Origin of the sequence: Aeromonas sp. S8(2024), from assembly GCF_041403085.1 — a bacterium.
Lineage (GTDB): Bacteria > Pseudomonadota > Gammaproteobacteria > Enterobacterales > Aeromonadaceae > Aeromonas > Aeromonas dhakensis.
In genome coordinates this window covers 1-56,628 of record NZ_JBGLRF010000008.1, presented here as the reverse complement: position 1 = coordinate 56,628, position 56,628 = coordinate 1, and the positions used below count along the sequence as shown (strand labels likewise).

Annotated in this window: 55 protein-coding genes, 1 tRNA gene and 1 pseudogene (1 of these 57 only partly in view); 32 read left to right on the top strand and 25 right to left on the bottom strand. The window is 58.7% G+C overall.

Annotation, left to right across the window (positions count from 1 at the left end; genetic code table 11):
* On the top strand, positions 1–764 hold the 3' portion of the coding sequence (locus ACB031_RS18410; protein WP_065018456.1) for a malic enzyme-like NAD(P)-binding protein. Its footprint begins 493 nt before the window's first position; 764 of the gene's 1,257 nt are visible here — the last part of the coding sequence; its start codon lies off the left edge, out of view; it ends in the stop codon at positions 762–764.
* A 76-nt stretch (positions 765–840) separates the two neighbouring features.
* On the opposite strand, the gene ACB031_RS18405 is transcribed toward ACB031_RS18410, so the two are convergent.
* The 4 genes from ACB031_RS18405 to trmA form a co-directional block, all read right to left on the bottom strand.
* Positions 841–1,023, bottom strand: a complete 183-nt coding sequence (locus tag ACB031_RS18405; protein ID WP_010635722.1) for a hypothetical protein — start codon at positions 1,021–1,023, stop codon at positions 841–843.
* Between the two features lie 54 nt (positions 1,024–1,077).
* Positions 1,078–2,403: a two-component system sensor histidine kinase RstB gene (rstB, locus tag ACB031_RS18400; RefSeq protein ID WP_371140032.1), complete on the bottom strand. Its 1,326-nt coding sequence runs from the start codon at positions 2,401–2,403 to the stop codon at positions 1,078–1,080.
* A 116-nt stretch (positions 2,404–2,519) separates the two neighbouring features.
* Entirely contained in the window at positions 2,520–3,230 is a 711-nt protein-coding gene (gene rstA / locus ACB031_RS18395) for a two-component system response regulator RstA (RefSeq protein ID WP_219313630.1), read from the bottom strand.
* Positions 3,231–3,378: 148 nt separating this feature from the next.
* Positions 3,379–4,512 (bottom strand): tRNA (uridine(54)-C5)-methyltransferase TrmA, encoded by a 1,134-nt coding sequence (trmA, locus tag ACB031_RS18390; RefSeq protein WP_005306768.1) that lies wholly within the window; start codon positions 4,510–4,512, stop codon positions 3,379–3,381.
* Between the two features lie 170 nt (positions 4,513–4,682).
* Here trmA and ACB031_RS18385 point away from each other — a divergent pair, with 170 nt between their 5' ends.
* From ACB031_RS18385 to ACB031_RS18355, 7 genes are all read left to right on the top strand, one after another.
* The gene (locus ACB031_RS18385) at positions 4,683–5,825 is read left to right on the top strand and encodes a DUF5610 domain-containing protein (RefSeq protein WP_117405396.1); all 1,143 of its coding nucleotides are present in this window, start codon (positions 4,683–4,685) and stop codon (positions 5,823–5,825) included.
* Positions 5,826–5,915: 90 nt separating this feature from the next.
* Positions 5,916–6,449, top strand: coding sequence for an ATP--cob(I)alamin adenosyltransferase (locus tag ACB031_RS18380; RefSeq protein ID WP_010635727.1), 534 nt, complete (start codon positions 5,916–5,918; stop codon positions 6,447–6,449).
* Between the two features lie 96 nt (positions 6,450–6,545).
* A complete protein-coding gene (locus ACB031_RS18375) occupies positions 6,546–8,228 on the top strand; it encodes an HAD family hydrolase (RefSeq protein WP_216973559.1) in 1,683 nt (560 codons plus the stop codon).
* Complete coding sequence (locus ACB031_RS18370; protein ID WP_216973558.1) at positions 8,221–8,445, top strand: acyl carrier protein; 225 nt, start codon at positions 8,221–8,223, stop codon at positions 8,443–8,445. The genes ACB031_RS18375 and ACB031_RS18370 overlap by 8 nt, the downstream gene beginning before the upstream one ends.
* On the top strand, positions 8,442–9,206 hold the full coding sequence (locus tag ACB031_RS18365; RefSeq protein WP_216973557.1) for an AAC(3) family N-acetyltransferase: 765 nt from the start codon (positions 8,442–8,444) through the stop codon (positions 9,204–9,206). Before ACB031_RS18370 ends, ACB031_RS18365 begins: the two co-directional genes overlap by 4 nt.
* Entirely contained in the window at positions 9,196–9,600 is a 405-nt protein-coding gene (locus tag ACB031_RS18360) for a VOC family protein (RefSeq protein ID WP_216973556.1), read from the top strand. Before ACB031_RS18365 ends, ACB031_RS18360 begins: the two co-directional genes overlap by 11 nt.
* Positions 9,597–10,958: a DUF4910 domain-containing protein gene (locus ACB031_RS18355; RefSeq protein WP_371140031.1), complete on the top strand. Its 1,362-nt coding sequence runs from the start codon at positions 9,597–9,599 to the stop codon at positions 10,956–10,958. The genes ACB031_RS18360 and ACB031_RS18355 overlap by 4 nt, the downstream gene beginning before the upstream one ends.
* Here ACB031_RS18355 and ACB031_RS18350 read toward each other — a convergent pair.
* The 6 genes from ACB031_RS18350 to pseF are packed head-to-tail and all read right to left on the bottom strand — an operon-like array spanning position 10,940 to position 16,225.
* Positions 10,940–11,686, bottom strand: coding sequence for a class I SAM-dependent methyltransferase (locus tag ACB031_RS18350; protein WP_371140030.1), 747 nt, complete (start codon positions 11,684–11,686; stop codon positions 10,940–10,942). The genes ACB031_RS18355 and ACB031_RS18350 overlap by 19 nt on opposite strands.
* Entirely contained in the window at positions 11,686–11,946 is a 261-nt protein-coding gene (locus ACB031_RS18345) for a hypothetical protein (protein ID WP_168968186.1), read from the bottom strand. The genes ACB031_RS18350 and ACB031_RS18345 overlap by 1 nt, the downstream gene beginning before the upstream one ends.
* The gene (locus ACB031_RS18340) at positions 11,943–13,238 is read right to left on the bottom strand and encodes a motility associated factor glycosyltransferase family protein (protein ID WP_371140029.1); all 1,296 of its coding nucleotides are present in this window, start codon (positions 13,236–13,238) and stop codon (positions 11,943–11,945) included. Before ACB031_RS18340 ends, ACB031_RS18345 begins: the two co-directional genes overlap by 4 nt.
* A complete protein-coding gene (gene pseI / locus ACB031_RS18335; RefSeq protein WP_017784226.1) occupies positions 13,231–14,277 on the bottom strand; it encodes a pseudaminic acid synthase in 1,047 nt (348 codons plus the stop codon). Before pseI ends, ACB031_RS18340 begins: the two co-directional genes overlap by 8 nt.
* A gap of 6 nt (positions 14,278–14,283) precedes the next feature.
* On the bottom strand, positions 14,284–15,540 hold the full coding sequence (pseG, locus tag ACB031_RS18330) for a UDP-2,4-diacetamido-2,4,6-trideoxy-beta-L-altropyranose hydrolase (protein WP_371140028.1): 1,257 nt from the start codon (positions 15,538–15,540) through the stop codon (positions 14,284–14,286).
* A complete protein-coding gene (pseF, locus tag ACB031_RS18325) occupies positions 15,530–16,225 on the bottom strand; it encodes a pseudaminic acid cytidylyltransferase (protein WP_371140027.1) in 696 nt (231 codons plus the stop codon). The genes pseG and pseF overlap by 11 nt, the downstream gene beginning before the upstream one ends.
* A gap of 164 nt (positions 16,226–16,389) precedes the next feature.
* Between pseF and ACB031_RS18320 the strand changes: the two genes are divergently transcribed.
* The 15 genes and pseudogenes from ACB031_RS18320 to ACB031_RS18250 all read left to right on the top strand — a co-directional run.
* Positions 16,390–16,926 carry a GNAT family N-acetyltransferase gene (locus ACB031_RS18320; RefSeq protein WP_371140026.1) on the top strand — a complete coding sequence of 179 codons (537 nt, stop codon included), beginning with the start codon at positions 16,390–16,392 and terminating at the stop codon, positions 16,924–16,926.
* Complete coding sequence (locus tag ACB031_RS18315; RefSeq protein WP_017779504.1) at positions 16,923–17,156, top strand: acyl carrier protein; 234 nt, start codon at positions 16,923–16,925, stop codon at positions 17,154–17,156. The genes ACB031_RS18320 and ACB031_RS18315 overlap by 4 nt, the downstream gene beginning before the upstream one ends.
* Positions 17,156–17,905: an SDR family NAD(P)-dependent oxidoreductase gene (locus tag ACB031_RS18310; protein WP_371140025.1), complete on the top strand. Its 750-nt coding sequence runs from the start codon at positions 17,156–17,158 to the stop codon at positions 17,903–17,905. Before ACB031_RS18315 ends, ACB031_RS18310 begins: the two co-directional genes overlap by 1 nt.
* Positions 17,905–19,275 (top strand): AMP-binding protein, encoded by a 1,371-nt coding sequence (locus ACB031_RS18305; RefSeq protein WP_371140024.1) that lies wholly within the window; start codon positions 17,905–17,907, stop codon positions 19,273–19,275. The genes ACB031_RS18310 and ACB031_RS18305 overlap by 1 nt, the downstream gene beginning before the upstream one ends.
* The gene (locus ACB031_RS18300; RefSeq protein ID WP_025202508.1) at positions 19,275–20,333 is read left to right on the top strand and encodes an acyl-protein synthetase; all 1,059 of its coding nucleotides are present in this window, start codon (positions 19,275–19,277) and stop codon (positions 20,331–20,333) included. The genes ACB031_RS18305 and ACB031_RS18300 overlap by 1 nt, the downstream gene beginning before the upstream one ends.
* The gene (locus ACB031_RS18295; RefSeq protein WP_371140055.1) at positions 20,330–21,517 is read left to right on the top strand and encodes an acyl-CoA reductase; all 1,188 of its coding nucleotides are present in this window, start codon (positions 20,330–20,332) and stop codon (positions 21,515–21,517) included. Before ACB031_RS18300 ends, ACB031_RS18295 begins: the two co-directional genes overlap by 4 nt.
* Positions 21,518–21,675: 158 nt before the next feature.
* Positions 21,676–22,659: a glycosyltransferase family 2 protein gene (locus ACB031_RS18290; RefSeq protein WP_371140023.1), complete on the top strand. Its 984-nt coding sequence runs from the start codon at positions 21,676–21,678 to the stop codon at positions 22,657–22,659.
* Positions 22,656–23,816 (top strand): UDP-galactopyranose mutase, encoded by a 1,161-nt coding sequence (gene glf, locus ACB031_RS18285; RefSeq protein ID WP_197069417.1) that lies wholly within the window; start codon positions 22,656–22,658, stop codon positions 23,814–23,816. Before ACB031_RS18290 ends, glf begins: the two co-directional genes overlap by 4 nt.
* 18 nt (positions 23,817–23,834) lie before the next feature.
* On the top strand, positions 23,835–24,803 hold the full coding sequence (locus ACB031_RS18280) for a glycosyltransferase (protein WP_156138708.1): 969 nt from the start codon (positions 23,835–23,837) through the stop codon (positions 24,801–24,803).
* Positions 24,804–24,812: 9 nt separating this feature from the next.
* Positions 24,813–25,805: a class I SAM-dependent methyltransferase gene (locus tag ACB031_RS18275; protein ID WP_017764875.1), complete on the top strand. Its 993-nt coding sequence runs from the start codon at positions 24,813–24,815 to the stop codon at positions 25,803–25,805.
* 49 nt (positions 25,806–25,854) lie between these two features.
* Positions 25,855–26,913: a glycosyltransferase family 2 protein gene (locus ACB031_RS18270; RefSeq protein ID WP_080629013.1), complete on the top strand. Its 1,059-nt coding sequence runs from the start codon at positions 25,855–25,857 to the stop codon at positions 26,911–26,913.
* On the top strand, positions 26,906–28,030 hold the full coding sequence (gene gmd, locus ACB031_RS18265; RefSeq protein ID WP_017764873.1) for a GDP-mannose 4,6-dehydratase: 1,125 nt from the start codon (positions 26,906–26,908) through the stop codon (positions 28,028–28,030). The genes ACB031_RS18270 and gmd overlap by 8 nt, the downstream gene beginning before the upstream one ends.
* A 4-nt stretch (positions 28,031–28,034) precedes the next feature.
* Entirely contained in the window at positions 28,035–28,997 is a 963-nt protein-coding gene (locus tag ACB031_RS18260) for a GDP-L-fucose synthase (RefSeq protein WP_124249510.1), read from the top strand.
* A gap of 8 nt (positions 28,998–29,005) precedes the next feature.
* Positions 29,006–30,058: a hypothetical protein gene (locus tag ACB031_RS18255; RefSeq protein WP_213344173.1), complete on the top strand. Its 1,053-nt coding sequence runs from the start codon at positions 29,006–29,008 to the stop codon at positions 30,056–30,058.
* 623 nt (positions 30,059–30,681) lie between these two features.
* Positions 30,682–30,844: pseudogene (locus ACB031_RS18250) on the top strand (DapH/DapD/GlmU-related protein); the annotation flags it as partial.
* Positions 30,845–30,974: 130 nt separating this feature from the next.
* Here the strand turns inward: ACB031_RS18250 and ACB031_RS18245 are convergent.
* The 15 genes from ACB031_RS18245 to ACB031_RS18175 form a co-directional block, all read right to left on the bottom strand.
* On the bottom strand, positions 30,975–31,637 hold the full coding sequence (locus ACB031_RS18245) for a TylF/MycF/NovP-related O-methyltransferase (protein WP_124249508.1): 663 nt from the start codon (positions 31,635–31,637) through the stop codon (positions 30,975–30,977).
* A gap of 13 nt (positions 31,638–31,650) precedes the next feature.
* Entirely contained in the window at positions 31,651–33,906 is a 2,256-nt protein-coding gene (locus tag ACB031_RS18240; protein WP_371140022.1) for an N-acetylneuraminate synthase family protein, read from the bottom strand.
* Positions 33,906–34,583, bottom strand: coding sequence for an acylneuraminate cytidylyltransferase family protein (locus tag ACB031_RS18235; protein WP_124249506.1), 678 nt, complete (start codon positions 34,581–34,583; stop codon positions 33,906–33,908). The genes ACB031_RS18240 and ACB031_RS18235 overlap by 1 nt, the downstream gene beginning before the upstream one ends.
* A gap of 18 nt (positions 34,584–34,601) precedes the next feature.
* Positions 34,602–35,462 (bottom strand): class I SAM-dependent methyltransferase, encoded by an 861-nt coding sequence (locus ACB031_RS18230; RefSeq protein WP_124249505.1) that lies wholly within the window; start codon positions 35,460–35,462, stop codon positions 34,602–34,604.
* Between the two features lie 621 nt (positions 35,463–36,083).
* Positions 36,084–37,217: a UDP-4-amino-4,6-dideoxy-N-acetyl-beta-L-altrosamine transaminase gene (gene pseC, locus ACB031_RS18225; protein WP_371140021.1), complete on the bottom strand. Its 1,134-nt coding sequence runs from the start codon at positions 37,215–37,217 to the stop codon at positions 36,084–36,086.
* Positions 37,214–38,218, bottom strand: coding sequence for a UDP-N-acetylglucosamine 4,6-dehydratase (inverting) (gene pseB / locus ACB031_RS18220; protein ID WP_094698428.1), 1,005 nt, complete (start codon positions 38,216–38,218; stop codon positions 37,214–37,216). Before pseB ends, pseC begins: the two co-directional genes overlap by 4 nt.
* A 221-nt stretch (positions 38,219–38,439) precedes the next feature.
* On the bottom strand, positions 38,440–40,269 hold the full coding sequence (gene malZ, locus ACB031_RS18215) for a maltodextrin glucosidase (RefSeq protein WP_371140020.1): 1,830 nt from the start codon (positions 40,267–40,269) through the stop codon (positions 38,440–38,442).
* 5 nt (positions 40,270–40,274) lie between these two features.
* Positions 40,275–41,123: an HDOD domain-containing protein gene (locus tag ACB031_RS18210; protein ID WP_017764864.1), complete on the bottom strand. Its 849-nt coding sequence runs from the start codon at positions 41,121–41,123 to the stop codon at positions 40,275–40,277.
* A 79-nt stretch (positions 41,124–41,202) separates the two neighbouring features.
* Complete coding sequence (locus ACB031_RS18205; protein WP_005306646.1) at positions 41,203–41,622, bottom strand: META domain-containing protein; 420 nt, start codon at positions 41,620–41,622, stop codon at positions 41,203–41,205.
* A 176-nt stretch (positions 41,623–41,798) separates the two neighbouring features.
* A complete protein-coding gene (gene yegD, locus ACB031_RS18200; protein ID WP_017787066.1) occupies positions 41,799–43,160 on the bottom strand; it encodes a molecular chaperone in 1,362 nt (453 codons plus the stop codon).
* Between the two features lie 106 nt (positions 43,161–43,266).
* Positions 43,267–44,256, bottom strand: a complete 990-nt coding sequence (locus ACB031_RS18195) for a 2-hydroxyacid dehydrogenase (protein ID WP_010635765.1) — start codon at positions 44,254–44,256, stop codon at positions 43,267–43,269.
* A gap of 77 nt (positions 44,257–44,333) precedes the next feature.
* On the bottom strand, positions 44,334–44,813 hold the full coding sequence (locus ACB031_RS18190) for a CreA family protein (RefSeq protein ID WP_010635766.1): 480 nt from the start codon (positions 44,811–44,813) through the stop codon (positions 44,334–44,336).
* A gap of 21 nt (positions 44,814–44,834) precedes the next feature.
* Complete coding sequence (locus ACB031_RS18185) at positions 44,835–45,281, bottom strand: DUF962 domain-containing protein (RefSeq protein WP_368205643.1); 447 nt, start codon at positions 45,279–45,281, stop codon at positions 44,835–44,837.
* 53 nt (positions 45,282–45,334) lie between these two features.
* Positions 45,335–46,192 carry a hypothetical protein gene (locus tag ACB031_RS18180; RefSeq protein WP_024942065.1) on the bottom strand — a complete coding sequence of 286 codons (858 nt, stop codon included), beginning with the start codon at positions 46,190–46,192 and terminating at the stop codon, positions 45,335–45,337.
* Positions 46,193–46,366: 174 nt separating this feature from the next.
* Positions 46,367–46,753, bottom strand: coding sequence for a TraR/DksA C4-type zinc finger protein (locus ACB031_RS18175; RefSeq protein ID WP_010635769.1), 387 nt, complete (start codon positions 46,751–46,753; stop codon positions 46,367–46,369).
* A 468-nt stretch (positions 46,754–47,221) separates the two neighbouring features.
* Between ACB031_RS18175 and ACB031_RS18170 the strand changes: the two genes are divergently transcribed.
* The 9 genes from ACB031_RS18170 (at position 47,222) to ACB031_RS18130 (ending at position 56,404) form a co-directional block, all read left to right on the top strand.
* Entirely contained in the window at positions 47,222–48,553 is a 1,332-nt protein-coding gene (locus tag ACB031_RS18170; protein WP_017764859.1) for a glutamine synthetase family protein, read from the top strand.
* 175 nt (positions 48,554–48,728) lie between these two features.
* Positions 48,729–50,090 carry an aspartate aminotransferase family protein gene (locus ACB031_RS18165; RefSeq protein WP_005306621.1) on the top strand — a complete coding sequence of 454 codons (1,362 nt, stop codon included), beginning with the start codon at positions 48,729–48,731 and terminating at the stop codon, positions 50,088–50,090.
* 54 nt (positions 50,091–50,144) lie between these two features.
* Positions 50,145–51,242 carry a polyamine ABC transporter substrate-binding protein gene (locus tag ACB031_RS18160; RefSeq protein ID WP_005306618.1) on the top strand — a complete coding sequence of 366 codons (1,098 nt, stop codon included), beginning with the start codon at positions 50,145–50,147 and terminating at the stop codon, positions 51,240–51,242.
* Positions 51,243–51,364: 122 nt separating this feature from the next.
* Entirely contained in the window at positions 51,365–52,444 is a 1,080-nt protein-coding gene (locus ACB031_RS18155) for a polyamine ABC transporter substrate-binding protein (RefSeq protein WP_005306614.1), read from the top strand.
* A gap of 75 nt (positions 52,445–52,519) precedes the next feature.
* Positions 52,520–53,674: a polyamine ABC transporter ATP-binding protein gene (potA, locus tag ACB031_RS18150; RefSeq protein WP_005306611.1), complete on the top strand. Its 1,155-nt coding sequence runs from the start codon at positions 52,520–52,522 to the stop codon at positions 53,672–53,674.
* Positions 53,671–54,576 carry an ABC transporter permease subunit gene (locus ACB031_RS18145; RefSeq protein WP_010635771.1) on the top strand — a complete coding sequence of 302 codons (906 nt, stop codon included), beginning with the start codon at positions 53,671–53,673 and terminating at the stop codon, positions 54,574–54,576. The genes potA and ACB031_RS18145 overlap by 4 nt, the downstream gene beginning before the upstream one ends.
* Entirely contained in the window at positions 54,573–55,418 is an 846-nt protein-coding gene (locus ACB031_RS18140) for an ABC transporter permease subunit (RefSeq protein WP_010635772.1), read from the top strand. Before ACB031_RS18145 ends, ACB031_RS18140 begins: the two co-directional genes overlap by 4 nt.
* A 49-nt stretch (positions 55,419–55,467) precedes the next feature.
* The gene (locus ACB031_RS18135) at positions 55,468–56,172 is read left to right on the top strand and encodes an MOSC domain-containing protein (protein ID WP_206220925.1); all 705 of its coding nucleotides are present in this window, start codon (positions 55,468–55,470) and stop codon (positions 56,170–56,172) included.
* 155 nt (positions 56,173–56,327) lie between these two features.
* Positions 56,328–56,404: transfer RNA gene (locus ACB031_RS18130), tRNA-Pro, on the top strand.
* The last annotated feature ends 224 nt before the right edge of the window (positions 56,405–56,628 follow it).

The following is a 56,628-nucleotide window of genomic DNA, read 5'->3' as shown; positions in this document are numbered from 1 at the left end:
ACCAGCACGGCACCGCCATCGTCACCGCCGCCGGCCTGCTCAACGCGCTGGAAGTGCAGGGCAAGCAGATTGGCGACAGCCGCATCGTCTGCATGGGTGCCGGCGCCGCCGCCACCGCCTGCATGGACCTGCTGATCAAGTGTGGCGCCAAGCCCCACAATATCTTCATGCTGGACCGTCAGGGCGTGATCCACAGCGGTCGTACCGATCTGAACCAGTACAAGCAGCGCTTCGCCAACGACACCCCTCTGCGCACCCTGATGGAGGTGATCGACGGGGCCGACGTCTTCGTCGGCGTCTCCGGCCCGGACGTGCTGCCTGCCGAGGCGGTAGCGATGATGGCCCCCAATCCGGTGATCTTCGCCTGCTCCAACCCGGACCCCGAGATCAAGCCGGCGCTGGCCCACGGGGTACGTGGTGACCTCATCATGGGGACCGGTCGCTCCGACTACCCGAACCAGATCAACAACGTGCTCTGCTTCCCCTTCATCTTCCGCGGCGCCCTCGACGCCCGTGCCAGCCGTATCAACGATGCCATGAAGATTGCGGCGGTCGAGGCGATCCGCGGTCTGGCCAAGGAGCCGGTACCGGCCGAGGTGCTGACCGCTGCCGGCGTCAGCGAGCTCGCCTTTGGCAAGGACTATGTCATTCCCAAGCCGATGGATGCTCGTCTGCTGCCGCGCGTCGCCCGCGCCGTGGCGCTGGCTGCGGTGGAATCCGGCGTCGCCCGCATCGCCCTGCCGGCGGACTACATGTTGGGTTGAGCCAAGGCAAGCGCGCAGAAAACAGAAGGGGCCCCATGTCGGGGCCCCTTTTCATTACGGGAAGCTTGCTGGTCGATTACTTGGTCTTGGGAGCAACCTTGACGGCCGGCGCCTTGGCGTGGGCAGCCTTGTGGTGTTTTTTCACGACCTTGGTCTGGGTAGCCTGGGGAGCGGCAGCCTTGGTCGGGGTGGCAGCCATGGTGAAGCCGGAGGTCAGGGCGAAGACAGCAGCCAGGCTCAGGGGGATCAGCTTGTTCATATTCCAGTTCCTCATTCGGGTTGATGACATGGAGCGTTTCTCCATGACTTCATCCTAGGGCTGTTCGACTTGCGGTTCAGTGAGTGACTGGTGACGGTTTGTATCCAAATGTACAGGCAGCATCAGGCAGAAACGGGCACCGCTGCTGCTTGGCAGCAGCTGCACCTCGCCGCCGTGGTGGCGGGCGATGCTGCGTACGATGGCCAGCCCCAGCCCGGCACCGCCGGTGCGTCGGTCGCGGCTCTGATCCAGCCGCACGAAGGGCTCGAAGATCTGCGGCGCCAGCACCGGATCGATGCCGGCACCGTCGTCGGCCACCTCCAGCAGATAATGATCCTGCTGGCGCGCCATGCTGAGGGTCACCAGGCCGGCGGCGTGGCGCAGGGCGTTGCCGATGAGGTTCTCCAGCGCCCGATCGAGCAGGCGGATGTCGCCGCGCCAGGGCAGGGCCATGGCTGGGCGCACGAAGTCGAGCCGTTTGTCCGGTCGCAGCGCCTGCCAGTCGGCGAGGCGGCTGCCGGCCCAGCTGCCAAGCTCCAGCTCGCTGCACTGCAGCGGCAGCTCGGGGCGATCGAGCCTGGCGTAGGTGAGCATCTCCTCGATGAGGGCGTCCAGCGCGCCGAGATCCCGCGCCAGCCCCTGCTGCTCCTCGGCCGAGGGGGCGGGATCCAGCATGGCGAGCCGGTAGCGCAGCCGCACCAGCGGGGTGCGCAGCTCGTGGGCGATGGCGTCGGTCAGCTGCTTGCGGCTGGCCAGCATGGCCTGCAGCTGCTCGGTCATCTGGTCGAAGGTGCGGCCGACCCGGCCCAGGCTGCTGCCGGGCGGCAAGCGGGTGCGACAGGAGAGATCGCCGTCACCGACCCGGCGGGCGGTCTGTTCGAGCTGCTGCAGGCCGCGCCAGTGCGGGCGCAGCCAGAGCAGGATCGGCAGTCCCAGCGAGAGACCGATGACCAGCAGCAGCCCCACGTCGACCCAGTGCAGCTCGTGCAGGTAGGAGAGATAGGGGACGGGGCCGACGATCAGCACCTGATCGGTGCCCGGAATACGCTGCAGGAAGGTGTCATCCTCCTCGACGATGACGATGTTGCCGGCCTCCAGGAAGGCCTGATCCTCGTTGGCCAGCGGCTGGTTGGCGAGGGCGCCGATCTGTAGCGGCAGGGTGAGCTGGCGGCTCTGCTCGGCCATGCGGGCGGGCCAGTGCTCCGGCGGCAAGCGGGCCAGCTCACCGGTGAGCAGACCGAGGGAGCCCTGCATCATCCGCTCCAGATAGCGATCTCCCGCCCGCTCGGCGGTGACCTGATAGACCATGCCGACCAGCAGGATGGCCAGGGTGAAACAGCCGATCAGCAGTAGATAGAACTGGATAAACAGGCGGCGCATTGGGTTCTCCTCTTGCCTGGATTGCGTCTGGGCATTGCCTTGTTGCCCCCTCATCCCCAACCCTTCTCCCGCAAGGGGAGAAGGGAGCAGAGAGCATCAAGGTCATTCGGCGGGGCTTATTCCCAGGCGTGGGGCACCAGCAGGTAGCCCTTCTGGCGCACTGTCTTGATGCGGGTCGGGTTGCTGGTATCGTCCCCCAGCTTGCGGCGCAGGCGGGAGATGGCCACGTCCATGCTGCGATCCTGGCCGTCGTAGTCACGGCCGCGCAGGCTGCGAAACAGCGCCTCGCGCCCCAGGATCTGGCCGGCGTGGCAGGCCAGCTCCCACAAGAGATCGAAATCGGCGGTGGAGAGCGGAATGCTGTCGCCGTCGAGGCGCACATCCCGGCCCGGCCCGTCGATCTGCAACCGGCCGAACTGCAGGCGCTGGGGCGGTGTGTTGGCGACCACGGGTTGCGGGGCCTGTTGCCCCTGCTGGCGGAACTGGACCCGCAGCCGGGCCAGCAGCACGGGGGGCGGCGTGGTCTTGAGGATGTAGTCGTTGGCCCCCAGCTCCAGGCTCAGGATCTGGTTCATGTCGCTGTCGAGCGAGGTGAGCATGACGATGGGACCGGCAAAGCGCGGGCGCAGATCCCGGCACAGGGAGAGACCGTCCTGACCCGGCAGCATGATGTCGAGCAGCACCAGGTCCGGCTGCTCGGCCTCGACCCTGGCCAGCGCCAGATCGCCCCTCGGCTCCAGTAGCACTTCCATGTCGTGGCGGGCCAGCCAGCTGCTGATGAGTTGGCCTATCTCGGGATCATCTTCAACAAAAAGAATGCGTTGCATGGTGGCATGACACCCAGACTGTGGCGCGGATGCGCGTGCCGCCAGCATAGCGGCTCCGGCCGCCCCATGCACTGGGATAAATAATCAAACAGGGCCCGCGGGCCCTGTCTTGTCTTGCTGGTCGAGCGGGGGCTCTGCCCAGGCGGCATCAACCCGCCTTGCGCTTGAGATAGACCCCGGCTTCCATGTGGTGAGTCCAGGGGAACTGATCGAACAGGGCGAAGCGGGCGATCTCGTGGGTTTCGCCCAGCACCGCCATGTTGGCCTGCAGGGTCTCGGGGTTGCAGGAGATGTAGAGGATGTTGTCGTAATCCTGCACCAGCTTGACGGTGGCGTCGTCGAGGCCAGCCCGGGGCGGGTCGACGAAGATGGTGTTGCACTGGTAGGCGGAGAGGTCGACCCCCTTGAGGCGGTTGAACTCCCGCTCACCGCGCATCGCCATGGTGAACTCCTCGGCCGACATGCGCAGGATGATCAGGTTGTCGACGCCGTTGGCGGCGATGTTGAACTGGGCGGAATCCACGCTCGGCTTGGCGATCTCGGTGGCCAGCACCTTGCTAAAGTTCTGCGCCAGCGCGATGGAGAAGTTGCCGTTGCCGCAGTAGAGCTCCAGCAGGTCGCCCTCGCTCCCCCTGGTCACGTCCAGCGCCCAGCCCAGCATCTGTTCGTTGATGGCGGCGTTGGGTTGGGTGAAGCTGTTTTCCACCTGCTTGTAGATCAGCTCGCGGCCTTGCACATTCAACCGTTCGATGACGAACTCCTCCCCCAGGCAGATCTTCTGCTTGTGGGCGCGGCCAATCAACTGCAGCTCGAACCCCTTGGCCCGCAGGTCGGCCTGCAGCGCCTCGGCGGCCTGCTGCCACTCGCTCTCCAGCTTGCGGTGGTAGAGCAGGCTGACGCAGATCTGGCCGGACTGGGTGGAGAGGTAATCGATCTGGAACAGCTTGCGGCGCAGTACGGGGTGCGGGCGCAGCCCCTCCAGCAGCACCGGCATCAGCTGGTTGATGAGGCGGCTGGCGGTGGGGAACTGGTCGACCCGGATGATCTCCTTGGTGGCCGGCGCATACATGCAGTGGTACAGGTCGTCACCGTCGTGCCAGATGCGAAACTCGGCGCGCATCCGGTAGTGTTCGGCGGGGGAGGCGTGCACTTCCAGCGCAGGCAGGGTGAAGTCGGCAAACAACCCGCAGAGGCGCTCGCGCTTCTCGTCGAGCTGGGCCTGGTAGTCGGCCGGGGTTCGAAGGGGCGCCGGGTCGGCGGAAACCTGCTGGGATTGGGTCATGATTTACCTCACATGCACACCGGTCTGGCCGGGACGAAATCGGGGGAAGCCTGCGGCCACCCAAAGGGGCCCGATTTTAAAAGGCCGCTGCGGATTGTCCAGCATTTTGTGGTCAAGAAGTGTGCAGTCAGGCCGATAGCTGATCTACAGGCATGGTGGGAGGACACATTATGCAGATCGACGGAGTGGGCGCGGCCCAACCCAAGGGAGTGGGTGTTGCTCCCAAATCGCCCCAGCAGGCGGAAGCAAAGCAGGCCAACAACGAGGATGAAGTCTCGTTGCACAAGGCGCCGAAATGGGCGCAGGTGCTGGTGCAGCAGGCGCTGCAGTTCGCGCTGGAGATCAACGGCCAGGGCTACAAGGCGCCCAAGGCACAGGATCAGCCGGAGGCGGTGACCCCGGATACCCTGTTCGACTTCCAGTCGGTGGCCGACAACGTGCTGCAGTTCGTCACCGGCCGGCTGGGGGCTGCCCGGGCCGACGGCAAGTCGGACGACAGCCTGACCGGCATGATGGAGCAGGCCCGCAAGGGGGTGGACAAGGGCTTTGGCGACGCCAGGAAACAGCTCGGCGACTGGGCAGACAACGAAGACATCAAGACCGGCATGGATCAGAGCTACAAGCTGATCCAGGAGGGGCTCGACCAGTTCGAGAAGGAGTTCTTCGGCAAGGTCTCCACCACCGACATGGGGCAGGCCGAGATGGCCAGCCGCCAGCAGGGCTCGCTGGAGATCCAGACCAAGGATGGCGACAAGGTGGTGCTGCGCTTCAACGACAGCTGGCAGACCAAGTCCCAGAAGGATGACAGCGGCAGCCAGTTCAGCCTCAAGTCGAGCCAGAGTTTCAGCTTCTCGCTGGAGGGCAACCTGAGCAGCGAGGAGATGGACTCCATCGGCAAGCTGGTCAAGGGGATCGACGATCTGGCCGGCAGCTTCTTCTCCGGCAATTTCGACGACCTGTTGAAGAAGGCGGGCGAGCTGAAGCTGGATGACAGCCAGCTGGCCTCCTATTCGCTCAAGCTCAAACAGAGCCTCAAGCTGAGCCAGACCTATCAGGGGGCGCACTCCCTGCAGGAGATGCTCAAGCCGCTGGCCGACTACCTGCCCAAGCTGGATCAGGTGCAGCAGCAGGCGGATGCCCTGCTGCCGGCATCCCAGCAGCAGGCGCTGACGCCGGCAGTGCTGGCGGCCCGTGGCCAGAGCGATCCGGCCCAGGTGGGCAGCTTCACCAGCTTCAACCAGCGGATGCTGGATGCGCTGCGGATGATCGGCCAGTTCCAGCCGGCGACGGATGCCAGCAGCAAGAGCGTTTGAACCGTTTTGGATCGAGAAGGACCATGACCGGCCGTTTGCCAGCTCCTGCGGGGGCTGGCAAACTGGCCTTTTTCCCGATCCGGCAGCCCCATGAACCCGAAAAAGCCCAGAGACAAGCGCGAGCTTTGCTACCCCTTCATCTTCGAAACCCAGTTCCAGTGTGACTACGAGATCGCCACCGACGAGCTCTGCTGCCAGGTGGGCGCCGTGTTGTCACAGCTGGCACCGGATGCCGAGCTTGCGCCCATGCAGGCGGATCTCGCGGCGCTGCAGCGGCTTATCTACAACCTCAACGGCTCGGTGCGCGGCCGGCTCGGCATCTTCGAGGAGGATCTGGCGTGGCTGAAGGGGCGTTACGATCACTACAACGAGGCGAGCCGGGGCCGGGTCACCGGTTTCGTGCTGCCGCAAGGGCCGCAGCCGATCCCGACCCTGCATCTGTGCCGCTGTGGCAGCAAGAAGGTAGTGCGGCTGCTGGTGCGGCTGGAGGAGAGCGGGGTGCGCTTCGACCCCATCCTCTATCGGTTCGCCAACCTGCTGGCCAACTTCTTCTTCGTGCTGACCGTCTACCTCAAGCAGCTGTGGCAGGTGGACGAGGTGCCCTACGTCAGCATCAACTACTGAATACGGCCAAAAAAGCTTTTGTTTTTCATGAAGATCAAACACGATCATCCCATTTGTCGGTCGCCGGGATGGTCCCGGTAGTGCAGGGGGAAGGTCATGACCATGCTTCATCTCAGTGGCAGTTCGTTCTTGATGCCGGGCAACCTCGCCTGGCGCCCCCTGGCTGAATATGGCGAAGTGCAGGTGGCCCCCCATGGCCAGTGGTTGCAGACCCTGATGAACCAGGGCGCCGATGCCGCGGCTGGGACCCACATCATCATCTGGCTGTGGGAAGATCTGGTGCCCACCCGGACCCTGCAGGAGTGGGGCCGTCTGGCGCAGGACGAGCAGCAGCTGGCGGTCGCCGCCTTTGTCGACGCGCTCTGTCAGCCTCTGTTGCAGCATCTGCAGCGCCGCCCGCAGGATCATCTGCTGGTGGGGGCCTGCAGCCATGCTCCGCTCTGTGTCTATGGCCCGGCCCCTGCCGTGCTCGCCGTGCTGGCCAGTGCGTTCGAACAGCAGATGGCCCGCCTGCGCCTGCAGCAACCCGGCCTGGACGACCTGCACCTGCCACTCTGGCTGCAACAGTATGGCCGCCAGCACTGCTTCGATCGGCGCAACCTCTACCTGATGTCTTGCCCCTTCTCCATGGCCGGTCTGGCCAGCCTGGCGCAGTGGATTCTCCCCTTGCTGCAGCGGTTGCAGCAACCCGCCCACAAGGTGCTGGTGCTCGACTGCGACAATACCCTGTGGGGCGGCGTGGTCGGCGAAGACGGTGTCGGCGGCGTTTTGCTGGGGCAGGACGGCATGGGCCGGCTCTACCAGGCCTTCCAGCAGGCGGCCAGCCACTGGCACGGGCAGGGCATAGTGCTGGCGCTCTGCTCCAAGAATCTGGCGGACGATGTGTGGCGGCTGTTTGACGAGCACCCGGGCATGGTGCTGACACGGGCGCAGATCGCCGCTGCCGAGATTGGCTGGGAGCCCAAATCCCAGGGGCTGCGGCGGCTGGCCGCCCGCCTCAATGTCGGGCTGGACAGCCTGGTCTTCTGGGATGACAGCGAGCTGGAGCGGGCCGAGGTACGGGCCAACTGCCCCGAGGTGATGGTGATGACCCCGCCGGTCGATCTCTGGATCTGGCCGGATGCCCTGCTGACGCTGCCGGCCCTGTGCAGTCGCCACCAGAGCCGGGATGACGGCCTGCGGCAGCACTCCTATCAGGCCCAGGCCGAGGCCGAGGCGGTGCGCCGGCAACTGGGTGACGAGCACGCCTTCCTGCGGCAATTGGCGCTGCAGGCCGACTGGCAGATGCTCTCCCCGGGCAACCAGCTACGAGCCGAGCAGCTCAGCCAGAAGACCAATCAGTTCAACCTCTCCGGCCGCCGCTATCAGGCGGCGGAACTGGCCCGGCTGGCCAGCGAGGGGGGCGAGGTCTGGCTGGCCAGTCTGCGAGACCGATTCGCCGATCACGGCATGACGGCCCTGCTGGTGGTGCGCCCGCTCGACGAGGGCAGGGCGCTGCTGGATACCCTGGCCATCAGCTGCCGGGTGCTGGGGCGCGGCTTTGAATACTGGCTGCTGGCGCAACTGGCAAACCATCTGCGGGCGCAAGGGGTGACCGAGCTGGTCATCAGCCTGATTGCCACCACCCGCAACCAGCCGGCACGGGATTTTCTGGCGAGCCTGCCAACCCGGCCGATAACCACTCCAGCGGGGTTGCTGCCGCTGGCGGACGAGCTGTTCCTCACGCTTGATCTCTGCTCTCTTTCTCTCCCGTTTTTGGAGTTCTATGCCAATGAATGACCTTATCGCGCTGGCACACCAGCAGTTCCCCCAGGCCTGCATCAACGCACAATCTGCCCTCGGCAGCTTTCCCGAGTGGGACTCTCTGGGTCACTTCAACCTGCTGCTGCTGGTCGAGCAGCACTATGCCGTGCGGTTCGAGCCGCACGAGCTGGCCGAGTTGAAGAGCCTGGCCGACATCCAGCAAGCCCTGCTGCGCAAAGGGGTTGCCGTGTGAAACAGGCACTCGAGCAGGCGCTGACCGAGCTGGGGATCCCCAGAGGCGGCGCCCTGATGGTGCACTCGGATGCCATGGTGGTGGCCCAGTTTGCCGGCATGGGCAACGCCGAGGGCATCGCGGCCTTCTGGACATGCCTGGAGCAGTGGCTGGATGGACACCTGCTGGTGCCGACCTTCAGTTACAGCCCGATGGCGGACGAGTGCTTCGACCCTGCGCAGACCCCGAGCAAGGTGGGCTTGATGACGGAGCTGTTCCGCCAGCGCGAAGGGGTGGTGCGCACGCGGGATCCCGTCTTCAGCATGGCGATCAGCGGCCCGCAGGGGCCAGCGCTGGTGGCGCGGGAGTGTCACGACTGTTTCGGTCAGGAGAGCCCGTTCGGCTGGCTGGCGGAGCAGGACGGCTGGCTGCTGGGGCTGGGTTGCCACCCCGACCGCATCACCTTCACCCACTACGTGGAGCAGCGGCTGGCTGTCTCTTATCGCTATCACAAGGGGTTTGCGGGCCGGGTGCGCGTCGACGGCCAGGTGCGGGAGTGGCAGGCGGATTACTATGTGCGCGACCTGTCGCTGGCCAGCGAAATCGACCTCTCCCGGTTGGTAGCTTTGCTGCAGGAGCGAGGCGCCTGGCGCCAGACGCTGTGCCAGCGGGTGCCGGTCTGGGCGGTGTCGTGCCGCGACTTCATCCTGGCTGCCGGCGAGTTGCTGGCGGCGGCCCCATACGCCCTGATCCGGGCGGGAGGAGAGTCCCATGCAGTTTGATCACATCGGACTGGTGGTGCCGGACCTGGCGAGTGGTGTGGCCTATTGTCGCGACGTGCTGGGGCTGAGCCGCTTCTCGGCGGCGGTGGAAGATCCGCTGCAACGGGTCTGGGTGCAGTTCGTGCACGACGACCATGGCCTCTGCTACGAGCTGGTCGCCCCGGCCGGCGAGGAGAGCCCGGTCGCCCAGGTGCTCAAGACCCGGCGCAACGTCATCAACCACCTTGCCTATCGGGTGAGCAACCTGCAGGAGATCGCCGAACGGCTGCGCACACAGCGCCACCTGCCCCTCGGGCCCAGCCAGCCGGCCATCGCGTTTGGCGGCGCCCACGTCCAGTTTTTCCTGAGCCCCCTTGGCCACATTGTCGAATTGATCGAGGCACCCACCCCATGAGTTTTTCACCCAAGAGCAGCTATCTGCCCACCGACTGGGACGACCAGGCACAGATCGGTGAGCAACTGCATCGGCTGCTCACCCTGCTGTTTCCGCTCAATCGCAGCCTGACCGGGGACGGGGTTCGGCAGTCGCTGGCCCTGTGGCGCGAGCACTGTCTGCCCGAGCTGCAGATCCATGAAGTGGCCAGCGGCACCGAGTGCTTCGACTGGACCGTGCCTGACGAGTGGAACGTGCGGGAGGCCTACATTGTGGGGCCGGATGGACGCAGGGTGGTGGATTTCCAGGATCACAACCTGCATCTGGTCGGTTACTCGGAGCCGGTGCGCTGCACCCTCTCACTGGCCGAGCTGCAGCCCCATCTTCACTCTCTGCCCGAGCAGCCGGACGCCATTCCCTATGTGACCTCCTACTACAAGCGCCGCTGGGGCTTCTGTCTGCCCCATCGGCTGCGTGAGGCGCTGCCGGAGGGGGAATATCAGGTGGTGATCGATGCCACCCTGGCCCCAGGTTCGCTCACCTATGGCGACTGGGTGCTGCCGGGGGAGAGCGAGCAGGAGATCCTGCTGTCGAGCTACACCTGCCACCCCTCCATGGCCAACAACGAGCTCTCCGGCCCCTGCGTCGGCGTCTTCCTGATGGCCTGGCTGGCGTCACTGCCAACACGCCGCTACAGCTACCGGCTGATGCTGGTGCCTGAAACCCTGGGGGCCATCGTCTATCTCTCCCGCCATCTGGACCACCTCAAGCAGCGCACTCTGGCCGGCTTCAATCTGACCTGCCTTGGTGATGACCGCAGCTACTCCTTCCTGCCCTCACGCCAGGGCAACACGCTGGCGGATCGCATCGGTCGCCATGTGCTCGGCCATCTGGCGCCGGGCTACAAAGCCTACAGCTTCCTGGAGCGGGGCTCCAACGAGCGGCAGTTGTGTGCGCCCGGCATCGATCTGCCGGTCACCTCGGTGATGCGCAGCCGATACGGCTGTTATGCCGAGTACCACACCTCGCTCGATGACCTCTCGCTGGTGACGCCGGCCGGTCTGGCCGGCGGCTTCATGGCGCTGCGCCGGGCCATCGAGTGTCTGGAGCTGGACGAGCGCTGCGAGGTCACCGTGCTGGGCGAGCCCCAGCTCGGCAAGCGGGGGCTCTACCCGGATTTGTCGACCCGCTATTCGGGCTGGCAGGTGCGGGAGATGATGAATCTGCTGGCCTACAGCGACGGCAAGCTGACCCTGTTCGAGATCGCCGAGACCATAGGGGCGCCGTTCTGGCGGGTGGAGCCGCTGGCGCGGATGTTGCTGGATGCCGGGCTGCTGCGTCGCCTCAGCCCGCAACCGGACTACTCGATCACCAGATAGGCCGGGCCCGGGTTGTGCGGGGTGCGACGGATGGCGTAGCGATCCAGCCCCAGCACCTCCTTGAGGGCCAGGGTCTCCCCCGGAAAGGCGGGCCAGTTGAGCTCATCGAATGCCAGCACTGATCCCTTGGTCAGGTGCGGCTTGATGAGCTCGAGGCAGCGGCGGGTCGGCTCGTAGAGATCAAAGTCAAAATAGGCCAGTGCAATCATGGTCTCCGGCTGACGAGCCAGATAGGCCGGCAGCGTCTCGGTCACATCCCCCTTCACCAGCTCATGTTTGACGATATGGTCCAGAGGACTTTCCGCCTCATGGGCGGCGAGCAGTTGGGCCAGATGCTGTTCATAGCCTGGCGTCACCCCGTAGGCGCCGGGCTGGATGGCGGCGTCGCTGCCATCTTGCGGGGCGTGGGAAGGGAAGCCGCTGAAGGTATCGAATCCCACCAGCTTGCGGTTGTAGTTGTAAGGCTCATACATGCCACGAAACGAGGAAAAGAGCGCCAGGTTCTGACCCCAGCGGGTGCCGAAATCCATGATGACGCCGTGGACCGGCACGATCTTCTGATACAGCTCGTGCATGAACAGGATGCGGGAGAGCGACTGGCGCTTGAGGTAGAGGCCCAGGTTGTTCTGCAACTCGGCCGCGGGCAGCGGGCTGGTGTGCAGCAACTCGCTGAAGGTCTGGCGGCGTGACAGCTCTTCATCGGAGGCGTTGGAAATGGCCTTGATCATCAATGGTCTCCTGTGGTGGTGTCGCCGGTCGGGGTCGACAGGCAGTGCACCACTTCATATTCGAGGTAGTCGGCCAGCCCCAGCCAGTCCTGGCGCTCCTGGCACTGCAGCAGGGCGGCTACCAGTCCGGGTGGCAGGTTGCCCTGCTCGGTGAGCACCTCTTGCAGCAGTTCCGGCAATGCCTGACTCGCGGCGACCGACTGCCCCAGCCGAAACTGGTGTGCCAGGGCGGTTAGGCGGGTGATCTGGCCGTTTTTCATTGCACGTACTCCGGGTGATAGCGGCAGCCGGCGATCTCCGCCCCTTCCCGGCTGCAGTTCCAGAACTGCACCTCGGGGTGGCGCGCTATGTAGCGCTCGAGCTCGGTGCGGTAGGCGGAAAAGTTCGGATTGGTCTTGACCCGCCGGCCATGGCCGTCGAGGGCCCAGCTGAGTGCCAGCGCGGCGCTGGGACCGAGCGCACCGTCGGCCCAGCCCGAGTGGGTGAGCTCGCCGGGAAAGGCGAAGTCGGTACCCAGCAGGATGACTTGGTGGCAACCCATCTGCACGGCGAGATCCACGGCGGGATGAATGACGCTGCCGCCCGAGTGCAGCACGCCCTTGGGGAGCGTCTGCCGCAGCTGCTGATACATGGGGCTGCGGGAGTAGGCGGTCTTGCGCGGCCCCTGCCAGGCCAGCAGGGCCGCCGTGGGTACCGTGGGGTAATAGACCAGGGTGGTCTGGGCCGACTGGGCGGCGGGTAGCCGGTTGCCGTGGATGGCGTCATCTATGGTGATGACGATGTCGGGCCGGATGCCGTGGCCAAGCAAGAACGCCAGCGCGGTATCGACGCTGATCAGCAGGTAGTCCTGCCGACGGCTCTGCAACTGGGCCTGCAGGGTGGCCAGGTTGTGCTGTAGGGTCGGGCCGCTCGCCACGATCAGGGCCTGCTTGCCCTGAGCCAGACCAAAAAGGGAGGCCACATCGCCGTCGCCGGCCACCAGTTCGCGATTTTCGGCCAGCCGCCGGGTGACGTCGGGGTGTTCGGCGTCGAACCTGGCCCGAGCGAACGGCAAGTCTATTTCACTCACCAGCCGGTCGCGGATGCGGGCGGCGGCATCTTCCACCAGCAGCAGCTCGGGCGGCAGGGCGAAGAAGGGCAGCCGCACCTCCCCTTCGTCGCCGGCCATCATCAGCTCGACCCTGGGGTCCGCCAGCCAGTCCTGCTGATCCAGCAGCCGCAGCACCAGGGCAAACAGGGCGCCATTCATGATCTTCACTTCCAGCCGCTTGAGGCTGCTGCGCCCCAGCAGGGCGCGCGGCAGATCGCCGAGCCCGGTACCGTAGAGGTGGAGCACAGCTTGCTTGGGCAGGCTGGCGGCCTGCAGCTCGGCCTCCTTCACTCGATCGTGCCGGCTGGTGAGCTGGATGCCATGGAGGCTGAGGGTGGAGCCGAGCCCCTCGGTCAGCTCGGCCGGCAGGCTTTCCACGTCCTGTGCCAGCAGGCGGGGCCAGAGGGCGGGCCAGCGCTGGCTGATGAGCCTGCCGTGCTGGTTGAACAGATCATCACTCATCTTTGTCTATCCACTCCCAGCTCAGCGGTTGATTGGCGCTCAGGCTGCGGTTGACCCGCTTGCCGATGAGTCGATCGTAATCGGCGGGAGGCAGGCCGAGGGCGGGGCGCACCGACTTGATGTGCTCTGCGGTGAGCACCTCGCCGGCGGCCATCTCCTTGACCAGATAGAGGGAGCGGCGAAACGCGCGGTTGCCCTGTTCACTGGCGGTGAGCTGGTAATCGGCCACCCCGAGGGCGGCATGGGCGGTATTGACCGAGGCCACCAGCTCGGTGAGTTCGGCCGGCTCCATGGAGAAGGCGCAATCCGGCCCGCCGTCGGCGCGGGCCAGGGTGAAGTGTTTCTCGATCAGGGTCGCCCCGAGCGCAGTGGCGGCGATGGCCGTGGCCGATCCCAGGGTGTGATCGGAGAGCCCCACCTCGACCCCGAAGCGCTGGCGCAGCATAGGGATGGTACGCAGGTTGTACTCAGCTGCCGGCGCCGGATAGCCGCTGACGCAGTGCAGCAGCGCCAGCTGGCCGTTGCCGTGCTTGAGCGCCATCTCGACCGCGGCGGCGATCTCGGCCTCGTTCGCCATGCCGGTGGACATGATGAGCGGCTTGCCGGTCTGGGCGGCGTAGCGGATGAGGGGCAGATCCACCAGCTCGAAGGAGGCGATCTTGTAGGCCGGGCAGTCGAGGGATTCCAGCAGATCCACCGCGCTGAAGTCGAACGGACTGCTGAAGACCGTCAGTCCCAGCTCGCGCCCCTTGGCAAACAGGGCCTGATGCCACTCCCAGGGGGTGTGCGCCCACTCATAGAGGTCGTACAGGTTGTGACCATCCCAGAGGCCGCCGTGGATCTGGAACTCGGGCCGGTCACTGTTGAGGGTGATGGTGTCGGGCCGGTAGGTCTGCAGCTTGACCGCACTGGCCCCGGCTTCCCTGGCGGCGGTCATGATGGCCAGTGCGCGATCCAGGTTGCCGTTGTGGTTGGCCGACAGCTCGGCGATCACGTAGGGAGCCTGCGCCGGGCCGATGGATTGATGGGCGATCTGCATCTGTGTTCAGACTCCTGTGCCAAGTTGCCAGCCTTGCGGCGCCGGCTGCCAGGGGGCAGGGGGCGCTATCTGCGGTGGCTCGGCAAGATAGAGGGGAAATTGGGAGAAAATTGTTTGCAAGCGATGTGCCAGCTCTTGCCACTCCGCTGGTTGCAGTGGTCGGGCGGCCTGCCATGTCAGCCGCTGGTCGTTCAGGGTCAGGGTGAGCAGCAGTTTGCCATCATGGCGTAGTTGCCAATGTTGGCCATCTGGTAACAGCTGATAATCCAATTGTTGCAGCAATCGGGCGGTGAGCCGATCCAGCCCCAGCCCGTCCACCTGCTGCTGGCCGCGGCGGCGGTAGTCGTCTGACTGTTGTTCAAGCCGTTGCAGGGCCTGCAGCAGCCGCTCAGGCTCGGCCAGCTCGCTCAGGGTCAGCCGCTCGGCCAGCTGGAAGCGGGCGATCACCTGGTCGTTGAACTGCTGGTTGTCGACGATGGGCAGCGCCAGGGTCGGCAGACCGAGACAGGCCCGCTCCCAGGTCATGCCGCCGGCGGCGCCGATGGCGAAGTCGTGCCGGCTCATCAGGTCGGCCATCTGGTCGCTCTGGCGCAGCAGCACCAAATCGAGGTCGGCCAGCTCGGCCACTCTCTGCTCCAGCTCGGGCCAGAAGGGATTGGCCCCGCCCGCCACCAGGGTCCACTGGATGGTGCGGGCCCAGGGCAGCCGGGCCAGGCTGTTGAGGGTGACGAGGCAGGCGCCGGCCGGGTCGGCGCCGCCAAAGCAGACAAGGCCTCGTCGCCACTGACTGGTATGTTGCCGCGCCAGCTGGCGATAGGCGGGGCGCAGCAGGGCATAGTCGGTGCCGAGCAGCAGCCGGCAGCCGGCGGGGGTGAGCGGCTGGTAATCGGCGGCGCGGCGCAAGGGCCCCTGATCCAGCAGCAGCTGGCAGTGGTGCGGCCGATCGGCCAGATCATCGATCACCAGCACGCGGCCGCAGTGGACCGTCAGTTTTTGTTCGATTGTGTGGTCAATTTGGTAGTGATCGAATACCAGCCAATCGGGCTGCAAGCCGGGCAGTGGGCCAGCGTCATCCAGCGCGCTCAGGGGATGATGGTGATGGGGCCGCAGCAACGACAGCAGGTGCGCCGGCAGATCGTGGCAGAGGAAATGGCACTCGGCCCCGGCGGCGTGCAGCCGATCGGCGATGGCCAGGCAGCGCATCAGGTGGCCCAAGCCGATCTCGGCGCCGGCGTCGAGCCGGAAGGCAACCTTAAGCGTCATCTTGGGCCAGCACTTGATATAGCAGTTCGGCCAGGTGCCAATCTTCCGGCGTGTCGATGTCGACGACCCTGTGCCTTGGCAGTATGTGGCCGATCCCTTCTCCCCCCACCGGGCTGATCCCTCCCAGCCAGGCCGCGCGGCTGCCCCAGTAGAACTGGCCGGCATCCTGATAGGCGGGCTCCAGATCCTGGGAGCGTTTCGCCATCTGCTCCGGCCAGAACGGTGTGACCCTGCCTTGTGCGTCCATGCGTACCGCCCGCTGGATCGGGAAGCCGAATTCGGCCACCGTGTAGACGAAGGGGGCCTTGCTGGCGAGCAGGCGGTCGTGGGCGGCGCGCAGGTCGGCGGCCTGGATCAGTGGCACGGTGGCATAGATGCAGCAGTAGTGCTCTGCCTGGATGCCAAGCTGGTCGAGTCGCTGGATGGTGTCGATCACCACAGGGGTGGTGCCGGTATGGTCATCGGCCAGCGCGGCGCCCCGCAGGAAGGGCACCTCGGCCCCGAGGCGATGGGCCACCTCGGCGATCTCCGGGTCATCGGTGGAGACCACCACCCGACTGAAACAGCCCGAGTCCCTGGCCGCCCCGATGGCGTAGGCAATCATGGGCAAGCCGCAGAAGGGGCGGATGTTCTTGCGGGGAATGCGCTTGCTGCCGCCCCGTGCCGGGATGATGGCGATGGCCATGATGCTCTCTCCCTGAGGAGCCCGACGTGGTCGCCGAGCCGGATAATTGATGACAACTCGTTGATTATTTTTGAGATTATACCGAGTTTTCATCTTATATTATTGAGCTTTGCTACGGAATTGCCCGGTGATGGTCGATAACATGGGCAAGTGATGGGACGTCGTTGGTATTGAACATGAGTTATGGTGTCGAATTGCGCCCGCTCCAGCCCTGGGATCTGCCCACCCTGCGACGCTGGCGCAACCTGGACGAGGTGCGGTTGCAGATGGTGGAGCAGACGCTCATCTCCCCCCGCCAGCAACGGCAGTGGTTCGTCAGCAGCCTGGAACGGTCTGACCAGCAGCACTGGGTGCTCTGGTGCCGCGGCCTGCGGGCCGGCTACGTCAACCTGAAAGGGGAGACGCGGCAATCGCTGCAGGGGCAGCCGGTGGCCGATGCCGGCCTCTATCTGGGCCGCTCCAGCGTGCGTCACCCCATGCTGGCCGTCGCCGCCGCCCTGTCACAGCTCGATCAGGGCTTCGATAACTTCCAGCTCGGCTGCATCCGCACCCTGGTGCGCACCGGCAACGACGCCGCTTTGCGTCTCAACGCGCAACTCGGCTATCGCCAACAGGGGCAACAGGGTGACTTCATCGCCCTCGAACTGCAGCCCGCCGACTATTATGCCGCCCGAGAACGGCTACGGAGATTTTTCAGATGACTACAGCGTTGGAACAGGTTTTTGCCGATGCCCTCGGCATCGACGTCGGCACTGTCAGCGACCAGCTGGCCTACAACAGCATTCCCCAGTGGGACTCCGTCGCCCACATGGGCCTGATCGCCCAGTTGGAGGACTGCTACGGCGTGCTGCTCGATACCGATGACATCATCGACATGAGCTCGGTCGCCAAGGCGCGGGAGATCCTCGCCAAATACGGGGTCGCCCTCTGATGCAGGGGCTGCTGCAAGGCAAGCGGGTGTTGATCACCGGCGCCGGGCGCGGCATCGGGCTCGCCATTGCCCGGCTGTTTGCCGCGCAGGGGGCCGAGCTGTGGCTGGCGGGACGCGATGAGGCGGCCATGAGCCGGCTAGCCGATGAGCTCGGCGCCGAGTTCGGCGTGCCTTGTCACTCGCTCTGTGTCGACGTGGCGCAGCCGCAGGCGGTCAAGCAGGCCTTTCAGCAGCTGTTTGCCCAGACCAGAGCGCTGGACGTGCTGGTCAACAATGCCGGCATGCTGGAAGAGGGGCTGCTGGGCATGGTCAACCAGGCCCAGCTGGAGCAGACCTTCAGTCACAACACCTTCAGCGTGGTCTATTGCAGCCAGTATGCCGCCCGCCTGATGCAGCGCAGCGGTGGCGGCAGCATCATCAACCTGGCCTCCCTGATGGGGCGGGTCGGTGCCGCCGGCCTTTGCAGCTATGCCGGCAGCAAGGCGGCGGTGATCGGCATCACCCAGTCGCTGGCCAAGGAGCTGGCCGCCAGCCGGATCAGGGTCAATGCCATCGCCCCCGGTTTCATCGACACCGAGATGGCCCACGCCATCCCGGACGACAAGTTTGCCGAGCGGCTCGCCAGCATCGCCATGGGGCGCATCGGCACCCCGGACGAGGTGGCCAAGGTGGTGCTGTTTCTCGCCTCCGACCTGGCAAGCTATGTGACCGGTCAGGTCATCGGTGTGGATGGAGGCATGACGGTCTGATGGATCACGCGCACGTACTGCTCGCCCACCTGCGGGAAGACAACCCGGCGCCGGCCTGGCGCGACCCGCAAGAGGGCTGGCTCTCCTACGGCGAGCTGGCACGGCGGGTGGCGCGGCTGGCGGCCGGCTATCCGGACGAGCGCAGCCTGGTCTATCTGCCCTTTTTCACCCGCACCACCCACCTGCTGCACTATCTGGCGGCGCTCAAGCTGGGGCATGTCGTGATGCTGGCAGACCCGGCCCTCCCTGCGAGTCAGCACGATGCCAGTTGCCGGCAGTTTGGCGTGAGCTGGCGGGTCAATGACGCCGGCCAGCTGGAGCGGCTCGCCGCGACGACGCCCGCCCTGCACCCGGTGCTGTCGGTAATGCTGCCGACCTCGGGTAGCACCGGCAGCGCCAAGTGGGTGCGGCTGTCGGGGCGCAATCTGGCGGCCAACGCCGCCTCCATTGCCGATTATCTGGCGCTGACCGCGGCCGAGCGGGCCATCACCAGCCTGCCGCTGTATTACTCCTACGGCCTGTCGGTGCTCAACAGCCATCTGCTGGTGGGCGCCTCCCTGGTGCAGCACGAGGGGAGCGTGCTGGAGCGAGACTTCTGGCAGCAGGTCGATCTGCATGAGGTGAGCAGCTTTGCCGGGGTGCCCTTTACCTATCAGATGCTGGCTCGGCTGCGCTTTGACTGGGGCCGCTACCCTTCGTTGCAGACCCTGACCCAGGCGGGCGGGCGTCTCGAACCCGCGCTGGCGCAGCAGTTTGCCGAGCAGGCCCTGCGGCTGGATCGGCGCTTCTTCGTCATGTACGGCCAGACCGAGGCCACCGCCCGCATGGCCTGGCTGGCGGCGCCCGAGGTGGCCGCTCATCCCGATGCCATCGGTCGTGCCATTCCCGGCGGCCAGTTCGCCTTGCGCGCGCAGGAGGGGGGCAAGCCAGGGGAGGGGGAGCTGGTCTATCGCGGCGACAACGTCATGCTGGGCTACGCCGGTACCGCCGCTGATCTGGCGCTGGGCGCCCAGCTGCAGGAGCTGGCCACCGGCGATCTGGCCCGCTGCGACGAGGCGGGCCGCTACTACATCTGCGGCCGGCTCAGCCGTTTTCTCAAGCTGTTCGGCAAGCGGGTCAGCCTGGCGGAGGTCGAGAGCCAGCTCCATCGCTGGGGCTGGACGGGGGCCTGCGGTGGGCGTGACGACTGCCTGCTGGTGGCCGTCGAGCCCCGCGATGACTTGACGACCGACGGCTTGCAGCGCGAGCTGGCGCAGTGGCTGCAGGCCCCGCCGCGGGCGGTGCAGGTGGTGCAGGTGACACAACTGCCGCGCACCGCCAATCACAAGATTGACTACGCCGCCCTGGCCAGACTGGCGGAGGAGGCGTGATGGAGCTGTTGCTGAGCACGCCGGTCTTCGCGCTGCCCCAGGCCGCCAAACAGGCGCTGCTGCTGGCGCGGCTCAACGCGCTGACTGCGCACCATCGGGCGCACTGCACGGCCTATGACAATGTGCTGCAAGCCTTCGGCTGGACGGCCGCGGCGACCGACTACGCTGCGCTGCCCTACCTGGCAGCCCGGCTGTTCAAACTGGCCCAATGGCAGAGCGTGCCGCAGAGCGAGGTGTTCAAGGTGCTCACCTCGTCGGGCACCACGGGTTCACCATCACGGATCGTGCTGGACCGGGAGACCGCCGCCCTGCAGAGCAAGGTGCTGGTGAAGATCCTGCAGGAGTTTGTCGGCAAGCAGCGCCTGCCCATGCTGCTGGTGGAGCAACCCGCCCTCATCCAGAACCGCAGCGGCTTTTCGGCGCGCGGCGCGGGTGCGCTGGGGCTCTCCTTCCTCGGCCGTGACCATACCTATGCCCTTGACGAGCAGATGCGGCCCAACTGGCCTGTCATCGAGGCCTTCTGTGACAAATATGCCGGCCAGCCGGTGCTGCTGTTCGGCTTCACCTTCATGGTCTGGCAATGCCTGCTGGAGCCGCTGCGCGAGCGCGGTCTGCAACTGCCGCTGACACAGGGCATTCTGTTTCACAGCGGCGGCTGGAAGAAGCTGCAGCACCTGGCGGTGGACAATCCCGCCTTCAAGGCCCGCTGCCGTGACCAGCTGGGGCTGGGTCGGGTACACAACTTCTACGGCATGGTGGAGCAGGTGGGCTCCATCTTCGTCGAGTGCGAGCAGGGACACCTGCATGCTCCTGTGTTTGCCGATGTACAGGTGCGCGATCCGCTCACCCATCAGCCACTCGGGATTGGCAGCCCAGGCCTGCTGCAGGTGCTCTCCGCCATCCCCGGCAGTTATCCCGGCCACAGCCTGCTGAGCGAGGATCTCGGTGTGCTGCTGGGAGAGGATGACTGCCCTTGTGGCCGCCATGGCCGTTATTTTCACGTAGCGGGACGCCAGCACGGCGCCGAGGTGAGGGGATGCAGCGACACCTTCCAATGACCCTGTCCGGGGCGACCACAGTGCTCTGGCAGGAGGGGCCTGCGGTCAGCTTCGTGGCCCCGACGGCGGGCTGGCAAACTTTCTGCCCGCATCCGCTGCCCTGCTTTGCCCCCGTCATCTGCGATTTCGTGGCGGCGCTGTCGGCCCGCCTGCAGCAGGAGGGGCGTCGTCATCCCGATCTGGCCGCATTCGGTTTCTGGCTGCGGCCCCGCCAGCTGGCCAGAGAACAGCAGCGTTTGCAGGGACGGGGGCCGCTGGGGGTCATCTTTCACCTGGTGCCCTCCAACGTGCCGACGGTGGCTTTCTACTCCTGGTTGATGGCCCTGTTGATGGGCAACCCCTGCGTGGTGCGGCTGTCGTCACGCCGCGATCCGCAGCAGGAGGCCATGCTGGCGATCCTCAGCGAACTGTTCAGCCTCGGTGAATGGCAAGAGATCGCCGCCCGTACCCGCTTTATTCGCTATGACCACGACGAGGGCATCACAACCTGGCTGTCGGCTCGCTGCCGGCTGCGCATCATCTGGGGCGGCGACGAGACCATTCGCCAGGTGCGGGCCATTCCCCTGGCACCAACGGCGCAGGAAGTGGTGTTTCCGGATCGCCGCTCGATGGCGGTGCTCGACAGCCGCTGGCTGGCCGGGCTGGATCCGCAAGAGTGGCAACGGATGCTGGATGCCTTGCAGCAGGACTGCACCCGTTTCAACCAGCAGGCCTGCGCCTCGCCAACCACTCTCTGCTGGCTGGGCGAGCCCGACGAGGGGCTGCGCCGCCGCCTGCTGGAAGCCCTGTTTGCCCCCTTTGCCGCCGATCCCGCCCTGGCGATGGAACGACTCATCCACAGTCAACAAAATGCCGCCGAGCAGGGGGCAATGAAGGTGACCAGCTTGCCCGGCGTCACCTTATTGACTCCGGCGAGCGGGCTGCGGCTCGCACACGTCGGAGGAGGTACAGTTGCCGAATTTGTGGCCGATACCCTGAATGAGCTGCTGGCGCAGCCCTGGGACATGCAGACCTGCGTCTGGGTCGGCGGTGACAGGGCCGGGGTCGAAGCGGCGCTGTCGACTACCGCTGCCTGCCGGATTGACCGGGTGGTGGCGCCGGGACAAGCGCTCGCATTCGAATGGCACTGGGATGGCATCGACATGCTGCAACAGTGCAGTCGTGGCCTCAGCCGGCGTGAATAATCGGGTGTGGCTCACATAAATCCAGCAGCTTCAATGGATTAGCTTGGTCAGGCATACCTCTTGCAGTAAAACCTGACAGAGAGGGAGAAGGGTTGACAGGGACCGTGCGGTAGCCTTGCCCATTTTCTTCCATCCGCTTCTTTTCTATTCATTTTCCCTTGGATTTCCCTATGAAAGTCAGCGTATTGGTGCCCGTCTACAATCTGGCGCGCTTCATCGAACCCTGCCTGCTCAGCCTGCTCGAGCAGCAGACGGATTTCGAGTTCGAGGTGATCGCCATCGATGACGGCTCGAGTGATGACTCCTGGTCCATCATGCAGCGGCTGGCAAGGCAGTGGCCGGCCCTGCGGGCCCTGCAAAACGAACAGAACATGGGACTGGCCAGAACCCAGAAGCGGCTGCTTGGTGAAGCAAAAGGGGCCTACCTTGCCTATGTGGATGGCGACGACCTGGCCTTGCCGGGCAAGCTGCAGCGTCAGGCCGACTATCTGGACGCGCACCCCGGCTGCACGCTTTGCTATCACGAGGCGGAGATGTTTGATGATGAGACCGATGCGCGCATCAAGCTCTTCACCCACGATTACTACAATGCCCGTTACCTCGAACCCGTGATGACGCGGGAGGCGCTGATCCGCTTCGGGGTCTTCGTCAATGCCAGCTCCATCATGTTTCGCCGCTATGACGGCATGGCCGATGCCATTGATGAAGGGTGCAAGATAATTCTCGATTATCCCTGGCACATCCTGAATCTCTCCCTCAATCCGGGCACTCTGGATTTCATCCCCGAGCTGCTGGGGCGTTATCGCTTCCATACCCAGAGCTTCGGCGGGCAGACCCGCAAATCCGCGGAGCGGCGTGAGCAGTCGCTGCGCGACCTGCTGCGCGCCTGTGATAATGCCGCTGCATTCGGTGCAGACCCGGTGGTCATTGCCCAGGGGCGTGCCCATCACTACTACTCTGCCGCGCTCTACTTTTTGCGGCAGGATGATGCCGCCCGCTTTACTCAGCTCATCGAGCAGTCGGCGGCAGAGGTTGCGGAGCTGGCCCCTGGCTGGTTCTTCGACGAGCGCCATCAACTGGCGTGGACGCAGCGGGCCTATCCCGCCCGGGTCGTGCAACAACTGTTTGGAGAAGCGGCGTGAGTTATCAGGCAATCGTCATTGGCGCCGGGCTGTCTGGTGCCGTCATGGCTGAACGCATGGCCAGCCAGCTTGGCTGGAAGGTGCTGGTGCTGGAACAGCGCGACCATATCGGGGGTAACTGCTTCGATGAGTATGACGAGCATGGCGTGCTGATCCATCGCTATGGGCCGCACCTCTTCCATACCGACAGCAAGGAGGTGTGGGATTACCTGTCCCAGTTTACCAAGTGGTTGCCTTACGAGCACCGTGTGCTGTCACGCATCGACGGGCAGCTGGTGCCTATCCCGTTCAATCTGACCAGCATCGAGCGCTGTTTCCCCGCCGACAAGGCCGGCGCCATGATTGAAGCCCTGCGTACCCGGTTCGGGGACGGCGCCAGAGTGCCGATCCTCGAACTGCGCAAGGAGCAGGATCCCCTGCTGGGCGAACTGGCGGATTTCATCTATCAGAAGGCCTTCGTCAACTACACCAGCAAACAGTGGGGGATACCGCCCGAGCAGATCTCCCCCGAGGTGACGGCGCGGGTACCCGTGGTGGTCAGTCGGGATGATCGCTACTTCACCGACCCCTGGCAGGCGGTGCCGGCTGCAGGCTATACCGCCATGTTTGAGCGCATGCTTGCTCACCCGCTGATTGAAGTGAGGCTGTCGACCCCAATGGCAGAGCACGTCAGGTTGGACTGGCAACATAAGCGGGTGCTGCTGGATGGAGCACCGTTTGACGGCCCCTTGATCTATACCGGGATGCTGGATCATCTGCTGCCGGCAGAGGGGAATTACCTGCCATACCGCTCACTGCGTTTTGAGCATCGCCATCTGGCGCAGGAACAATTTCAACCGGTTACCACCGTCAATTATCCGAATGAAGAAGCCTTCACGCGGATCACCGAGTTCAAGCATTTCAGCGGGCAGGTGCATCCCGGTACCAGCATCGTTTACGAATATCCCTGTGACTATCAGCCGGAACAGGGTCTCGAGCCCTACTACCCGCTATTTACCGATATAGCCAAACAGCATTACCAAGCGTGCCGTGATGAATTGAACAATTTCCCACAGCTGATCGCCTTGGGGCGCCTTGCCGAGTATCGTTATTTCGATATGGATGATGCGGTGAATAATGCGTTGAATCACTTTGCCAAGCACACGACAACTCTTTGAACCTTGGATACACATGCCGTGACCAAACCACTGTTATCTGTATTAATACCTGTCTATAACTGTGCAGAATATATCGAAGAAGCTCTTGCTAGTATCCAGGCTCAAACTTTCACAGACTTTGAAGTGCTGGTGATCGATGACGGTTGCAGTGATGAGACACCTGCAATTGTTCGGCGGATAGCTTGTCATGATCAACGGATCAAGATCATTTCCCGGGAAAATCGCGGAATTGTAGATTCTCTTAACGAAGGGGTGGCATTAGCCCAGGGCAGATGGTTGGCCCGCATGGATGGTGATGATATTTGTGAACCTCATCGTTTCTCTTGTCAGTTGGCTTTTCTCAACGCTCACCCAGAAATAGATATTGTTGGAAGCTGGGTGCAGCTTTTCGGGGCTCGCAGCGAGATCTGGCATCACCGCCGGGAAGATACATTTATTAAATTCATGCTGTTGTTTCGTTCATCTGGGTTCAGCCATAGCTCAATCATGGGCAAAATCGAGTTGTTTCAGAAATGTCCATATGACAAACATTATGAAGATGTTGAGGATACTGAGCTCTGGTCCAGAATGGCGCTTTGTCGTGGAGTTAAATTTGCCAACATCCCGGAAGTATTGGTCCATTACAGAGTTCATGATGCCCAAGTCTCAAAAATAAAACGTGCGCGTCAAATGACCTTGTATCGGCAGATAATGATCAAATACATGCAAACTCTCGGCGTCGTGGACATAGATATTGAGGCACATGAATGGTGCTGTGACCTACGAAGTGATTTAAGTGATGTAGAGTTAGAACGCATTTATTTATGGCTAGAAAAACTCAGCAGCAGTATCAGGGCTGACTGGACGGATGATTTTGGTGTGATATCTGAACGTTGGGCCAGGCTTTGTGCGTTGAATGGGCATGTGAATAAGAAAAATGGTCTGTTTGGGTTTCGCCCCGTGACCTGGCTGTACAATACACCATCCGTATTGAACTACAATAAATAGGGTTGACTCATGAATCTCATACTGTTTCCCTTCGATCGCGTCATAAAGGGAGCAAACATTGCTATCTATGGTGCTGGAGAAATTGGTGAATATTTCCTTCGCCAGTTGGCTGCAGTTCCTTTTTGTCATGTATCTTGGCTGGTCGATAGAAAATTTAAGTCCTTGGAAAAACAGCAACAACTCATTTTTCTACCACCGGATTTGATGAATTGGCAACAACCTGAGCAAATTATTATTGCGTCTCAATTATTTGAAGAAGAGATAACAGAGTATCTTGTTAGTGAGGGCGTTGATCCTACGAGAATTGTAGGTATCGGAGCTGAGCAGAAAATTGATGTGCTAGACCTGATTCAAACCAGACTGAGTGCTACCCCGGCAGATGATGAATGGGATGCCTACTATAAATTGGCAGAGAATTCAGCCCAAGCCCAATATAATAGATTCATTCAACCTGTATTGAGCCGGCTGGAAGGTGTGTTGGATTATAGCAATGTCCTTGATTTTGCCTGTGGTAAGGGACGTATTGCAGAGATAGTGCATACACGTTGTCAGTATCTGCAATTGGTTGATGCCAGCTTTGACGCAATAGAGTTCTGCCGCCAGCGCTTTGCTAAATATTCAAATGTCAGTATGCAATGTAATGGTACAGATCAGTTACCTCAGCAAACCAGCTCTCTAAGTCTGATATATTCTTGGGATGCGATGGTTCATTTTTCCTATAAAAGCTTGGATTTCTATCTCGGCGAGTTCAATCGTGTACTGAAAGATCAGGGGTATGTTGTAATGCATCACTCTAATCTTGGTGCATTGGTGGATAATATGAGAGTATTCGACCAATGGAATCTGAATCCGGCCGGACGTAGCAGGATCTCAAAAGATGATGTTGCTTTCATTGCCCAGCACCATGATTTCGAGGTGGTGGAGCAAACACTCATCGATTGGGAGTGCAAGGATATGGATTGTATCAGTGTATTGAGAAAAACGGCAGGTGTTCATGGCTGACCTCTGGTTTTAGAATGCACTTTATACTGGTCTAATGGATGAAAATTGAATGAAAGTTTCTATCATTACAGCAACATATAATAGTGCTGCAACTATCGAAAGATGCTTATCTAGTGTGGCTAAACAAACAGCCATTTCCCAGATAGAGCATATTATTATCGATGGCCGTTCTTCAGATCAAACACTTACCCTAGTGTCTACATTTCCACATATAGCGAAAGTAGTGTCAGAAGCAGATAACGGTGTTTATGATGCTTTCAACAAAGGATTAGCTGCTGCAACGGGTGAAATTATTTATTATCTTAGCTCAGATGATCATCTCTGTGACTCAGATGTTATTTATGATATTTTGGCCGAATTTGTAAAAGACGATTCTCTAGATTATTTGGCTGCTAGAGTTATTATAAAGGATCCTGTGACCAATGCTGAGTGGATTTTGCATGGAAATGAATTGCGTAATGGTGAACAGGAATTTAGCCATCCTCATCATCAAGGCTTTTTCATGAAGCGAGCCCTGCTGCAGGAATATGGTGGTTTTCCCCGGTCTTTTAATATAGCTGCTGATTCCTATATTATGTTGAAGACCATTCTTTTTAAGCGTGGGGATTTTTCTGACAGAACAGTGGCCCATTTCTATCTTGGTGGGCTGAGCAGTAATATTGAAAACTATAACCTAATCAATCGGGAAACCAGGATTATTTACGAACTTCTTGATTTGGAAAGGGTAAACCAACAAGACGTAGCTTTGGCATTAGCAAATAAAAATATGACGTTATTGAAGCGGCTTTTTCATAGTTATTTGGAGAAGGAGCAAGATGTTTCAGTACTGAAAGGAAGACGTATTGGTATCTTTGGTACCGGTATTATGGCTAACATAATATACATGCTGCTTGAAAAATCGGGTATTGTGACAGACTTCTTTATTACCTCTCTGGGGAGTGACAGTACCTTTAATGGTAGACAAGTCTGGTCTTTACATGATTTCCCCTCCAATGTGGATATTTTATTTAACTCCGTAGAGGGAGAGCATGGTGATGAAATAGTTTTGAAGTTACAACACAAGGCTCCTGTAGCACGGATCATCAAGTGGCATGAAATCTATGAATAAGAAAGTCGCACTTATCACTGGTGTCACCGGGCAGGATGGCTCCTATTTGGCCGAGTTTCTGTTAGAAAAAGGGTATCAGGTGCATGGGATCAAGCGTCGAGCGTCATCGTTCAATACTCAACGTATAGACCATATCTACCAAGACCCTCATATTGAACATCAAAATTTTGTACTGCATTATGGTGATCTGACGGACTCCTCTAACTTGACCCGTATTATTCAAGAGGTTCAACCAGATGAGGTATATAATTTGGGGGCTCAATCTCACGTAGCCGTCAGCTTTGAGTCTCCTGAATATACGGCCGATGTGGATGCTATGGGCACACTGCGCCTGCTAGAGGCTATCCGGTTGTTGGGATTGGAGAAAAAAACCCGGTTTTATCAAGCTTCGACGTCAGAGTTGTTTGGCCTGGTCCAAGAGATACCGCAAAGAGAAACCACCCCCTTCTATCCACGCTCTCCTTATGCCGTTGCCAAACTTTATGCATACTGGATCACGGTGAACTATCGTGAGGCTTATGGTTTATATGCATGCAACGGTATTCTTTTCAATCATGAATCTCCCCGTAGGGGAGAAACTTTTGTTACTCGAAAGATTACCAGAGGTTTGGCCAATATTGCCCAAGGTTTGGATAGTTGTCTCTACATGGGGAATATTGATTCTCTACGGGATTGGGGTCATGCAAAGGATTATGTACAACTACAATGGCTCATGTTACAGCAAGAAGAACCTGAAGACTTTGTGATAGCGACTGGCGAGCAGTATTCTGTGCGTCAGTTCATTCTTTGGGCAGCAGAAGATGTAGGTATGCAATTACGTTTCGAAGGCAAGGGTGTTGAAGAAGTTGCAGTGGTGGTATCAACCAAGGGAGAGCTGGCTCCGGCAGTTCGTCCTGGTGATGTGGTCCTTCGTATTGATCCCCGGTATTTCCGTCCTGCAGAAGTTGATTCTTTGTTAGGTGATGCGAGTAAAGCACGAGAAAAACTGGGTTGGAAACCCAGTATTACAGTCAGAGAAATGTGTGCCGAAATGGTTGCTGCTGATGTGAAAGTAGCGCAGTGCCATGCCTTGTTGAAAAAACACGGATTTGAGATTGGTGAGTCCATGGGGGACTGAATATATGGCTAAGAAGAGAGTCTTTGTTGCTGGACATCTCGGCATGGTAGGACAAGCCTTGTGTCGGCAACTTACGATGCTGGATTCAGTTGAACTGGTGACCGCTACTCGAGGTGAGCTAGATCTGACAGATCAACAAGCGGTAAAACGGTTTTTGATGCGTCAACAAATAGATGAAATATATGTGGCGGCTGCCAAGGTTGGAGGAATTTATGCAAACGAAAGTTTCCCAGCCGAATTCATCTACCAAAACTTGATGATTGAAGCTAATTTAATTCACAGTGCACATCTTGTTGATGTACAGAAAATGTTATTTCTGGGATCTAGTTGCATTTATCCAAAGTTGACCCCACAACCCATTTCGGAAGAGGCACTTCTTACCGGCCCATTGGAGCCGACCAATGAACCTTATGCTATTGCCAAAATTGCCGGTATTAAACTGTGTGAAAGTTACAATAGGCAATATGGAAGAGATTATCGCTGTGCCATGCCGACCAATCTCTATGGCCCATATGATAATTTTCACCCTCAGTACAGTCATGTTATCCCTGCTTTAATAGGAAAGTTCTATCGAGCCATTGAACAAGGCGATAAGTTTGTAGAGATCTGGGGTAGTGGCAACGCCCGTCGTGAATTCATGCATGTCGATGACTTGGCGGCAGCATGCTTACATATTATGTCTATATCTAAACAAAACTTACAGTCACTGACTGATCCTAGATGTTCTCATATTAATATTGGAACTGGTATTGATTGCTCTATTCGTGAAGTGGCAGAGCTTCTTAAAGCTATCAGTGGTTTCACCGGAGAGTTTTGTTTTGATGAGAATAAACTTGAGGGTACTCCTGTAAAAAGACTGGATGTAACAAGATTGAATAAATTGGGTTGGCAGGCAACCACTACATTGGAGTTAGGCATGCGAAATGCGTGGGACTGGTATGTTAATAATGTTAATTTAAAAGAATAAGGTTTTTTATGAGTGTTGTGTGGATTGGTGCTTCAAGCTTGGCTGAAAAGCTTTTTAATAAATGGGTTCGTATTTATGGTGATACAGTCCCTAGAGTTATTTTGGATAATGATCCAAAGAAAAGTGGTCGCTTGTTTAATGGTATAACGATTGATCTGGTCACTAATATAAATGAATATTTGCAGAGTGATAGTAAGATAATCATTACGTCATCTTATGTGACAGAGCTCCAGTGCCAACTAAGTGAGTTGGGTGTTAAACACACCATCATGGATTATAGTACATATGATAGTATTATTTCTAGCCATGTGTTGAACAAGAATAAGCAACTTAAAGATAAGCGAAAAACTGATCGTTGTTTTATCATTGGCAATGGACCTTCACTGAAAACTATAAATTTAAGCAAGTTAGCCCAGTTTGACTGTATTGCGGTTAATCATGCCTATAAAAGCCATGAGATTGTTAAATTATTACCTAAATTCTGGATATTGGCAGACCCTCTCTTTTGGTTGGAAAGTGATTTATTACTAGAACCAATAATGAACGTGCTGTCGACTAAACTTCCTGATACCAGATTAGTAGTCAATGCTGATGCTTTACATTATTTTGACAGGCAAAAAGCGGAAATGGAGAACCTCTATTTCTATGATATGTCATCTGGGCTTGCTACAGATGAGATAATAAGCTGTGACTTTAGTGCGAAAATGCAGCATTGTGCTCAGAATGTATTATGTCCTGCGATACTACTGGCCCTTTATATTGGATATGAAGAAATTTGTTTGGTTGGATTTGATCATACTTGGTGGGCTTTTACTAAGGAGGATATATTGTCTGGAAAGGTTATTCCGCATGTTTACCAACATACTTCGGTGGATGATAAAATATCACTCGATGCATATAAGGAATTGGGTTTTCATGGACTGCGAGAAACTATTGAACGACAAAAGTTAGAGTATGGTTATATTCGTCGACTTGCCGAAAGAAGAGGGCAGAAGATATACAATATAACGTCTGGTGAGCTAGATTGTTTTGTTAATAAGAAGGCAGATTTTTTTCTATAAGGAAAGCCTTTATGCTAATGTTACATCGCCTTATGATTGAAGAAAAACTCTCTCGTGGTAGAAATTTAATCATCTATGGTACTGGGTCTGCGGCAGAGGATTTTATTAATAAAAATTCTTGGTTGTATTCACAAGTGACTTTTTTTATGACTACACGTCCTGAGAAAGAGTGCTTTCTTGGCAAAGAAGTTGTTACTCCGGATAGTTATTCACAGCCCATTAATGAGGCTTTTATAGTAATTGTTAGTTCGTTTTTTATAGAAATAAGTAAATATTTGCGTAATATTGGCTTAAAGGAAGGTGAACACTTCATTCAGGTTTTTAAAAATGTGGATATATCGACAACCTCAAAGCGTAGCATCAATGGTGTTGAGGTTGGGAAGTATACTTACGGCTATGAACGCCATTGTTTTAAAGGTTCATTACTTGAACGTATTGGTGCTTTTTGTTCGATTAATGAATCAGTTAAAATCGGCGAGTTCAATCATCCTCTCGATTGTATTACATCCCATCCTCTACTCTATATATCCAAACATGATATCCTAGGTTATGAAGGTGTTCCTGGTATCTGGGAGAATGACGAACTATTGGATCTGTATAGCATGTCTTCCAATCAAAAGATTAAGATTGGCAATGATGTATGGATTGGTGCTAATGCAATTATATTACCTGGGGTGACAATTGGCGATGGTGCTGTGGTCGGGGCAGGTGCTGTAGTGACTCGTGATGTACCTGATTATGCCATCGTGGTGGGAGTCCCGGCTAAAGTTATTCGTCAACGCTTTAATAAAAAACAAATTTCAATCTTGAAAAGAATTTGTTGGTGGGATTGGGATGATGAGCAAATTCAAGAAAAAGCAGGGCTCATTAAGAACCCCGATCTTTTCTTTTCATACTATAGCAATTAGGATAATGCTCAGACTTTGATAAAGGATGGTATATCACAAAAAGATAATTTTTGGATATTTAAATTATGTTTCGCTAGAAACTCATCTACAGCGCGAGTTTCTCCCTCAACAGTACCGTAATCGTCCATTATAATCAGACCACCTCTTACCATGTGAGGGAATAGAAGATCTAACGCAAATTTACTAGGGCTATAAACATCGACGTCAATATGCAGCAACGCAATACGTAACTGTGGATTATCCTTAAGATAAGCAGGTAGGGTTTCAAATATATCACCAGCCATCAGTTCGATATTATGTAGCCGTTTATGATCGAGAAACTGTTTAAGCTCATCTTTTCCAATTCCTTCTCCAGCTACAGATTCAAATTTTTCGATGAATTTGTTATCAGCATCCGTCCCATGGTCAGGGCGAGGAAAACGCCCAAAAGCGTCAAATCCAAGAATTTTACGTGAATTTGCAGTCTCCAGCATATCCCTGAAAGAGGCAAAACGGATAAGTGATGAACCTTTGAATACGCCTAGTTCAAGAATGGAGCCAGGTATTGTTGAGATCATTTTATACAGTTCATAATGAGCTATCAGTTTCTGTAGCCTTTTCTGTTCAGTAGTCAAGTAAAAACCATTTTCATAAGTGAATACCTGTTCAGTGTCAAATCCAAATGCTTTCATAGCTATCGCCTCATTAAATCTTAAATTGCTCGAGTCTCTCTAGGGCTATCCAGAATCCTTCGCCGTTATTTTTGTGTCCTTGCCATATTTCAGGAATAAAGGATGCTGTTGGTGCATGTTGCTTCAATAATTCAGAAACCTCGTCAAAGTCTATATCTCCTTCACCGATCTGCAACCCTTCGCCATCAACATCCTTAGCGTCAACGAGGTGCAAGTGAGCCGTATATGGAGCTATTTGTCGAATAAACCTTGCAAAGGAATCCTTGTTCAGGTTACAGGCAAGTTTGGAATGTGATATATCCAAACATACCCTCATCCCCTGTTTTTCACAGAAGTCAGAAATCTCGTCGGCCTCCATGAATAGATTGTGATAGCGTTGCCCGCCAAAATGCCATGGATATGGAGGCATTGTCTGAGGAATAATTTCGACCCCTCGGCTGTCAAGTCTTTTTATAGCTTCCGCGATTAATTTATATTTAACCTTGCGCTCTGGACGTGGCATGAAACTATCTAAAGTGAATCCACCTGCATTGATGATGATTAGTGGTTTAGTCGCGCGATGAAAGTAAGAGGCTAGTTGACGAGTTTTATCAATAACCCTTTGCAATTCTTTAATAGAGTGTTCACGATATATTTTATCTTCTGAACAGAGATCCATTATATGATCTCCATAAAATAACTCAGGACTATGTACTATTACATCAAGGTCATAGCCTTCAGATGATAAATAATCCGCAGGATCAAGATCTAGGTCCTTGTAGCTAAGATGGAATTCAACTAAATCTAGATTAGTCTTCCCAAGCATATCTTTCAGATCATGGTAGCGGACTGGGATACCAAAAGGACGATTGAATGAATATTGACGAGCCTGTGTGGTCTTTTCATTAAGATCAGATGGATAGAAGAAATCGCCAACGGCGATATCTCGTCGAGCAACCATACCTATGAGTTTATTTTTTTCATATGGGGGTAATCCTTTTCCGGGACTACGTATGTCTACAGCATTCGATGTGATAATTTCTCCAATTTTTAGATCCCTGGTACATATTAGACTCTTTCCAAGCACTTCTCGATTCATCATTTCTCCCTGAGTGACTTCTCTAGCTTTGCTATGTCCCATAGCGAGCTCTATTTCACGAATCCCCTGAACCATCATAGTGAACTCATCTGGTAGCAAACTGACTCGATGGTCATTACCTTCCATGTTTCTGTCCAAAGTGAAGTGTTTTTCAATAATCTTTGCACCCAAACTAACCGCTGCCATCGCGACCGAAATTCCACGTTCATGACCAGAATAACCAACATGACCGCTTTGAATGAGTTCCTGTAAGCGATTTATATATTTTAGATTGATGTCTTTGAAGGGCGCAGGGTAAGTCGAGTTGCAATGTAAAATTATGAATTGGGTACCATTTCTCTGAAAGAGGGCAATAGCATTTTTTATTTCTTGCTCACTGGACATACCAGTAGAACAAATAAGTGGTTTACGTGTAAGGATCAGTTTTTCTAGGAATTCATGATTTGTCAGGTCTGCCGAGGCTACTTTGTACGCCGGCATACCATAGTTTTCCAATTCATCAAGGCTGGTTGCATCCCAAGGTGTGCAGAGGGGGATAATGCCTTTCTCTTTGCAGTAATCGAATACTTCAATCAGCTCCTTAGTAGTCAGTTGGAAGCGCTCTAGCAATTGAAGCGTATACTCTGATCCAAGATCTTCTCCGGCCGTTTTCTGGCGCGTATTTTGACGATACATGGAAGCCAAATGGCGCATTTGAAACTTGGCACAATTGGCCCCACTTGCAACAGCCAAGTCTACCAGCTTTTTTGCCAATACAATGTCACCGTTATGATTATTGCCAATCTCGGCTATTATAAAGGTCGGACTTTCTTCTGCTATTAAGAAATTATCTATCAGGATTGGCTGGTTGTGTTGTGTAGCAACTGCCATCAAGCGATGTTGTTTATCGAGTAGAGGGATATATTTAATTCGACTTGAAAATAGTGCGGAAATATTCTCGTGGGGACTTTCTATGTCTGCACTCGTAAAATTATGGTTGCTAACTATGGCAACCGGTAAGGACAAGTCGAAGTTAGTTTCCTCTAGTAACCAGCGTCTTAAGTCACCATCCGTCATTATTCCTTCGAGAACGCCATTTTGAGTCAAAACAAAAACGATACCGCTCTTGTTCAGACTCATTTTTTGTAATGCATGCATTATGGTTTCATCGCTGAAAACAACATAACGAGTGACGTTTCTATCAATGATCATTAAAGATATTCCCGCATTAGAGTTTCTACAATAGCAAAGTCAGTTAGAGAGTCTATTTCCCAAGACTCATATTCTTGCATACAGTGCATAGCTATTTTACCCCCAAGACGATTTTTCTTCGCTCTTAGCAAGGGGATTTTAGTAAGATATATGGACCCATTTTCACGATACTGACGATCTGCTTCTCGAATATCCTGCCTTCTGGGGCGATTCTCATAATCGTAAAGCGCTCTAGGTGAAGAAGGAGATTTCCAGAAAAAAGCATGACTCTCGCAAACGGATACGAGTGAATCAGCTCGTTCGAGGCAGAACTGATCTATGGCGTTGGCAATGCTTTCCGGCATGCGTAAAGGTGAGGTAGGCTGAAGCAGCACGACAACTTCATCATCATCAGCGTCTAACCAATGCTCCATGGCATGGAGCATGACTTCTTCAGTTGAAGTGTGATCTTGAGCAAGCTCAGAGGGTCTGAGTTCTGGTACTTCAGCTCCCCAACTCTGGGCGACATTGGCGATGTGTACTGAATCAGTAGAAACAATCACTCGACTAATCTGGTTACAAGCCAAGGCTTGACGGATGCTCCAACTGATGAGTGGTGCCCCCATGATAGGTCTGATGTTTTTATCAATGACACCTTTTGAGCCTCCCCTTGCAGGGATAAGTGCAGTGAATTTCATTTATCTTCTTCCTGAAGCTTAACAACGAGCAATAAACAATAAAGTGTCAGTACAATTTCTTATGGCATTATAATTACCATAAGCCTCATGCAGTATACGTGCCGATTCATCCATTATCGTATTGCCCATCCCAGAGGGCTTTTTATCAGTCAGCCAATACAGGTGATTCCATATGGGATAACGCTGTACAGCTACTTCCGATTGTACTGTCCAACCACTTTTTTCAAGTAATCGGTGTAACGATGCCCTTGTATGTAAGACAAGATGCTCTGACCAGAAAGTAAATTGACGATATTCTTCAGGGCCATTCAACAACAACCAATCCTTGGCGTGCGGAACCTCAATGATTAGTTGGCAGCCTTTGGATGCTATCGATTTTAGTTCTTCCAATATATCTTGAGGGGAAAGCAGATGTTCTAAAACATGAAAGAGACTAATCACTTCAGGCTGAAAATTAGTAACTTGTTCCAAAGATGACTCGATATGGAAGCCATCCTGCCGGAGTTGATCCCTATCTCCTTCGTTTATCTCTATACCTATTGCAGACAAACAAAGATGAGCATCTTTGCGTAACTGGTAACCAGGGCCACATCCAAAGTCTAGCCAGCGACGTCCAGGTATCAGAGAGGATAAAACTCTCGTTCTTCTTTCTGCATCAAGCAAGTCCACTTCACTGCGATACTTTCCACATCCCATCGAGTTTTTCTGTGTATAATAATGTGCTGTTTTTCCAGCATAAGTAGGGTCTAGATAGATTATGTCAGTTAATGTGTCTCTGTATACCGAGACATCCAAGTCTCTGCACGCCTGGCTTATCATTATACTTCTGTCAGGTGAAATTAAGTCTTCATCTAGCAAAAAGTCAAAAATGTTATTCATGGTTATTTACCTTGTCTGAAGTCTAATTATAAGAGTTAATGTTGCCTTATAATGGCATCCACATTGCCTAGAAAATGTCACTCAGTGAAAATGGTAACTTATAGATTCAGTGATGGTATAAATAATATATTGATGTCTTTGATATTATCTTATGTCTATTCGTAACTCCCAGAGTCTATTTGCCAATATTATGGCTTGATGTTGGGTGTTAGTCTCAGCACCGTAGCGAAGTTCCGGTGCGTTGATGGAAGCACGAAAGTGTACGGTGTTACTATCCGCAAGCTGGATTCTTATACTCTCAGTTAGATCTATATCAACCTGCATGTCTGTTGCCAACCCCAGTATTTGAAGAAGCCAAGAGGGTTCACTTATTGCCTTATACACAAAGGCCGCTGGGGTGCCCTTGATCCTGTAGCTATGAGTAAAACGACGTGGGAGTGTGGCCAGGGTGGCAGCGAACCCCTCTTTTCTGGTCAGGATCAATACAACCAATGCTGGCAGTAGGGCATCACGAGTGGGTAGGGCTGCAAGATGCCGCCTTTCATGAGCAATGCTACTACCTAGCATGACCCCCCTCATTTGCTTCAAACTTGGCTACTTTACTTGTTCTTGTTTGCATCGTTATGCGTCTGTAGCTATCAATGTGAATACCTGATGCTGTTCTGCGATTGCTAAATGTGGAAAAAGTGGGAGGGTGATGGCCCCGGAATAGTAAACCTCTGCCATCGGCAGGGGGGACTTATGGCCTTTTTGGTACCAAGGCTGCTTGTAGATTGGCATATAGTGCACGTTGGCCCCGATACCATGATCGCGTAGTCGCTGGAACAGGTTACTGCGCTGTTCGGGTGCTACATGGTGTACATACAGGTGGAATGCACTGCGCCGCTCCGCACCGAAATAACGGGGCAGACGCTCAGGGGCCAATGCTTCAAAGTAACGACGGGCAATCTCGCCTCGCTTGGCGATCCAGCTTTCCAGATTGGCCATTTGATTCAACCCCAATGCCGCCTGGATGTCGGTCATGCGGTAGTTGAAGCCCAGCATCTGCTGCTCGTAGTACCAGGGGCCGTCCGGCTCATTGATAAAGTCTTCCGGATCCCGGGTGATGCCGTGGCTGCGCAACATGCTCATGGTTTTGGCGAGCGCAGGGTCGTTGGTCATTGCCATGCCGCCTTCGCCGGTGGTGATGATCTTCACCGGGTGGAAGCTGAAGACGGTGATGTCGCTGTAGCGGCCGTTGCCGGTGGGTTCACCCTGATAGCGGGCGCCGAGGGCGTGGCAGGCATCCTCGATGATCCGAAAACCGTACTCCTGTCCCAGGCGGTGGATCTCCTGCATGTCGCAGGGCAGGCCTGCGAAGTGTACCGGGATGACCACCTTGGGCAGACATCCTTGAGCCTTGGCGGCGAGCAGCTTGTGCTCCAGCTCCATGGCGCACATGTTGCCGGTATCGGGCTCGATGTCGACGAAGTCGACCTGAGCCCCGCAATAGAGAGCGCAGTTGGCCGAGGCGACAAAGCTGATGGGGGAGGTCCAGACCCAGTCACCCGGGCCGACACCCAGGGCCAGACAGGCGATATGCAGGGCGGCCGTACCTGAGTTGACCGCCACCCCGAAGCGGGCTCCGCAGTAATCCGCCACTGCCAGCTCGAAGCGGGGCACCACAGGCCCCTGGGTCAGAAAATCTGACCTCAATACTTCGACCACGGCTTCGATATCCGCTTCGCTGATCGACTGTCTGCCGTACGGGATCATTCCATTACCACCTTGCTGTTCAACTCTTTCAGCTGTTCAACCGTCAGGAAATCAGCGTTGTCACGGGAGTTGTACTCGAACCCCTGGGCTACCATGGTTCCCTTTTCACCCGAGGCGGTGACGGAGAAGTCGTTGTTGCGGTTGTTGAAGTTGATGGTCGGCCCGATGATGAAGAAGTCATCGAACTCGAAGGTGTGGTAGGAGTCGTCACACGGGCACATCACTTCATGCAGTTTCTCACCCGGGCGGATGCCGATGATCTCCTGGTCCAGCTGAGGGGCCATGGCGGTAGCCAGGTCGGTGATCCGCACCGAGGGCAGCTTGGGCACGAAAATCTCACCCCCCTTCATGCGCGGGAAGTTGTTCATCACGAAGTCCACTCCCTGCTGCAGGGTGATCCAGAAACGGGTCATCTCGGCGTGGGTGATGGGCAGGGTGGTGGCGCCCTGATCGATCCGTTTCTGGAAGAAGGGCACGACCGAGCCGCGCGATCCCACCACGTTACCGTAGCGCACCACCGCAAAACGGGTTGGATCCTGACCGGCGATGTTGTTGGCGGCGACGAACAACTTGTCGGAGGCCAGCTTGGTGGCGCCGTACAGGTTGATGGGGTTGGCGGCCTTGTCGGTGGAGAGGGCGATCACCTTCTTGACCTGATTGAGCAGGGCGGCCTGGATAACGTTCTCGGCCCCGTGGATGTTGGTCTTGATGCACTCCATGGGGTTGTATTCGGCGGCCGGCACCTGCTTGAGCGCCGCCGCATGCACCACATAGTCGACCCCGCGCATCGCCATGGTGAGCCGGTTGGCGTCCCGCACATCACCGATGAAATAGCGCATGCAGGGGGCATTGAAGACCTGCTGCATCTCGAACTGCTTCAGCTCGTCACGGGAGTAGATGATCAGCCGTTTCGGCTTGTAGCGTTCCAGCACTGTCTTGACCAGCATCTTGCCAAACGAGCCAGTGCCGCCGGTAATCAATAGGGTTTTATTGTCGAACATGACGGATTCTCGCTAGTGATGCCAAGTGACAAGCAATTTATGTGCCTTGGGCCAGTTTAGCCGAAAAGGGTCGGAAGCGGCCTTGTATGATGCCAGTTTTATTCCACTCTGAGTGAACTAACTAGATGATTCATAGAGAAATCCAACCTAGTTCAAACAACTTTATGCGATCTCGGGGGCTTTAACAAAAAGCGGAACACAGGGTTCCGCTTTTTTGACGCCTAGCTGGAGAGCAGCACTCTGGCCGAGTTGGCGGGGATGGTGAGCTGTATTTCTCCCTGCACCACTTCGAATTTGTCGCCGTTGAAGGCGTCTGTGAAGCGGCTGGCCGGGCTCGCGGTCTGCCACAGGGGCAGGCTGATGGTGCGCGGCTCGCTGGGGTGACGGTTGCAGGCCACCACCACCTGATCGCTTTGCAGGGTGCGGGCGAACACATAGCTGTGGGGGCCGGCATAGAGGGTCTGGATGTCGCCGCGGCGCAGGGCCGGACGCTGCCGGCGGATCTGGATCAGCCGGCGGTAGTGGTCGTGCAGCACATGGTCCCAGGCGGTGGTCTCCCACGGGAAGCAACGGCGGCAGTCCGGATCGTTGCCACCAGAGAGCCCCACCTCGTCGCCGTAGTAGATGGACGGCACGCCGATGTAGGTGAGCAGCAGGGTGGCCGCGAGCCGCATCCGCTGCTTGTCCTCCCCCAGCAGATGGAGGAAGCGGGCGGTATCGTGGCTGTCCAGCAGGTTGAACTGTGCCAGCTGGTTCTTGAACGGGATGTGGGCCCGCGCCAGCTTGAGCCAGCGATCCAGCTCTTCGGCGCTGATCTTGATGGGGTGGTAGGCGATGTCCTGGCCCGCCAGGAAGGCGCGGATCGGGTGGGCGAAGCCGTAGTAGTTCATGGCGCCGTCCTCCTGATCCCCCTGCAGCCACTGGCTCGCCTCGAAGAAGTGCTCGCCCAGCACGTAGGCGTCCGGGTTCTCCTGCTTCACCGCTCCGCGAATGGCGCGCACGTGGCCGCGGTTGCCCTCGGCAGTGCCGCGCTCCCCCAGCATATGGATGACGTCGAAGCGCCAGCCGTCGATCTGGTAGGGGGCGCGCATCCAGTAGCGCAGGATGGCGTCATCGGCGCGATAGACGGCGTCCTGCACCTGTTCGCTGGAGAAGTCGAGCTTGGGCAGGCTGCGGATGCCCTTCCAGCTGACGTAATCCCCTTCGCTGTCAAAGGTGTAGAAACTGCGCCACGGCGAGTCCGGATTGCGCTGGGCCCCCAGCGGCGGGCAGAACCAGGGGTGTTCGGTGGAGGTGTGGTTGACCACCGCATCCAGGATGATCTTCATGCCGCGCTGGTGCAGGTTGCGCGTCAGCTCGGCAAACTGGGCGTTGGTGCCCAGATGCGCATCCACCTTGAAGTAGTCCTGGGTGTCGTACTTGTGGTTGCTCGGCGAGTCGAAGATGGGGTTGAGGTAGAGCGCCGTCACCCCGAGGGACTGCAGGTAGTGCAGCTTGGCATCGATGCCCGCCAGATCGCCGCCGTAGAACTCGCAGGCGCCGTGCCCCTCTTCGTGGCGGCTGACCGGCTCGCCCCACGCCTTGCTGATCACCGCCTTGCCGCGGTACTCGTATTCGTGATGTTTGACGCTGAGGGACGGGTCGCCATTGCAGAAGCGATCCGGGAAGATCTGGTAGAACACCTGATCCTGCACCCAGGCCGGTGGCTGGTGCAGGCTGTTGAAGCGAAAATGCTGTTCCCGCGGCGGCATGGCCGAGCTGACGCCGGCGCCATGCAGCCACCACTGCTCCTCGTCGGTGAGGCACTTGAAACAGTAGAGGTGGATATCCTGCCCCTTGTGAAGCGGCAGGGTGCCCTGCCATACCTGCAGCCGATCGCGGGTGGAGACCGCCGTCATCGGCACCAGATACTCCTCGTTGTCCGGCTCATGGCGCAGCCACACCTCGCGGATCGGCGCGTCCAGCTCGCTGAACAGGGTGAGTTGCAGGGCGTCGGCGCTCTCTTTGAACCAGGGCGCCACCTGGGGATGAAACAGAAACGGATGGGTCATGATGCTTATTGAGTCAGAAGATCGGCGAGGGCATTACCCTGTTCATGCAGTGTTTCGAGCTGACCGGCGAGGGACTTGGGATCCAGTCCCAGCTGGTCGGCCAGCGGCTTGGGGAAGCGGGCTATGATGGCCTGGGCCGGCACCCCGGCGTTCCAGGCGAAGGAGATGAAGACCGCCAGGCGGATCAGTACCGCCTCCTTGCTGACCGGATCGTGGGAGAGGGGATCCAGCTGCTGGGAGATGGCGTCAACGAAGGCCTCCGACAGGTTCCAGCGCCGTGCCAGCTCGGCACCGAGCTGGGCGTAGTCGTAACCCAGCATCTCGCGCTGGGCCTCGACCCGGCTGCTCCCTTTCTGGATCGCCAGATTGATGAGCTCCGCCTCTTCCGGCAATGTGCTCTGGATCAGCAGCTCGCCGATGTTGTGGATGAGGGCGCAGGTGAAGGCGGTCTCGGGGTCGAGCACCTTGGCCTCCTGGGCCAGCGTCTTGGCGATGGTGGCGACCTGGAAGGTCTCGGTCCAGAACTTGTTCTTGTCGAAGCTGGGAGGGGCCTTGAAGCTGCCGATGATGCCGGAGGCGACCACCACGGAGCGCAACCGGTTGAAACCGAGGCGGATCACCGCCTGTTCGATGGAGGTGACTTCGTTGCCGCGGCGCAGGGCGGCCGAGTTGGCCATCCGCAGCACCTTGACGCTGATCACCTGATCCATGGCGATCTTGGCCGCGATCTGGTCGATGCGGGCATTTTCATCGCTGAAGCTCTGCATCAACTCATGCAGCAGCTGTGGAATAGTGGGGAGTTGTTTGATCTTGTCAAACAGACGGTCCATCGACATGGCTGAGGCAGCCTCCATTGCGAGCACTGCCTCATATTGTGCCACAGGCGGGGCACATGTTCCTGTTTGTGATCCGGCTTTGTGATGCGAAGGGGGGTTACAGCACCCAGTCGCGCAGGGTGTATTCCAAACGATGCCGTTTGCCCTGCAGGATCAGGGTCTGGGTGGTGCCGTCCAGGGTGGCCCCTTCGGTGAGGGTGGTCAGCACCGCCTGCTCCACCGCATCGAGCGGGGCCTGGCAGGCCATCTCTGTGCTGCCCAGACTGGTCACCCAGAACTTGTTCCCCTCGAGGTGGCCCTGACCGAAGTAGCGGTTACAACCGGCGATGCCGTTGACGGTGAAGTGCTCACCTATCTCGAAATCGGGCGGATTGTCTTGCGCCGCGGTGACGGGCTGGCCATCCAGCTTGTCGAGCACCCAGTGGTGGTGCTGCAGGTCTTGCGAGGCAAAGCGGGGAGTACTGCTGCAGGCGCTGAGCAGAAGCAGGGCGAGCAGCAGTAGCAAGAATCTGGGCATGAAAGGGCTCCGGTAGTGGGAGTGACAAGCATACCCTCTGTGCGGCCCCCCAGGCAGGGCAAGGGGGAGTGCCCCCGACCGCTTCTGTCGTCCTGCGGATTGGGCCTGTGTCGTTAAATGGCAACACCAGCCTTGCAAAGGGTGCCTGCGTCGTCGCTGGCACCCCCGCCGGGGTGTCAGTTGCCGAACAGGCGCTCGGCGTAACGGGCCAGACCGGAGGCGACCGAGCCGAAGTCATCGCCCCCCTCCAGCGGTACCTGGGGCAGCTTCTGGCGGATGAAGGCCTGGATGAGGGGCGAGCGGGCGCTGCCGCCGGTGATGAAGACCCGGTCCGGCTGGACGCCGGCGGCGGCAATGGCTTCGTCCATCAGCTCACCGATCTTCTCCAGCAGCGGGGTGGAGGCGCTGGCCAGCTGATCGCGCTTGAGCTCGGCCGTCAGCCCGCGCTCCAGCTCGGCCAGAGATTGCTGGGCCGACTCCTCCTGGGAGAGGGCGATCTTGCCCTGCTCGGCGCGCCACACCAGCTGGTGACTCAGCTTGTGGGCACGCAGACTGGCGAGGCGTCCCAGCTTGCTGCCGGGCAGGCTGTCGAGCTGCAGATCCTGCAGCTGGCGGCCCGTCTCCAGGCTGTAGAAGCGGCTCTGGGCGCTGACGTCGTTGATGGCGGCGGCGTCCCAGAACAGCGGGTGGGGCAGCGGCTTGCCGGTCTTGAGGGTCTCGTGCATGCCGAGCAGCGGCATCATGCCCTCCACCGTCAGCCGGATGTCGAAGTCGTTGCCGCCGATGCGCTGACCGCTGTGACCGAGCAGATCGCCGCTGCGATCGAGCTGGGCGCGATGGCTCGGGCCCATCCGCAGCACCGAACAGTCGGTGGTACCGCCGCCGATGTCCACCACCAGCACCACCGCATCCTCGTTGAGGCGGGCCTCGAATTCGAAGCCGGCCGCCACCGGCTCATAGAGGAACTCCACCTGCTCGAACCCGGCGAGGCGCGCCGCCTCGCTCAGGATGGCGATGGCCTGACGGTTGCTCTCTTCCCCCGCCAACCCCTGGAAGTTGACCGGGCGGCCAACCACGGCCCGGCGAATTGGTGCGCCGAGCTGCTGCTCCGCCTCGCGCCGCACGTGCAACATCATGGCGCAGACGATGTCTTCGAACAGGGCGATCTGCGGTGCCTTGAGGCCGTAGGCGCCGAGGAAGGATTTCGGCGACTTGATGTAGTAGCCGTCGTCCGGCTCTTCCAGATAGCGCTCCAGCGCCGCAGCGCCGAAGCTGAGCTCGTCGATCAGCCCCTCTTCGCGCATCTGGCGGCGTACCGCCTGGGCCCGGGTTACCACGGGGCCGCGCAGCTTGAGGTACTCGCTCTGCTGGGCAGGCGCCAGCCCTTCGGCCAGCAGGCCGGCGATGGCATCCCGGTGGGGGGCGTGCAGGGTGGAGGGAAGATAGTGGGCACCGCTCAGGTTCAGCAGCCGGGGGCTGCCTTGTTCCATCACGGCGACGGCACAGTTGGAGGTACCGTAATCAAATCCGATAAACATGGGCAGCCAGACTCCTGAGCAAAAAAGGGCTGGTAGCCTACCCGAAGGCGCCGGGTCTCACAACCCGGCGCACGGCAATGAACCGCTGAGGGGCAGGGGAGGCCCCTTATTCCACCTCGTTGTCAGAGCGGCCCTGACTGTCGATGGCGCGGATGTTGCTGAGGGTGGTGTCGGCGATGGCGTGCAGCGCCTCGCGGGTCAGGAAGGCCTGGTGACCGGTGAACAGCACGTTGTGGCAGGCCGACAGGCGGCGGAACACGTCATCGGTGATCACTTCGTTGGACTTGTCGGCGAAGAAGAGATCCTCCTCCTCCTCGTAGACGTCCAGCCCCAGCGCGCCGATACGGGCGGTCTTGAGCGCCTCGATGGCGGCGTTGGAGTCGAGCAGGCCGCCCCGGCTGGTGTTGATGATCATCACCCCGTCCTTCATCTTGGCGAACGCCTCCTTGTTCAGCAGGTGGTAGTTCTCCTTGAACAGCGGGCAGTGCAGGCTGATGACGTCGGACTGGCGGAACAGGGTATCGAGATCCACATACTCGGCGCCCAGATCGATGGCCGCCTGGTTCGGATAGGGATCGCTCACCAGCAGGCGCATGCCGAAGCCCTTGAGGATGCGCAGGGTGGCGATGCCGATCTTGCCGGTGCCTATGATGCCGGCGGTGCGGCCGTGCATGTTGAAGCCGACCAGCCCCTCCAGCGAGAAGTTGGCGTCACGGGTGCGCTGATAGGCTTTGTGGATGCGACGGTTGAGGGTCATCATCAGGCCCACCGCGTGCTCGGCGACCGCTTCCGGGGAGTAGGCGGGCACTCGCACCACCTTCAGCCCCAGCTCCTTGGCGGCGGCCAGATCCACGTTGTTGTAGCCGGCGCAGCGCAGGGCGATCACCTTGGTGCCGTTGGCGGCCAGCTCGGTCAGCACCTCGCGGTCGGCATCGTCGTTGACGAACAAGCACACCACGGGGAAGCCGTGGGCCAGCCGGGCAGTCTTGGCCTCCAGCCGCACGTCGAAGAACTCAAGTTCATAACCGTACTGGCTGTTGGCCTGATTGAAGTGCTCTTTGTCGTAGCTCTTGGTACTGAAAACGGCGACTCTCATGGTGCGCTCTCCGCAGATAATGATGTAGTTAAATTACAACAAATATGGGTCGTCATCACGGGATAAATGGTGGGGATTCAGCCCCACGGCATGATGGGTACGGCACTGACCGCACTCTTGTAAGAACCATCCACCAGCTTGGTGCTGTAAGTCAGATAGACCAGCGCATTGCGCTTCTGATCGTAAAAGCGCACCACTTTCTGCTCCTTGAACACCAGCGAGGTGCTGACGTCGAACACCTCTTCTCCCGCCTTCAGCTTGGCGGGCAGGGTGATGGGACCAATCTGGTGGCACGACAGGGAGGCGTGGGAGGGGTCTTCCGCCAGCCCGAGTCCGCCCTTGACGCCACCGGTCTTGGGGCGCGCCAGATAGCAGGCGACGCCGTCGATGCGCGGGTCGTCGAACGCCTCCACCAGGATCTTGTGGTTGGGGCCAAACAGCTTGAAGGCGGTGCTCACCTCGCCGACGGGGTCGGCCTTGTCGGCCAGCGCCGGGCCGGCAATCAGTGCGCCCAGCAGCAGCGGCAGGGCGCGAGCAAGGGTGTGACGGTATCTCATGGTCTCTCCTGTTGGCTTCCCTCAGTAGGGAATGCCCAAACGACGATAGAGGCTGGCCAGCACCCAGGCGGGGCCGATCAGCAGAAATTGCAGGTCGGCGAGGAAGGAGGGGCGCTTGCCCTCGATCCTGTGACCGACGAACTGGGCTATCCAGAGCAGCACGAACCCGGCCAGTGCCGGCCACAGCAGCGGGCCCTGCCAGCGGTGGCAAGCGACCAAGCCCAGCGCGGTCAGCACCGCCATCCCCACGAACAGCGCAAACGACAACCGCAGGTAGAAGGCCAGCACCGGAATGGCGACCAGCGCAGCCCAGTTGAGCGACGGCGGCAGCGGCCCGGCCGGCAGGCACCAGAGCAGGGCCAGGGCGCAGAGATAGATGCCGGGTACCGCCAGCTTGTGGATCGCCACATTGACCGGGTGCCGGTGACTCTGGCCGTACAGTTCAAACCACTCCTCGATTCCCTTCATGGCACCTCCCTGGCGCGCTGTGTGTACCACCTCGGTGTGAGGTGGCCGATTCGTCATCCCTGCGGGGGATACTCCCAATATTGGGCCGGAATGCTCTTGAGCAAGGGGGTCATGTCGGGATTGGGCAGGGCGATGGTGACCCGCTGGTCGAGCTTGGCGCTGGCCAGCGCCTCGCGGATCTTGGGGTTCTCCCGGAAGAACTTCATGAAGCTGCCGTCGGCATAGGCCCGCTCAAGCCCGGTCTGAATCGCCTTGGCCAGTTTCGGCGCCTCGGGACTGACGAAGAAGAACTCGGCGAAGGGGTAGCGGATCAGCAGGTGCTGATCGATGACCAGGTTGGGGTATTGCGCCACCAGCTCGCTGCGCTCGGCGAAGATCTCCACCAGGTTGCGCGGGAAGAAGTCCAGCTTGTCACCGTCGTTGATGAGGCGAAACAGGTTGCTGTAGCGCCCCGAATAGGTGGGGATGCCCGCGTTCTCCAGGATCTTGTTGTCGGCCCAGCCCACCCCTTGCGCCGCCTTCAGCTTCTTGAGATCGGCCAGCGAGTTGATCTGGTTGAACTTCTCCTGGGCATCGGCGTGGATGAAGGAGAGCCGCAGCCCTTCCAGACCGCGAAACAACGGGATCGGCACGGCGATGAGGGAGGATTCGAGGGCGCTGGAGGTTCCCATCCAGAACACATTGATGGTTTTGCCCTTGCTGAGCTGCTGCTGCAGGCTGTACTGGTTGAGGTTGAGTTCGACCTGCTGGATGCGAAACGGCTGGTCGGCATGGGTGAGGGCCAGTTCCAGCAGCTTGAGCTGGTACTCTTTGTCGAGGTCGTTGATCGGTCGGCTGGGCACCTTGACCGTGAGGGTCTGTGCTTGTGCCAGCAACGGCAGACACAAGCACAGTTTGAGGAACCATTTCACTCTCTGCTCTCCTGTAGATTCCGGGGCTTGCCCGGAGTCTAACAGAACTTGTCACTCTGTTGCTGCGCCGCCGTGGCGCGGGGAGCGACGAGGCAGGGAACCCCGCCTGCATCGAGGCAGACAGGGCCTGCTCGTCATCCCGCCGGCGAGCGCCAGTGACGGCGCGGGGAGGCGTCAGGCGACGCGACGATACACGTGGGTATCGTTGAACTCCTTGGTGCTCTGGCATTCGACGCAGAAGCGGGACTCGGGACGCGCCTGCAGCCGCTTGAGGGAGATCTCGTCACCGCAGGATTCGCAGTAACCGAAATCCCCTTCGCTGATGCGCTTGAGCGCACCACGCAGCTTGCGCAGATGCAGCTTGTCATGCTCGATGCGGTTCAGCTCCAGACGGCGGGCTTCCTCGATGCTGGCACGGTCAATTTCATCAGCCATCTCGTTGGTATCGGTGGCGATGGCCTGGCTGGCCTGGGAGTTGAGGCGATCTTCGAGTTCGAGGATCTGGCGCTCGATCTGTCCCTTGTAAAAGGCCAGTTGGTCTTCAGTCATGAAATCACACATACGATTTACTACCAGTCAGTTTACTAACCCAATTATCCCTGTTTATGGGGGCTGTCTGCCTGCAGACCAAGCCCTGTGTCCTGTATTTGCACCAAATCCATGCAGGAGAGTGCAAATCAGGGCGGGCCTTGTACCAAAAAAATGCAGGCATGCAAAGCAAAGAGGACAAGGATTGTGCGCCCTTGCAAAAAAATGGCCCGATTCCGACAGGGTCTGACTGAGAACATACGGGGGTAACACACCTCGTTGGCACCGGCTTTGCAGTGAGTCGTTACCATGACAGGGTGTTTAGTATTTGTTCCCGCCATGGTCATTATATGCGCCGTTATTTATAGTTTTTTAAACACCACCGCTTGACATTGCCCCTGATGGCGGGCTTTTATGGTGGTGTTGATTACAATTTTATAACAAGGGTGTTCCATATATTAGACACCCTTGCCAATGGCAACCGTAGAGTCGGGGTTTAACATGGACAGTATCAAGGGCTGGATGGAGAGCAATCGCATCACGGAAGTGGAGTGCCTGTTTCCGGATTTCACCGGCAATGCCCGAGGCAAGATCATTCCAGCCAACAAGTTTCTGCGCGAAGGGGGCATGCGCCTGCCCGAGGTCATCTTCACCCAGACGGTGACCGGCGAGTATCCGGATGACGACAGCATGATCGACCCGCTGGAGCGGGACATGCAGCTCTATCCAGATCCCAACACCATTCGTTTCGTACCCTGGGCACTGGAGCCCACCGCCCAGGTGATCCACGACTGTTTCGACATCAATGGCAAGCTGATCGACATAGCACCGCGCTCCGTGCTGCGTCGGGTCCTGTCATTTTACGAGAAGCAGGGCTGGAAGCCGGTGGTGGCCCCCGAGCTGGAATTCTACCTGGTCAAGCGCAACGAAGATCCCGACTATCCGCTGGTGCCGCCCACCGGCCGCAACGGTCGCCCGGAGACGGCCCGCCAGTCGTTCAGCATCGACGCGGTGAACGAATTCGACCCCATCTTCGAGGACATGTACGACTACTGCGAGGCGCAGGAGCTGGAGGTGGACACCCTGATCCACGAGTCCGGTGCCGCCCAGATGGAGATCAACTTCCTGCACGGGGATGCCATCGATCTGGCCGACCAGGTGTTCCTGTTCAAGCGCACCATGCGCGAGGCGGCCCACCGTCACGGGATTTACGCTACCTTCATGGCCAAGCCGATGAGCGACGAGCCCGGCTCCGCCATGCACATCCACCAGAGTCTGGAAGATGAGAACGGTCGCAACCTGTTCGGGGTTGAGAACGGCGGCAACTCCGAGCTGTTCATGCACTTCATCGCCGGCCTGCAGAAATACACCCCGGCGGTGACCGCGCTGCTGGCCCCCAACGTCAACTCCTACCGCCGTCTCACCTTCGGCGAGAGCGCGCCGCGCAACGTCCAGTGGGGGGTGGAGAACCGCACCTGCGGGCTGCGGGTACCCTTCTCCGAGGCCAGCGCCCGCCGGGTGGAGAACCGCTTCGCCGGCGCCGATGCCAACCCCTATCTGGCGCTGGCCGCCACCCTGGCCTGCGGCTACCTCGGCATGATGGAGAAGCTGGAGCCGCTGCCGGAGATGAAGTCGAGCGCCTATGAGCTGCCCTACAGCCTGCCCCGCTCGCTGGAGGAGGCACTGAGCCACCTGGAGCAGTGCGATCCCATCAAGGAGATGCTGGGCGAGCGCTTTACCCGCGCCTTCGTGGCGGTGAAGCGCAAGGAGTATGAAACCTACTTCGGGGTGATCAGCCGCTGGGAACGGGAGTTCCTGCTGCTGAACGTGTGACCCGGATGCGCGCCTGACGCGCATCGGCCTGCCGGGAGCGCCCGAGGGTGTTCCCGCTCATATCGACAATGCCGGGGCCAAGGTCAGGCTCTCCCACGCGTGAGTGGGGGAGCCCCCCACCCTCATCCGTTGACGAACAAACATCGCTTACATCGAAGGAACCGAGGAGCAAGCAATGCAGCACACCACCCGTGAGTGGCAGCAACTGGAAGCCAGCCATCATCTGCATCCGTTTACCGATTTTCAGGCGCTGAACAAGAAAGGCAGCCGCATCATCACCCGTGCCGAGGGGGTCTATCTGGAAGACTCCGAAGGCAAGCGCATTCTGGACGGCATGGCTGGCCTGTGGTGCGTCAACCTGGGTTACGGTCGCCAGGAGCTGGTGGACGCCGCCACCCGCCAGATGCAGCAACTGCCCTACTACAACCTCTTCTTCCAGACCAGCCACCCGCCTGCCGCCGAGCTGGCAACCCTGCTGGCCGAAGTGACGCCCTCCCATCTCAACCACGTCTTCTTCACCGGCTCGGGTTCCGAGTGCAACGATACCGTGCTGCGCATGGTGCGCCACTACTGGGCCAGCAAGGGGCAGCCGGAGAAGCAGGTGATCATCAGCCGCCACAATGCCTACCACGGCTCCACCGTGGCCGGGGCCAGCCTGGGCGGCATGAAGGGGATGCACGCCCAGGGCGGGCTGCCGATCCCCGGCATAGTGCACATCGATCAGCCCTATCACTTCGGCGAGGGGCAGGGGATGAGCGCCCACGAATTCGGCCTGGCCCGTGCCCGTCAGCTGGAGGAGAAGATTCTGGAGCTGGGGGTGGACCAGGTGGCCGCCTTCATTGGCGAGCCGATCCAGGGCGCCGGCGGCGTCATCATCCCGCCCGACAGCTACTGGCCCGAGATCCAGCGCATCTGCGACAAGTACGGCATCCTGCTCATCGCCGATGAGGTGATCTGCGGCTTTGGCCGCACCGGCCACTGGTTCGCCAGCGAGGGTTTTGGCATCAAGCCGGACCTCATGTGCCTGGCCAAGGGGATCACCTCCGGCTACCTGCCGATGGGGGCCGTGATGGTGGGGGACAGGGTCGCCAAGGTGCTGGTGGAAGAGGGGGGCGAATTCAACCACGGCTTCACCTACTCCGGTCATCCGGTGGCCTGCGCCGTGGCCATTGCCAACATTACGCTTATGCAAAATGAAAGCATAGTTAAGCGAGTTCATGATAGTATCGGCCCCTATTTGCAGCGTCGCTGGGCGGAGCTGGCGGACCATCCGCTGGTGGGCGAAACCCGTGGCAAAGGCCTGGTGGCCGCGCTGGAAATAGTGCAGGACAAGCAGACCAACAGCCGCTTCCCGGCTGAGCTGCAGGCCGGTATGACCTGTCGGGAGTTCTGCTTTAACAATGGCTTGGTGATGAGGGCGGTCGGCGATACCATGATCATATCGCCCCCCTTGGTGATCACCGAGGAACAGGTGGATGAATTGGTCAATCTGGCCAGGCTCAGTCTGGATCTGACGGCGGCAAAGCTGCGGGGATAGGCGGGCGCCGGGCAGGTTGGCTTGCGCATACAATTTGCTTAGGAGACAAGGACGATGTCTTTCAAAACGGGAATGATTGCAGCCTCGGTGGCGCTGGTCATGATGAGCGGCGCGGCGATGGCCGAAGACAAGGTGTTGCACGTCTACAACTGGAGCGACTATATCGCGCCAAACACCCTGGAAGACTTCCAGAAAGAGACGGGCATCAAGGTGGTCTACGACGTGTTCGACAGCAACGAGGTGCTGGAAGCCAAGTTGCTGGCGGGCAGCTCGGGTTATGACATCGTGGTGCCGTCCAACCCCTTCCTGGCCAAGCAGATCAAGGCGGGCGTGTTCCAGAAACTGGACAAGTCCAAGCTCTCCAACTGGCAAAACCTGGATACCTCGTTGCTCAAGGCGCTCGAACCGAGCGACCCGGGTAACCAGTACTCCATTCCTTACCTGTGGGGCACCATCGGTTATGCCTACAACCCGGAGAAGGTGAAAGCCGTGCTGGGTGACAAGGCGCCGGTGGACTCCTGGGATCTGGTGTTCAAACCGGAAAACATGGCCAAGTTGAAGGAGTGCGGTGTCTCCTTCCTCGACTCGCCGACTGAAATGCTGCCGGCCGCCCTGCAATACCTGGGCTTCAAGCCGGACAGCCAGAAGCCAGACGAGCTGAAGAAGGCGGAGGAGCTGTTCCTCTCCATCCGTCCCTACACCGCCTACTTCCACTCCTCCAAGTACATTTCGGATCTGGCCAACGGCAACCTGTGTGTGGCGGTCGGCTATTCCGGTGACTTGCAGCAGTCCAAGTCCCGGGCGATCGAGGCCAAGAACGGCATCAATCTGACCTACGTGATCCCGAAAGAGGGGGCAGGCAGCTTCTTCGACATGCTGGCCATTCCGGCCGATGCCAAGAACGTGGAAGCGGCCCATGTATTCCTGAACTATCTGATGAAGCCCGAGGTGATCGCCCAGATCTCCGATGCCGTCAGCTATCCGAGCGGGAACAAGGCCTCCGTGCCGCTGGTGTCCGAGAAGATCCGCAACGATCCGGGCATTTACCCGAGCGACGAGACCCTCAAGAAGATCTACACCTTCCCGGATCTGCCGGCCAAGGTGCAGCGTCTGATGACTCGTAGCTGGACCAAGATCAAGTCAGGCAAGTAAGTGAAGAGTGCCCCTCCCGGTCCGCAGTTCGGCCGGGAGGGTGGTGACCCACCCGACAGGTTGGACGGCGCGTATGGATGCGCACTGGCAAATCACACATAAAGAGGACTGAGTAAGTGCACATGACCAAGATAGCTACGCTGGCCCTGACCCTGGGGTTTGCAAATCTGACCCAGGCAGCCCCTGTGGTTCATTTTTACAACTGGTCCGACTATATCGGCGAGACCACCCTCAGTGACTTCCAGCAAAAGACCGGGATCAAGACCGTATATGACGTGTTTGATTCCAACGAGACGCTGGAAGGCAAGCTGCTGACCGGCCGTACCGGTTACGATCTGGTCGTGCCCTCCAACAATTTCCTGGCCAAGCAGATCAAGGCGGGGGCCTTCCAGAAGCTGGATCCCGCCCTGCTGCCCAATCTGGCCAACCTGGATCCCGTGCTGCTCAAACAGCTCGACAAGGTGGATCCGGGCCATCAATACGCCGTGCCCTATCTGTGGGGCACCAACGGCATCGGTTACAACGTCGAGAAGGTCAAGGCGGTGCTGGGGGTCGACAAGATCGACTCCTGGGCGACCATCTTCGAGCCGGAAAACATGAAGAAGCTCTCCCACTGCGGGGTGGCCTTCCTCGATTCGGCGGACGAGATGATCCCGGCGGCGCTCAACTATCTGGGGCTCGACCCCAACAGCCATGAGCCGGCAGACCTCAAGCGTGCCGAAGAGCAGCTGCTCAAGGTGCGCCCCTACGTGGCCTACTTCCACTCCTCCAAGTACATCGGCGATCTCGCCAATGGCAACATCTGCGTGGCGGCCGGCTTCTCCGGCGACATCCTGCAGGCGGCGGCGAGGGCCGAGGAGGCGGGCAAGGGGATCAAGATCGCCTACAGCATTCCGAAGGAGGGGGGAAACCTCTGGTTCGACATGATGGCGATCCCGGCCGATGCCACCAACGTGAAAGAGGCGCACGCCCTCATCAACTACATTCTCGAGCCTGACGTCATCGCCAAGGTGAGCGACTACGTGGGGTATGCCAACCCCAACAGCAGGGCGGGAGAGTTCATGGAGAAACGCGTGCGCGAAGACGAATCCGTCTATCCACCCCAGGCGGTGCTGGAACGGCTCTATGTGCAGCAGGCACATCCCCGTGCGGTGCAGCGTCTGATCACCCGGAGTTGGACCAGGATCAAGTCCGGAACCTAACCTTGGCGCCCGTCCCGGGGCGCCAGACTGTTTTATGGATCGGCCCCGGCCGGTATTACCTTTGGGAGTTTGGTAATGGCGATAGCCTCCAGTGCCTACAAGAAAGCCCTCGAGGGCAGCCAGCAACGCAAAGAAGTGCTGGTCAAGATAGACAGGGTAAGCAAGCAGTTCGATGAAACGCTGGCGGTCGACAACGTGTCCCTCAACATCCACAAGGGCGAGATCTTCGCCCTGCTGGGCGGGTCCGGCTCCGGCAAGTCGACCCTGCTGCGGATGCTGGCGGGGTTCGAGCGCCCCACCGAGGGACGGCTGTTCCTCGACGGCGTCGACATCACCGACATGCCGCCCTATGAGCGTCCCATCAACATGATGTTTCAGTCCTACGCCCTGTTCCCCCACATGACGGTGGCCCAGAACATCGCGTTCGGTCTCAAGCAGGACAACCTGCCCAAGGCGGAGATCGACGCCAGGGTGGAGGAGATGCTCAAGCTGGTGCAGATGACCCAGTATGCCCGCCGCAAGCCCCATCAGCTCTCCGGCGGCCAGCGTCAGCGGGTGGCGCTGGCGCGCTCGCTGGCCAAGCGGCCCAAGCTGCTGTTGCTGGATGAGCCCATGGGGGCGCTCGACAAGAAGCTGCGTTCCCAGATGCAGCTGGAGCTGGTCGAGATCATCGAACGGGTCGGGGTTACCTGCGTCATGGTGACCCACGACCAGGAAGAGGCCATGACCATGGCCGAGCGGATCGCCATCATGCACCTGGGCTGCATCGAGCAGATCGGCAGCCCGATGGATATCTACGAAACCCCGGCCAGCCGGCTGGTGTGCGAGTTCATCGGCAACGTCAACCTGTTTGACGGCCTGCTGGTGGAGGACGAGCAGGACCACGCCACCATCGCCTGCGCCGATCTGGAGCAGCCCATCTACGTGGGTCACGGCATCAGCTCCCGCGCCGAGAACAAGAAGGTGACCTACGCCCTGCGGCCGGAAAAGCTGCTGATGAGCCTGCAAAAGCCGGTGGAGATCGAGCATCCGGACTTCAACTGGACCAAGGGCGAGGTCTACGACATCGCCTATCTGGGCGGTCACTCGGTTTACTACATCCAGTTGCCCTCGGGCAAAATCGTTCAGGCTTTCATCGCCAACGCCGAACGCCACGGCAAGCGGCCGACCTGGGATGACCAGGTGTTCCTCTACTGGGAAGATGACAGCGGCGTGGTGCTGCAATCATGATGGCATTGAAACGACTGAAGTCGTTGGGGGGGCGGCAGCTGGTGATCGGCATCCCGTTCTTCTGGCTGTTCCTGTTCTTCCTGCTGCCCTTCATCATCGTCGTGAAGATCAGCTTCGCCGAAGCGGACGTGGCAATCCCGCCCTACACCGACGTGGTGAGCTGGGCGGACAATCAGCTCACCATACTGCTCAACATGGGCAACTACCTGCTGCTGCGGGAGGATGAGCTCTACATCGCAGCCTATCTCGGCTCCCTCAAGATGGCCCTGGTCAGCACCATTCTCTGCCTGCTGATCGGTTATCCCATGGCCTACTCCATTGCGCGGGCCAACAAGGAGACCCAGACCGTACTGCTGCTGCTCATCATGATGCCGACCTGGACCGCGATCCTGATCCGGGTCTACGCCTGGATGGGCATTCTCAGCAACAACGGCCTGCTCAACAGCCTGTTGATGGGCATCGGCCTCATCGACGAGCCGCTGCAGATCCTCAATACCAACCTGGCGGTCTACATCGGCATCGTCTACTCCTACCTGCCGTTCATGGTGCTGCCGCTTTACGCCAACCTGGTCAAGCATGACCAGAGCCTGCTGGAGGCGGCCTCCGACCTCGGCGCCCGCAACCTGACCCGGTTCTGGCGGATCACGGTACCGCTCTCCAAGAACGGCATCATCGCCGGCTGTATGCTGGTGTTCATTCCGGTGGTGGGCGAGTTCGTGATTCCGGAGCTGCTGGGGGGCCCCGAGACCCTGATGATAGGTAAGGTGCTGTGGCAGGAGTTCTTCAACAACCGCGACTGGCCGGTGGCCTCCGCGCTGGCGGTGGTGATGCTGGCGGTGCTGATCATCCCCATCATCCTGTTCAACCGTAACCAGGCCAAAGAGCTGGAGGGCAAGGCATGATGAGACGTTTCGGTTTTGCCAAGCTGATGCTGTGGCTGGGGTTGCTGTTCATCTACCTGCCCATGATCATCATGGTGATCTACTCCTTCAACGCCTCCAAGCTGGTGACGGTATGGGGGGGCTGGTCGCTCAAGTGGTACTTCGGCCTGCTCGACAACAAGCAGTTGATCAGCTCCGTGCTGCGTTCGCTGGAGATCGCTTTCTATACCGCCATCTCGGCGGTGGCGCTGGGGACGGTGGCGGCCTTCGTGCTGACCCGGATCCCGCACTTCCGCGGTCGGACCCTGTTCGGCGGCATGGTGACGGCGCCGCTGGTGATGCCCGAGGTGATCACCGGTCTGTCGCTGCTGCTGCTGTTCGTGGCCATGGCCCAGCTGGTGGGCTGGCCTGCCGAGCGGGGCATGGTGACCATCTGGATAGCCCACACCACCTTCTGTACCGCCTATGTGGCGATCGTGGTGTCGGCGCGGCTGCGGGAGCTGGATCTCTCCATCGAGGAGGCGGCCATGGATCTGGGGGCCAAACCCTGGAAGGTGTTCTTCCTGATCACCATCCCGATGATAGCCCCTTCGCTGGCGGCGGGCGGCATGATGTCGTTTGCCCTGTCGCTGGATGACCTGGTGCTGGCGAGCTTCGTCTCTGGCCCTGGCTCGACCACGCTGCCGATGGAGGTCTTCTCGGCGGTGCGGCTCGGGGTGAAACCCGAGATCAACGCGGTGGCCAGCCTGATCCTGCTGTCGGTATCGCTGTTCACCTTCGGCAGCTGGTATCTGATGGCCAAGGCGGAGAAACGCCGCCGTGCCGAGATCGCCATGACCACCCAGATGCAGGCAGTCGCCTGACCCCTCACATGATAAGATCCGCATTCTCTCGTCAATCCGGAGGATGAGAATGCGGATCTCCATCTTTAGCGGCCAGGGTGCCGAACTGGTTCCCGGTCTTGTCAGTGCCATCCACAAACACGCCACCACCATACCGCTCTGGTGCGGCGTCAGCGGTCTCGCGGGCGACGAACAGTGCGACCAGCGTCACCATGGCGGCCCGGATCGGGCGCTGCACTACTATCCCGCCGATCACTACCCCTGGTGGCACAACTGGCAGATGGCGCTGGGCCTGCCGGCCCCGCGTACCCCCTGGCAGCCAGCCGCCTTCGGCGAGAACCTCTCCGGGGTCGGGTTGACCGAGGCGCAGGCCTGCATCGGCGATGTCTATCGACTCGGCGAGGCGCTGATCCAGATAAGCCAGCCCAGATCGCCTTGTTTCAAGCTCAACCAGCGTTTCGGCTATGGCCAGATGTCGCAGGTGATGCAGCTCAGTGGCCGCTGCGGCTGGTTGCTGCGGGTGCTGGAGGAGGGGATGGTGATGCCGCAGGAGCGACTGGAGCTGGTGGACAGACCCTACCCTGAGCTCACGGTGAAGCGTACCGCCGATATCCTGTTCAATCAGCTACGCAATGAGGCGGACCTGCTGTTGCTGCTGGAAAATCCTGCCCTCTCACCCAACTGGCGCAAGCATGCAGCGGACTGGCTGGAGCACGGCACGATTGCGGATTGGCAACGCCGGTTGCTGGGGCCTGAGTCGCTTCGTCTGCCCTGAGGCTGGGTTAGCGAAATGTCACCGTCCGGCTGCATTTCGGTAAAACGATGGGGAGAGTGCTGAATAGTTGAGCGAACAGCACTTTTTTTCCTTTTTAATGCAAAAAAGGCTTGTGTCGGGTCGGGGCTTTCGGTAAATTCCCGTCCCGCAGACATCGGTGTGTAGCGCAGCTTGGTAGCGCACTTCGTTCGGGACGAAGGGGTCGGAGGTTCGAATCCTCTCACACCGACCACTTTAGAAAAGGCCGCTCAATAGAGCGGCCTTTTCGCATTTGGCTTTCGCCTCAACAGAGGCTGGCTCCAACGCTGGCAGTCGTTCGAGGGTATGCGATGCTTTCCTGTCTCGCTGTCTCGCTGTCTCGCTGTCTCGCTGTCTCGCTGTCTCGCTGTCTCGCTGTCTCGCTGTCTCGCTGTCTCGCTGTCTCGCTGTCTCGCTGTCTCGCTGTCTCGCTGTCTC

Bases quoted from the DNA above. Each gene is read 5' to 3' on its own strand.
- ACB031_RS18405 (WP_010635722.1), bottom strand. From the start codon at position 1,023: ATGAACAAGCTGATCCCCCTGAGCCTGGCTGCTGTCTTCGCCCTGACC.
- rstB (WP_371140032.1), bottom strand. From the start codon at position 2,403: ATGCGCCGCCTGTTTATCCAGTTCTATCTACTGCTGATCGGCTGTTTC.
- rstA (WP_219313630.1), bottom strand. From the start codon at position 3,230: ATGCAACGCATTCTTTTTGTTGAAGATGATCCCGAGATAGGCCAACTC.
- trmA (WP_005306768.1), bottom strand. From the start codon at position 4,512: ATGACCCAATCCCAGCAGGTTTCCGCCGACCCGGCGCCCCTTCGAACC.
- ACB031_RS18385 (WP_117405396.1), top strand. From the start codon at position 4,683: ATGCAGATCGACGGAGTGGGCGCGGCCCAACCCAAGGGAGTGGGTGTT.
- ACB031_RS18380 (WP_010635727.1), top strand. From the start codon at position 5,916: ATGAACCCGAAAAAGCCCAGAGACAAGCGCGAGCTTTGCTACCCCTTC.
- ACB031_RS18375 (WP_216973559.1), top strand. From the start codon at position 6,546: ATGACCATGCTTCATCTCAGTGGCAGTTCGTTCTTGATGCCGGGCAAC.
- ACB031_RS18370 (WP_216973558.1), top strand. From the start codon at position 8,221: ATGAATGACCTTATCGCGCTGGCACACCAGCAGTTCCCCCAGGCCTGC.
- ACB031_RS18360 (WP_216973556.1), top strand. From the start codon at position 9,196: ATGCAGTTTGATCACATCGGACTGGTGGTGCCGGACCTGGCGAGTGGT.
- ACB031_RS18355 (WP_371140031.1), top strand. From the start codon at position 9,597: ATGAGTTTTTCACCCAAGAGCAGCTATCTGCCCACCGACTGGGACGAC.
- ACB031_RS18350 (WP_371140030.1), bottom strand. From the start codon at position 11,686: ATGATCAAGGCCATTTCCAACGCCTCCGATGAAGAGCTGTCACGCCGC.
- ACB031_RS18345 (WP_168968186.1), bottom strand. From the start codon at position 11,946: ATGAAAAACGGCCAGATCACCCGCCTAACCGCCCTGGCACACCAGTTT.
- ACB031_RS18340 (WP_371140029.1), bottom strand. From the start codon at position 13,238: ATGAGTGATGATCTGTTCAACCAGCACGGCAGGCTCATCAGCCAGCGC.
- pseI (WP_017784226.1), bottom strand. From the start codon at position 14,277: ATGCAGATCGCCCATCAATCCATCGGCCCGGCGCAGGCTCCCTACGTG.
- pseG (WP_371140028.1), bottom strand. From the start codon at position 15,540: ATGACGCTTAAGGTTGCCTTCCGGCTCGACGCCGGCGCCGAGATCGGC.
- pseF (WP_371140027.1), bottom strand. From the start codon at position 16,225: ATGGCCATCGCCATCATCCCGGCACGGGGCGGCAGCAAGCGCATTCCC.
- ACB031_RS18315 (WP_017779504.1), top strand. From the start codon at position 16,923: ATGACTACAGCGTTGGAACAGGTTTTTGCCGATGCCCTCGGCATCGAC.
- ACB031_RS18310 (WP_371140025.1), top strand. From the start codon at position 17,156: ATGCAGGGGCTGCTGCAAGGCAAGCGGGTGTTGATCACCGGCGCCGGG.
- ACB031_RS18305 (WP_371140024.1), top strand. From the start codon at position 17,905: ATGGATCACGCGCACGTACTGCTCGCCCACCTGCGGGAAGACAACCCG.
- ACB031_RS18300 (WP_025202508.1), top strand. From the start codon at position 19,275: ATGGAGCTGTTGCTGAGCACGCCGGTCTTCGCGCTGCCCCAGGCCGCC.
- ACB031_RS18295 (WP_371140055.1), top strand. From the start codon at position 20,330: ATGACCCTGTCCGGGGCGACCACAGTGCTCTGGCAGGAGGGGCCTGCG.
- ACB031_RS18275 (WP_017764875.1), top strand. From the start codon at position 24,813: ATGAATCTCATACTGTTTCCCTTCGATCGCGTCATAAAGGGAGCAAAC.
- ACB031_RS18270 (WP_080629013.1), top strand. From the start codon at position 25,855: ATGAAAGTTTCTATCATTACAGCAACATATAATAGTGCTGCAACTATC.
- gmd (WP_017764873.1), top strand. From the start codon at position 26,906: ATGAATAAGAAAGTCGCACTTATCACTGGTGTCACCGGGCAGGATGGC.
- ACB031_RS18260 (WP_124249510.1), top strand. From the start codon at position 28,035: ATGGCTAAGAAGAGAGTCTTTGTTGCTGGACATCTCGGCATGGTAGGA.
- ACB031_RS18255 (WP_213344173.1), top strand. From the start codon at position 29,006: ATGAGTGTTGTGTGGATTGGTGCTTCAAGCTTGGCTGAAAAGCTTTTT.
- ACB031_RS18245 (WP_124249508.1), bottom strand. From the start codon at position 31,637: ATGAAAGCATTTGGATTTGACACTGAACAGGTATTCACTTATGAAAAT.
- ACB031_RS18240 (WP_371140022.1), bottom strand. From the start codon at position 33,906: ATGATCATTGATAGAAACGTCACTCGTTATGTTGTTTTCAGCGATGAA.
- ACB031_RS18235 (WP_124249506.1), bottom strand. From the start codon at position 34,583: ATGAAATTCACTGCACTTATCCCTGCAAGGGGAGGCTCAAAAGGTGTC.
- ACB031_RS18230 (WP_124249505.1), bottom strand. From the start codon at position 35,462: ATGAATAACATTTTTGACTTTTTGCTAGATGAAGACTTAATTTCACCT.
- pseC (WP_371140021.1), bottom strand. From the start codon at position 37,217: ATGATCCCGTACGGCAGACAGTCGATCAGCGAAGCGGATATCGAAGCC.
- pseB (WP_094698428.1), bottom strand. From the start codon at position 38,218: ATGTTCGACAATAAAACCCTATTGATTACCGGCGGCACTGGCTCGTTT.
- malZ (WP_371140020.1), bottom strand. From the start codon at position 40,269: ATGACCCATCCGTTTCTGTTTCATCCCCAGGTGGCGCCCTGGTTCAAA.
- ACB031_RS18210 (WP_017764864.1), bottom strand. From the start codon at position 41,123: ATGGAGGCTGCCTCAGCCATGTCGATGGACCGTCTGTTTGACAAGATC.
- ACB031_RS18205 (WP_005306646.1), bottom strand. From the start codon at position 41,622: ATGCCCAGATTCTTGCTACTGCTGCTCGCCCTGCTTCTGCTCAGCGCC.
- yegD (WP_017787066.1), bottom strand. From the start codon at position 43,160: ATGTTTATCGGATTTGATTACGGTACCTCCAACTGTGCCGTCGCCGTG.
- ACB031_RS18195 (WP_010635765.1), bottom strand. From the start codon at position 44,256: ATGAGAGTCGCCGTTTTCAGTACCAAGAGCTACGACAAAGAGCACTTC.
- ACB031_RS18190 (WP_010635766.1), bottom strand. From the start codon at position 44,813: ATGAGATACCGTCACACCCTTGCTCGCGCCCTGCCGCTGCTGCTGGGC.
- ACB031_RS18185 (WP_368205643.1), bottom strand. From the start codon at position 45,281: ATGAAGGGAATCGAGGAGTGGTTTGAACTGTACGGCCAGAGTCACCGG.
- ACB031_RS18175 (WP_010635769.1), bottom strand. From the start codon at position 46,753: ATGTGTGATTTCATGACTGAAGACCAACTGGCCTTTTACAAGGGACAG.
- ACB031_RS18170 (WP_017764859.1), top strand. From the start codon at position 47,222: ATGGACAGTATCAAGGGCTGGATGGAGAGCAATCGCATCACGGAAGTG.
- ACB031_RS18165 (WP_005306621.1), top strand. From the start codon at position 48,729: ATGCAGCACACCACCCGTGAGTGGCAGCAACTGGAAGCCAGCCATCAT.
- ACB031_RS18160 (WP_005306618.1), top strand. From the start codon at position 50,145: ATGTCTTTCAAAACGGGAATGATTGCAGCCTCGGTGGCGCTGGTCATG.
- ACB031_RS18155 (WP_005306614.1), top strand. From the start codon at position 51,365: ATGACCAAGATAGCTACGCTGGCCCTGACCCTGGGGTTTGCAAATCTG.
- potA (WP_005306611.1), top strand. From the start codon at position 52,520: ATGGCGATAGCCTCCAGTGCCTACAAGAAAGCCCTCGAGGGCAGCCAG.
- ACB031_RS18145 (WP_010635771.1), top strand. From the start codon at position 53,671: ATGATGGCATTGAAACGACTGAAGTCGTTGGGGGGGCGGCAGCTGGTG.
- ACB031_RS18140 (WP_010635772.1), top strand. From the start codon at position 54,573: ATGATGAGACGTTTCGGTTTTGCCAAGCTGATGCTGTGGCTGGGGTTG.
- ACB031_RS18135 (WP_206220925.1), top strand. From the start codon at position 55,468: ATGCGGATCTCCATCTTTAGCGGCCAGGGTGCCGAACTGGTTCCCGGT.